Source organism: Vibrio sp. M260112, assembly GCF_036533775.1.
GTDB lineage: Bacteria > Pseudomonadota > Gammaproteobacteria > Enterobacterales > Vibrionaceae > Vibrio.
Genome location: NZ_JATABH010000023.1, coordinates 1 through 51,641, shown reverse-complemented (window position 1 = coordinate 51,641; position 51,641 = coordinate 1). Strand labels below are relative to the sequence as shown.

General features: G+C 44.4%; 44 protein-coding genes, 1 rRNA gene, 1 pseudogene and 1 other annotated feature. Of the genes and pseudogenes, 20 read left to right on the top strand and 26 right to left on the bottom strand.

What is annotated here, in order from left to right; translation table 11 throughout:
- The 4 genes from QTN95_RS11715 to rluD all read right to left on the bottom strand — a co-directional run.
- A 16S ribosomal RNA gene (locus QTN95_RS11715) occupies window positions 1-88 on the bottom strand; the annotation flags it as partial.
- 550 nt (window positions 89-638) lie between these two features.
- On the bottom strand, window positions 639-3,212 hold the full coding sequence (gene clpB / locus QTN95_RS11710; protein WP_331417596.1) for an ATP-dependent chaperone ClpB: 2,574 nt from the start codon (window positions 3,210-3,212) through the stop codon (window positions 639-641).
- 111 nt (window positions 3,213-3,323) lie between these two features.
- On the bottom strand, window positions 3,324-4,052 hold the full coding sequence (gene pgeF, locus QTN95_RS11705; RefSeq protein ID WP_331417595.1) for a peptidoglycan editing factor PgeF: 729 nt from the start codon (window positions 4,050-4,052) through the stop codon (window positions 3,324-3,326).
- Window positions 4,053-4,054: 2 nt separating this feature from the next.
- Entirely contained in the window at window positions 4,055-5,035 is a 981-nt protein-coding gene (gene rluD / locus QTN95_RS11700) for a 23S rRNA pseudouridine(1911/1915/1917) synthase RluD (RefSeq protein WP_331417594.1), read from the bottom strand.
- Between the two features lie 134 nt (window positions 5,036-5,169).
- Here rluD and QTN95_RS11695 point away from each other — a divergent pair, with 134 nt between their 5' ends.
- From QTN95_RS11695 to yjjX, 7 genes and pseudogenes are all read left to right on the top strand, one after another.
- The gene (locus tag QTN95_RS11695; RefSeq protein WP_269377360.1) at window positions 5,170-5,895 is read left to right on the top strand and encodes an outer membrane protein assembly factor BamD; all 726 of its coding nucleotides are present in this window, start codon (window positions 5,170-5,172) and stop codon (window positions 5,893-5,895) included.
- Window positions 5,896-6,045: 150 nt separating this feature from the next.
- Window positions 6,046-6,354: pseudogene (locus tag QTN95_RS11690) on the top strand (lytic transglycosylase F); the annotation flags it as partial.
- A 343-nt stretch (window positions 6,355-6,697) separates the two neighbouring features.
- Window positions 6,698-7,024 carry a ribosome hibernation-promoting factor, HPF/YfiA family gene (gene hpf, locus QTN95_RS11685; RefSeq protein ID WP_138971358.1) on the top strand — a complete coding sequence of 109 codons (327 nt, stop codon included), beginning with the start codon at window positions 6,698-6,700 and terminating at the stop codon, window positions 7,022-7,024.
- Between the two features lie 115 nt (window positions 7,025-7,139).
- Window positions 7,140-7,259 (top strand) — a sequence feature (Phe leader region).
- 13 nt (window positions 7,260-7,272) lie between these two features.
- Window positions 7,273-8,451: a prephenate dehydratase gene (gene pheA, locus QTN95_RS11680; protein WP_138971359.1), complete on the top strand. Its 1,179-nt coding sequence runs from the start codon at window positions 7,273-7,275 to the stop codon at window positions 8,449-8,451.
- Window positions 8,452-8,598: 147 nt separating this feature from the next.
- A complete protein-coding gene (locus tag QTN95_RS11675) occupies window positions 8,599-9,633 on the top strand; it encodes a polyamine ABC transporter substrate-binding protein (RefSeq protein WP_331417593.1) in 1,035 nt (344 codons plus the stop codon).
- Window positions 9,617-11,962, top strand: a complete 2,346-nt coding sequence (locus tag QTN95_RS11670) for a putative bifunctional diguanylate cyclase/phosphodiesterase (RefSeq protein ID WP_331417592.1) — start codon at window positions 9,617-9,619, stop codon at window positions 11,960-11,962. The genes QTN95_RS11675 and QTN95_RS11670 overlap by 17 nt, the downstream gene beginning before the upstream one ends.
- Complete coding sequence (yjjX, locus tag QTN95_RS11665) at window positions 11,928-12,461, top strand: inosine/xanthosine triphosphatase (protein WP_331417591.1); 534 nt, start codon at window positions 11,928-11,930, stop codon at window positions 12,459-12,461. The genes QTN95_RS11670 and yjjX overlap by 35 nt, the downstream gene beginning before the upstream one ends.
- A gap of 24 nt (window positions 12,462-12,485) precedes the next feature.
- On the opposite strand, the gene trpR is transcribed toward yjjX, so the two are convergent.
- Complete coding sequence (gene trpR, locus QTN95_RS11660) at window positions 12,486-12,782, bottom strand: trp operon repressor (RefSeq protein WP_331417590.1); 297 nt, start codon at window positions 12,780-12,782, stop codon at window positions 12,486-12,488.
- Window positions 12,783-12,797: 15 nt separating this feature from the next.
- Window positions 12,798-14,753: a murein transglycosylase gene (gene sltY, locus QTN95_RS11655; protein ID WP_331417589.1), complete on the bottom strand. Its 1,956-nt coding sequence runs from the start codon at window positions 14,751-14,753 to the stop codon at window positions 12,798-12,800.
- A gap of 259 nt (window positions 14,754-15,012) precedes the next feature.
- Between sltY and ettA the strand changes: the two genes are divergently transcribed.
- The 3 genes from ettA to QTN95_RS11640 all read left to right on the top strand — a co-directional run bounded on the left by ettA (window position 15,013) and on the right by QTN95_RS11640 (window position 18,238).
- Complete coding sequence (gene ettA, locus QTN95_RS11650; protein WP_138971365.1) at window positions 15,013-16,680, top strand: energy-dependent translational throttle protein EttA; 1,668 nt, start codon at window positions 15,013-15,015, stop codon at window positions 16,678-16,680.
- Between the two features lie 169 nt (window positions 16,681-16,849).
- Window positions 16,850-17,221 (top strand): PilZ domain-containing protein, encoded by a 372-nt coding sequence (locus QTN95_RS11645; RefSeq protein ID WP_138971366.1) that lies wholly within the window; start codon window positions 16,850-16,852, stop codon window positions 17,219-17,221.
- A 12-nt stretch (window positions 17,222-17,233) separates the two neighbouring features.
- Entirely contained in the window at window positions 17,234-18,238 is a 1,005-nt protein-coding gene (locus tag QTN95_RS11640; RefSeq protein WP_331417588.1) for a peptidoglycan DD-metalloendopeptidase family protein, read from the top strand.
- 49 nt (window positions 18,239-18,287) lie between these two features.
- Here the strand turns inward: QTN95_RS11640 and tyrA are convergent, their stop codons facing one another.
- Complete coding sequence (gene tyrA, locus QTN95_RS11635) at window positions 18,288-19,415, bottom strand: bifunctional chorismate mutase/prephenate dehydrogenase (protein WP_269377372.1); 1,128 nt, start codon at window positions 19,413-19,415, stop codon at window positions 18,288-18,290.
- A gap of 24 nt (window positions 19,416-19,439) precedes the next feature.
- Window positions 19,440-20,513: a 3-deoxy-7-phosphoheptulonate synthase gene (locus QTN95_RS11630; RefSeq protein ID WP_138971369.1), complete on the bottom strand. Its 1,074-nt coding sequence runs from the start codon at window positions 20,511-20,513 to the stop codon at window positions 19,440-19,442.
- A 240-nt stretch (window positions 20,514-20,753) separates the two neighbouring features.
- Here QTN95_RS11630 and QTN95_RS11625 point away from each other — a divergent pair, with 240 nt between their 5' ends.
- Together QTN95_RS11625 and btsR are read left to right on the top strand one after the other, a co-directional pair.
- A complete protein-coding gene (locus QTN95_RS11625) occupies window positions 20,754-22,430 on the top strand; it encodes a sensor histidine kinase (RefSeq protein ID WP_138971370.1) in 1,677 nt (558 codons plus the stop codon).
- An 8-nt stretch (window positions 22,431-22,438) separates the two neighbouring features.
- Window positions 22,439-23,158, top strand: a complete 720-nt coding sequence (gene btsR, locus QTN95_RS11620) for a two-component system response regulator BtsR (protein ID WP_138971371.1) — start codon at window positions 22,439-22,441, stop codon at window positions 23,156-23,158.
- 41 nt (window positions 23,159-23,199) lie between these two features.
- Here btsR and nagZ read toward each other — a convergent pair whose 3' ends face one another.
- The gene (nagZ, locus tag QTN95_RS11615; protein WP_331417587.1) at window positions 23,200-24,186 is read right to left on the bottom strand and encodes a beta-N-acetylhexosaminidase; all 987 of its coding nucleotides are present in this window, start codon (window positions 24,184-24,186) and stop codon (window positions 23,200-23,202) included.
- A 99-nt stretch (window positions 24,187-24,285) separates the two neighbouring features.
- On the opposite strand from nagZ, the gene QTN95_RS11610 reads away from it, so the two are divergent.
- The gene (locus QTN95_RS11610; protein WP_331417586.1) at window positions 24,286-25,401 is read left to right on the top strand and encodes an anhydro-N-acetylmuramic acid kinase; all 1,116 of its coding nucleotides are present in this window, start codon (window positions 24,286-24,288) and stop codon (window positions 25,399-25,401) included.
- Window positions 25,402-25,409: 8 nt separating this feature from the next.
- Window positions 25,410-26,336 (top strand): N-acetylmuramic acid 6-phosphate etherase, encoded by a 927-nt coding sequence (gene murQ / locus QTN95_RS11605; protein ID WP_331417585.1) that lies wholly within the window; start codon window positions 25,410-25,412, stop codon window positions 26,334-26,336.
- Window positions 26,337-26,397: 61 nt separating this feature from the next.
- Here murQ and QTN95_RS11600 read toward each other — a convergent pair whose 3' ends face one another.
- Complete coding sequence (locus QTN95_RS11600) at window positions 26,398-26,739, bottom strand: DUF2799 domain-containing protein (RefSeq protein WP_138971375.1); 342 nt, start codon at window positions 26,737-26,739, stop codon at window positions 26,398-26,400.
- 205 nt (window positions 26,740-26,944) lie between these two features.
- On the opposite strand from QTN95_RS11600, the gene QTN95_RS11595 reads away from it, so the two are divergent.
- Window positions 26,945-28,429 carry a carbon starvation CstA family protein gene (locus QTN95_RS11595; protein WP_331417584.1) on the top strand — a complete coding sequence of 495 codons (1,485 nt, stop codon included), beginning with the start codon at window positions 26,945-26,947 and terminating at the stop codon, window positions 28,427-28,429.
- Window positions 28,430-28,535: 106 nt separating this feature from the next.
- On the opposite strand, the gene ispH is transcribed toward QTN95_RS11595, so the two are convergent.
- The 6 genes from ispH to murJ all read right to left on the bottom strand — a co-directional run bounded on the left by ispH (window position 28,536) and on the right by murJ (window position 36,165).
- Complete coding sequence (gene ispH, locus QTN95_RS11590) at window positions 28,536-29,501, bottom strand: 4-hydroxy-3-methylbut-2-enyl diphosphate reductase (protein WP_171052205.1); 966 nt, start codon at window positions 29,499-29,501, stop codon at window positions 28,536-28,538.
- A 24-nt stretch (window positions 29,502-29,525) separates the two neighbouring features.
- Window positions 29,526-29,957, bottom strand: a complete 432-nt coding sequence (fkpB, locus tag QTN95_RS11585) for an FKBP-type peptidyl-prolyl cis-trans isomerase (RefSeq protein WP_331417583.1) — start codon at window positions 29,955-29,957, stop codon at window positions 29,526-29,528.
- A 141-nt stretch (window positions 29,958-30,098) separates the two neighbouring features.
- Window positions 30,099-30,608 (bottom strand): signal peptidase II, encoded by a 510-nt coding sequence (gene lspA / locus QTN95_RS11580; RefSeq protein WP_331417582.1) that lies wholly within the window; start codon window positions 30,606-30,608, stop codon window positions 30,099-30,101.
- A 74-nt stretch (window positions 30,609-30,682) separates the two neighbouring features.
- Complete coding sequence (gene ileS / locus QTN95_RS11575) at window positions 30,683-33,511, bottom strand: isoleucine--tRNA ligase (RefSeq protein ID WP_331417581.1); 2,829 nt, start codon at window positions 33,509-33,511, stop codon at window positions 30,683-30,685.
- A gap of 55 nt (window positions 33,512-33,566) precedes the next feature.
- Window positions 33,567-34,511, bottom strand: a complete 945-nt coding sequence (gene ribF / locus QTN95_RS11570; RefSeq protein ID WP_331417580.1) for a bifunctional riboflavin kinase/FAD synthetase — start codon at window positions 34,509-34,511, stop codon at window positions 33,567-33,569.
- Window positions 34,512-34,596: 85 nt separating this feature from the next.
- Entirely contained in the window at window positions 34,597-36,165 is a 1,569-nt protein-coding gene (murJ, locus tag QTN95_RS11565; protein WP_331417579.1) for a murein biosynthesis integral membrane protein MurJ, read from the bottom strand.
- A gap of 247 nt (window positions 36,166-36,412) precedes the next feature.
- Here murJ and rpsT point away from each other — a divergent pair, with 247 nt between their 5' ends.
- Window positions 36,413-36,673 carry a 30S ribosomal protein S20 gene (gene rpsT / locus QTN95_RS11560; RefSeq protein ID WP_038206410.1) on the top strand — a complete coding sequence of 87 codons (261 nt, stop codon included), beginning with the start codon at window positions 36,413-36,415 and terminating at the stop codon, window positions 36,671-36,673.
- Window positions 36,674-36,771: 98 nt separating this feature from the next.
- On the opposite strand, the gene QTN95_RS11555 is transcribed toward rpsT, so the two are convergent.
- Together QTN95_RS11555 and nhaR are read right to left on the bottom strand one after the other, a co-directional pair.
- Window positions 36,772-37,068: an ArsR/SmtB family transcription factor gene (locus QTN95_RS11555; protein WP_331417597.1), complete on the bottom strand. Its 297-nt coding sequence runs from the start codon at window positions 37,066-37,068 to the stop codon at window positions 36,772-36,774.
- Window positions 37,069-37,242: 174 nt separating this feature from the next.
- Entirely contained in the window at window positions 37,243-38,133 is an 891-nt protein-coding gene (gene nhaR / locus QTN95_RS11550) for a transcriptional activator NhaR (RefSeq protein ID WP_331417578.1), read from the bottom strand.
- 410 nt (window positions 38,134-38,543) lie between these two features.
- On the opposite strand from nhaR, the gene QTN95_RS11545 reads away from it, so the two are divergent.
- Window positions 38,544-39,689, top strand: a complete 1,146-nt coding sequence (locus tag QTN95_RS11545) for a Na/Pi symporter (protein ID WP_331417577.1) — start codon at window positions 38,544-38,546, stop codon at window positions 39,687-39,689.
- Window positions 39,690-39,810: 121 nt separating this feature from the next.
- Entirely contained in the window at window positions 39,811-40,959 is a 1,149-nt protein-coding gene (locus QTN95_RS11540; protein WP_331417576.1) for a flavohemoglobin expression-modulating QEGLA motif protein, read from the top strand.
- 64 nt (window positions 40,960-41,023) lie between these two features.
- On the opposite strand, the gene QTN95_RS11535 is transcribed toward QTN95_RS11540, so the two are convergent.
- From QTN95_RS11535 to rppH, 5 genes are read right to left on the bottom strand one after another with little or no spacing between them, the layout of a single operon-like run.
- Complete coding sequence (locus QTN95_RS11535; RefSeq protein WP_138972116.1) at window positions 41,024-41,875, bottom strand: thymidylate synthase; 852 nt, start codon at window positions 41,873-41,875, stop codon at window positions 41,024-41,026.
- 9 nt (window positions 41,876-41,884) lie between these two features.
- Window positions 41,885-42,706: a prolipoprotein diacylglyceryl transferase gene (gene lgt, locus QTN95_RS11530; RefSeq protein WP_269377394.1), complete on the bottom strand. Its 822-nt coding sequence runs from the start codon at window positions 42,704-42,706 to the stop codon at window positions 41,885-41,887.
- A 58-nt stretch (window positions 42,707-42,764) separates the two neighbouring features.
- Window positions 42,765-43,529, bottom strand: a complete 765-nt coding sequence (locus QTN95_RS11525; protein ID WP_419723652.1) for a sulfite exporter TauE/SafE family protein — start codon at window positions 43,527-43,529, stop codon at window positions 42,765-42,767.
- Window positions 43,530-43,564: 35 nt separating this feature from the next.
- Window positions 43,565-45,811 (bottom strand): phosphoenolpyruvate--protein phosphotransferase, encoded by a 2,247-nt coding sequence (gene ptsP / locus QTN95_RS11520; protein WP_138972119.1) that lies wholly within the window; start codon window positions 45,809-45,811, stop codon window positions 43,565-43,567.
- A 2-nt stretch (window positions 45,812-45,813) separates the two neighbouring features.
- The gene (gene rppH / locus QTN95_RS11515; protein ID WP_138972120.1) at window positions 45,814-46,332 is read right to left on the bottom strand and encodes an RNA pyrophosphohydrolase; all 519 of its coding nucleotides are present in this window, start codon (window positions 46,330-46,332) and stop codon (window positions 45,814-45,816) included.
- A 632-nt stretch (window positions 46,333-46,964) separates the two neighbouring features.
- Here rppH and mutH point away from each other — a divergent pair.
- Window positions 46,965-47,630: a DNA mismatch repair endonuclease MutH gene (gene mutH, locus QTN95_RS11510; RefSeq protein ID WP_138972121.1), complete on the top strand. Its 666-nt coding sequence runs from the start codon at window positions 46,965-46,967 to the stop codon at window positions 47,628-47,630.
- Here the strand turns inward: mutH and QTN95_RS11505 are convergent.
- Window positions 47,627-47,938, bottom strand: a complete 312-nt coding sequence (locus QTN95_RS11505) for a DUF6482 family protein (RefSeq protein WP_331417575.1) — start codon at window positions 47,936-47,938, stop codon at window positions 47,627-47,629. The two genes, mutH and QTN95_RS11505, sit on opposite strands and share 4 nt — an antisense overlap.
- Before the next feature lie 128 nt (window positions 47,939-48,066).
- On the opposite strand from QTN95_RS11505, the gene QTN95_RS11500 reads away from it, so the two are divergent.
- On the top strand, window positions 48,067-49,101 hold the full coding sequence (locus QTN95_RS11500; protein ID WP_331417574.1) for an NADP(H)-dependent aldo-keto reductase: 1,035 nt from the start codon (window positions 48,067-48,069) through the stop codon (window positions 49,099-49,101).
- 37 nt (window positions 49,102-49,138) lie between these two features.
- Here QTN95_RS11500 and QTN95_RS11495 read toward each other — a convergent pair whose 3' ends face one another.
- Together QTN95_RS11495 and vpsR are read right to left on the bottom strand one after the other, a co-directional pair.
- Window positions 49,139-49,390: a DUF1127 domain-containing protein gene (locus QTN95_RS11495; RefSeq protein ID WP_138972123.1), complete on the bottom strand. Its 252-nt coding sequence runs from the start codon at window positions 49,388-49,390 to the stop codon at window positions 49,139-49,141.
- Between the two features lie 502 nt (window positions 49,391-49,892).
- On the bottom strand, window positions 49,893-51,227 hold the full coding sequence (vpsR, locus tag QTN95_RS11490) for a cyclic-di-GMP-binding transcriptional regulator VpsR (protein ID WP_331417573.1): 1,335 nt from the start codon (window positions 51,225-51,227) through the stop codon (window positions 49,893-49,895).
- Window positions 51,228-51,641: the final 414 nt, after the last annotated feature.

Below are 51,641 nucleotides of genomic sequence, written 5' to 3'. Positions count from 1 at the left end.
AGGTTCAGTTAACTCGTTTCCGCTCGACTTGCATGTGTTAGGCCTGCCGCCAGCGTTCAATCTGAGCCATGATCAAACTCTTCAATTTAAGATTTTGTCGGCTCAATGAATACTGAACATTACATAAGTAATGTTTGAATTGACTGTGCTCTTATTGGTCTTTACTTTTGAAAAAGTAAAACAAAACAGCTCAAGGCTGTTGCCCAATTCGAATGGTCACTTCGTTTCATTGAAACCTAATTTGAAACCCCTCTTTATTTAGAGAAATTTCTAATTGGATTATCATCAACGAGTGCCCACACAGATTGATAGGTCTATATTTTTAAAGAGCTTTTGTTTTGAGGTCTTCTCAAAACGGACGGCCATTTTATCGAGATAACTTTCAGTGTCAAACACTTTTTTCGTTATTTCTTCGAAAGTTATTAGTTAACTTTCACCGTCGTTATTGCCAGCGCTTATTAGCTCGGTATCCCGTGGCAACGGAGGCGCATTATAGGGAGTTTCCAAATGAGTACAAGAGCTAAATTCAAAAAAATACCGTTTTTCGCATCGTTCGCTCACATAACAAACAATAAGCCTAAAAACAGAGCAAAAGGGCCTTAAAAAGGGCCCTTTTGCAAGTGCTGTAATAGCTGTAATTATTGGTGAGCAATAATCTGATCGTTGTTCACCAACAATTTAACTGGCAGATCCGGGACAACTTTACCTGCCAAAATGGCTTTCGCCAGCGGGTTCTCAACACTTTGCTGAATGGCTCGTTTGAGTGGTCTTGCGCCATATACTGGGTCAAACCCAACTTGAGCAATAAGTTCCAGCGCTTTGTCTGAGACTTCTAGCGAGTAACCTTTCTCTTCCATTCGTTTAGATAAACGCGCTAATTGAATAGAAGCAATCGCTTTAATGTGGTCTTGACCCAACGGGTGGAACACCACACTTTCATCAACTCGGTTTAGGAACTCTGGGCGGAAGTGTTTGCTCACTACATCCATTACTTGCTGTTTCATACCCTGATAATCGACCGTTCCAAAGTTTTCTTGGATTCGAGTCGAACCTAGGTTAGAGGTCATGATCACCACAGTATTGCGAAAATCGACCGTTCTACCCTGCCCATCAGTTAAACGCCCATCATCAAGCACTTGCAGCAAGATGTTAAAGACATCAGGATGCGCCTTTTCGACTTCATCCAACAAGATTACTGAATACGGTTTGCGACGAACCGCTTCTGTCAAATAACCACCTTCTTCGTAACCGACGTAACCTGGAGGCGCACCTACCAATCTCGCCACTGAGTGTTTTTCCATAAATTCAGACATGTCGATACGAACCATCGCATCTTCACTATCGAACATGAATTTAGCCAGTGTCTTACATAGCTCGGTTTTACCTACCCCTGTTGGGCCTAAGAATAGGAATGAGCCAATTGGCTGGTTTGGATCCGACAAGCCTGCACGGCTACGGCGAATGGCATTGGAGACTACCTCTACCGCTTCCGTCTGACCAATGACGCTCTTATGCAGCACATCTTCCATACGTAGCAGTTTTTCTTTTTCTGCTTCCAGCATTTTCGATACCGGTATCCCCGTCTGCTTAGACAGAACATCGGCAATTTCATTGTCTGTGACCTTATTACGCAGTAGGGTCATTTCCTGCATTTCAGCTTGAGTCGCAAGATCTAGCTGTTTTTCTAGTTCAGGGATACGCCCATATTGCAACTCAGACATTCGGTTAAGATCACCAGCTCGACGGGCAAACTCCATATCCATGCGTGCTTGTTCTAGTGCTGACTTAATATGCTGTGTTCCCGACAGAGCCGCTTTTTCTGCGTTCCAGACTTCTTCCAGTTCCGCAAAATCTCTTTCTTTATCCGCTAACTCTTCGTTTAAGATAGTTAGTCGTTTTTCACTGGCATCATCATGTTCATTAATCAGAGCCTGTTGCTCGATTTTGAGCTGAATGATTTTACGCTCTAATTTATCTAAAGATTCCGGTTTAGAGTCGATTTGCATACGGATGCTGGAAGCCGCTTCGTCAATCAAGTCGATGGCTTTATCGGGTAGCTGACGATCTGATACGTAGCGATGCGATAAACTCGCCGCAGCAACAATCGCTGGGTCGGTAATTTCAACGTGGTGATGAAGTTCATAACGCTCTTTAAGTCCTCGCAAGATCGCCACGGTATCTTCAACACTTGGTTCATCAACGATGACTTTTTGGAATCGACGCTCCAACGCTGGGTCTTTCTCTATGTATTGTCGGTACTCGTCAAGTGTCGTCGCACCAACGCAATGCAACTCTCCTCTCGCTAATGCAGGCTTAAGCATGTTGCCTGCATCCATAGAGCCTTCTCCCTTGCCGGCACCAACCATCGTATGAATTTCGTCGATAAAGAGAATAATGTTGCCCTCTTCTTTAGACAGTTCATTGAGAACCGATTTCAGACGCTCTTCAAACTCACCACGATACTTAGCACCTGCCACCAGCGCTCCCATATCGAGCGAGAGCACGCGACGACCGCGCAAGCCTTCGGGTACTTCGTTATTAACGATACGTTGCGCTAAACCTTCAACAATCGCTGTTTTACCAACCCCCGGCTCACCAATTATGACAGGGTTGTTTTTGGTACGACGCTGCAAAACTTGAATGGTGCGGCGAATTTCGTCATCGCGGCCAATCACTGGATCGAGTTTCCCTTGTTCAGCACGCTCTGTCAGATCAATGGTGAATTTTTCCAGTGCTTGGCGAAGCTCTTCCGCATTCGGATCATTCACTTTCTGTCCACCTCGAACCTGATCGATGGCTTCAGATACTTTAGTTTCAGTTAAGCCTAGCTCTTTCAGTAGTGAGCCCAACTGGCCTCGGTCTTCCAATGCCGCTAATAGAAAAATCTCTGATGAGATGTAGGCATCTTGACGCTTCTGAGCCACTTTGTCGCATAGGTTAAACATGGTTCCCATAGCGCTAGAGAGCTGCACATCGCCACCAATACCACTCACTTTTGGTAAACGGTCAAGGATCTCACTCAATTTCGAGCGCAAATGAGTAATGTCTACATTTAGCATGGTGAGCAAGGGACGAATAGGACTGCCATTCTGATCCATTAATGCCACCATCAGGTGCACTGGTTCAATGTATTGATGATCGCGGCCCAATGCCAACGATTGAGCGTCAGATATGGCGATTTGGAATTTGCTTGTGAATCTGTCAAGACGCATATCTACCTTCCTATCTCAACTGAGAAAAAATAACTAATCAGTATGAAAGATGGATACGCCAATAGAGTTTTTCAAGGGGAGGAATAGAGTTTACGGTAGGAAATAAAGCGATTATTTTTCTATCCAGATAAAGGTCGCTTGTCTGCCTGTGATGCCATCTCGGCGGTAGGAATAGAATCGTTCAGAGTCAGAGTAAGTACATAAATTACTATAAAAGATTTGCTCAACACCGACTCGACGCAGTCGTTGGGTAACAAGTAGGTTCATATCCGCTAGCCATTTCCCCTGTTGAGTTCGGGGTTCAAAGGCATCAATGGCTCGTGGTTCAATACAAGTAAATGCCTCTACGACATCTTGACCAACCTCAAATGCACGCGGTCCAATGGCAGGACCAATCCACGCCATAACCTCACCCTCAAACTTTTCGACAGCATTTTCGATAATGCCGTGCGCTAGTCCTCGCCATCCGGCATGAACCGCGGCGACTTGAGTGCCTGACACGTTGGTCAGTAGTACTGGTAAGCAGTCAGCTGTCATTGCCGAGCAGACGACGCCTTGGTGCTCAGTAAACGCTCCGTCAGCATCCAGTACTTCATTGGTTGGAGCATCTAAGTTAACCACCACTGTTGAGTGGGTCTGATTCAGCCATACTGGCGCAGAAGGCATAGACGCTTTCTGCGCCAACCAATGACGATTTTTCTCAACGATCGCATAATCATCACCAACATGAGTCCCAAGGTTAAGTCCTTGATAAGCGCCAACAGAAAAAACTTCTCCTCGAGTAGAGGAAAACGCTTTTATATGTTTCGCAACTGGCCAGTTGGGGATGATCATCTCCATGGTTAGATCTCGTCGCCTAAACCATGTTCACGAACGTCTTGTCGCAGAGCTTCTGCCATGGCAACCATGTCATCTGGTACAGGCGCATGGAATTCGACTTCCTCGCCTGTAATTGGATGTTCAAACTTTAGCATCACAGCGTGAAGCGCTTGACGGTCGAATGAACGAATCATTGTCGCCAACTCTTCTGTCGCGCCCGCCGGAATACGTGCACGTCCACCATAGGCAGTATCACCTAACAGAGGGTGCTGTAGGTATGACATGTGCACACGAATCTGGTGCGTACGACCAGTTTCAAGACGTAGACGGATACGGGTATGTTCGCGGAAGTGTTCTGCCACTCGGTAATGCGTTACGGCGGGTTTGCCCATTGGGCTTACTGCCATTAGAGTACGCTTCGTTGAATGACGACCAATAGGTTGTTCTACTCGCCCACCTGCGGTCATTCTACCAATAGCAATCGCTTCATACTCACGAGTAAAGTGACGCTTTTTCTGCAAAGCACGAACTAATCGTGTCTGTGCCGGAACTGTTTTTGCTACAACCATCAAGCCCGTTGTGTCTTTATCTAGACGGTGAACGATACCTGCACGAGGTACTTCGGCAATATTTGGGTAATGATGGAGTAAAGCATTCAGCACAGTGCCATCTGGCGTGCCTGCTCCTGGGTGAACAACAAAACCACGTGGTTTATTGATCACTAGAATGTCATCGTCTTCATAAACGATGTCTAATGGAATATCTTGCGCTTCCCAACGCTGCTCATCTTCAAGTTCCGCTTGCAGAATAATCTCTTCACCGCCCATCACTTTGGTACGAGGTTTGGTGACGACTTCACCATTCACCTGAACTTTCCCGTCCAATAGCCACTCTTTGAGGCGTGAACGAGAGAAATCAGCGAATAATTCCGCAATAGCCTGGTCTAGGCGCTGCCCTAGTTGGCTATCTTTTACTGTGTTTGTTAACTCAATCTGCTGGGCCATATCGAACTTTTTTAAAAACTGTGAGACTAATTGTCACTACTGTGGAAAAATGTACTATTGGACATTGTATCTGTTACGGAATAGAAAGTAACGGAAGCAACAGAAATATTTATCTCAAGGAATCGAATCCTGACATGAAAAAGCATACTTTATCTGGCTTGTTGGCATTATCAGTACTGGTAGGCTGCTCTAGCAGCGAAGAGGTTGTTCCAGATGTGCCACCATCTGAGCTTTACTCAGAAGCACAGGTTTCGCTTCAAAGTGGTAACTGGCTTACTGCCATTGATAAGCTTGAAGCACTCGACTCTCGTTACCCATTTGGTGCTTACTCAGAACAGGTTCAGCTAGACCTAATTTATGCGTACTACAAAAATGATGACCTAGCATTAGGTCTCGCGACGATTGAACGCTTTACACGCTTAAACCCAACTCACGAAAAATTGGATTGGGTTCTTTACATGCGTGGCTTGACACACATGGCACAAGACCGCAACTTTATGCATGACTTGCTTAACACTGATCGTAGCGATCGTGATCCTGAGCCTGTGAAAAAAGCCTTTGCTGACTTTAAGAAACTGCTTGAGCGCTACCCAGATAGCCCTTACGCAGAAGACTCACAAAAACGCATGTATGCGCTAAAAAATCGTCTTGCTCAATATGATTTAGCAACGGCCGACTTTTATCTACGCCGTGAGGCTTGGATTGCCGCGATTAACCGCACCCAAGAATTGCAAAAAACCTATCCAGATACTGAAGCCGCTCGCAAATCACTTGAGATTCAATTGGAAGCCTACAAGCAACTAGGACTTGAAGATGCGATCAAAAGAACTGAGCAACTGATTGAGCTTAACCCTCAGTAAGCGTCTATTAAATAAAGCAAAAAAACCTCCGACATGGAGGTTTTTTTATTGGCGAACTTTGCGCATGTTGAACTAAAGAACTACATTTTATTCAGTGTATTGTTGAGGTGTTGCATGCTACGAACCGTTGCTATTATTTCTTTACTGTGCTTTTTCAAGGACCGATATTTCAATGACGACAATATCCTTCCTGATGATCAGGTCTACTTTACATTAGCCGCGTACAATGCAGGGCCAGCCAATATTAGGAAAATGCGACGACTCGCTGAACAGAATGGTTATGACCCGAACAAATGGTTTCGCAACGTAGAAATTATGGCTCGAAGAAATATCGGCAGAGAGCCCGTTCACTACGTATCCAATATCAATCGCTACTTTGTCATCTACAAACAGCTCAAATCTCTAAAGCAGCTAAGGGAGTATCAAGCGGCACAAGCCCAATTAGTGACCATTGAATAGAGATCAAGAGTTATTTGAAGTTAGTTAGAGAAATAAAGCTGAAGAAAATCTGGGATTTAATTCACAAATGCTAGGTGGCTAAATGATAGGCAAAGACTTTTATTAGGTCGAACAACGTCCCTAAAAAGCATTGAATTTTTAGCACGTTACCCTTACCAATCTAATCGGTTTTTCATCTAGCACAAGCTTTTTCACACTAAAATTCACGTACTCTTTGAGTTGGATCACGTTTAGTTTTAAGCACGAAAAACACCTACCAATAAGTGATTTAGATCACGTTATTTTATCTTTGAATAAGTAATCTGGAGTTAACCCATGAGGGATTAAACAGAGGAAAACATCTATGAAAGTAAATATCACTGGTAAAAATATCGACATCACCTCTGCAATCCGCACTCATATTGAGAGCAAGTTTAAGAAGTTAGAAAAGTGGCAAGTAGACATCATCGGTTGTCAGGCGACCTTCAGCGAGGAGCCAAATAAACAGAAGAAATTTGAAGCTGTTATCACCGTGCCTAAAGGACAACTAGTTGCTTCCGCTACTCACGAAGATTTATATGCTGCCGTTAATGAGGTAGAACAAAAGTTAGAACGCCAGCTAAACAAACTGCGCCACAAACCTGAAGCGCGCCGTACCGATAAGCCAGAGCTTGAAGAAGAAACGGAATAAAATCGAATTTTGTACCAGCAATTAAAAATAGCGCCTAGGGGCGCTATTTTTTTGTTGACGCTCCATACTCCGTTGCTTATTGTGTTTAAAGATTCACAACAAAGTAAATTGTTATGCACCAACTCACTCTGTTCTTTTTTGACTTCTTTTTTCTCCATTTAACTTGAGGGCTCTCGCGTTTTCGAAAGATAAGTCAAAAACGAACAGAAAGCCTCCCACGGGAGGCTTTTTTTATGAGGAATACTAGGATGACTGACCAAAAATACTCACTTGAAGAAATACGACTGCGTTTAAACGAACTGGATGATCAGCTGCTAAGACTGTTATCTGAACGTCGTAAAATGAGTATAGAGGTCGCGAAAAGTAAAGTGCAGACCTCAAAACCTGTACGAGATGCCGATCGAGAACAACAGCTATTAGTTAAGTTGATCAATAACGGACAGGATAAGTACCAACTTGATGCTCAGTACATCACCAAATTATTCCACACCATCATCGAAGACTCTGTTTTACTACAGCAATCATACCTGCAAAATTTGGCAAACCCAGAGCTGAGCCGCAAGCCTCTGGCTCGTGTTGCATTCCTCGGTTCAAAGGGCTCATACTCACATCTCGCCAGTCGAGAGTACTTCAGTCGCAAGAACACAGAACTCATCGAACTGAACTGTGAACACTTCAAGCAAGTCACTAATACTGTTGAGTCAGGTCATGCAGACTTTGGTGTACTTCCTATCGAAAACACCAGTTCAGGTTCAATTAACGAAGTATATGACCTACTGCAACACACTACTCTCTACATTGTCGGCGAGCTAACGCTGCCTATCGAGCATTGCTTAGTAGCGAACTCCGATCTACGTCTTGAAGAGATCAAAACACTCTACTCACACCCGCAACCACATGCACAGTGTAGTGAGTTCTTGAGTAAACTCGAAGGCGTTAAGCTTGAATCTTGTGCCAGCACCGCCGACGCAATGAGAAAAGTAAAGGAACTAAACCGCAATGATGTCGCAGCGATTGGCAATGCGTCCAGCGGTAAACTGTACGGTCTACAGCCTATTCAAAGTAATATCGCCAACCAGACAGAAAACCATACTCGCTTTATTGTCGTTGCTCGTAAGCCTGTCGAGGTATCTGCGCAAATCCCTGCGAAAACCACTTTAATCATGTCAACGTCCCAAGAAGCGGGCTCACTGGTTGAAACACTGTTGATACTGCAACGTTACGGCATCAATATGACTAAACTGGAATCACGTCCTATCATGGGTAATCCGTGGGAAGAGATGTTCTACGTCGATCTCGAAGCTCATTTAGACTCTCAACAAATGCAGCATGCGTTGAATGAATTGACTAAGATCACTAAACATCTGAAAGTATTGGGGTGTTACCCAAGCGAAAATGTGAAGCCCACTCAGGTTAAATTGCAATAATTAGTCTACGTAGCTCAAAGAAATCTTATCTAACAGCTGACACTTTTCACTGATATTCTTAGTATCTAATATTTAGTTGCATATTAGTGTTGTGTCAGCTCTATTCAGCTGATCGTAAGTACTCTTTTAAGGTATCGCCCAGTCAGCATGAGAACTTCGTTGTTATCCCTAGTGTTTCTGATCAGTTCTTCAGTTTGCGCTTCTTCATTAAGCATTTACATGTGGGAAGACTCTCTCTCACCAACCGTACGGAACAATTGGGAAGCCCTGTCAGGTGTGCCACTTCATCTCTCTCATTTCGATAATGATGACGAGCGTAGTCTATTGATGATGAAAAGTTTCCAGCTACCATTTGATGTCGTCGTACTCGACAATGTGTCGGCACAAATTTACGGAAGAAATGGCGCTTTTGAAGAGTTAACCCAGCTAAAAAACAGAACGAATAATGCAGAGAGTTGGAACCAAGCGTGCGGTGACTACGCCGTTCCTTACTTCTGGGGATCGGTAGGCATCGCTTACCGCAAAGATCGCATCTCTTTACCACCAAAAACTTGGCAAGAGTTTGTGACTCCTCCACCAGAGCTAGTGGGTAAAATCGGGATGATCAATGACAGTACTGAAACGTTCTTACCCGTTCTTTATAGCCTAAACATGTCACCGACAACCGCTAACCCTGCTGAGTTGCAGGAAGCCTACCCTAAACTGCTCGTTTTCAATCGAGCCGTTCACACCTACGAATATGTTCTCAGCCATATCAGAAGCCAATCTGACGATGCCCCTTTAGAAATGGCCTTAGCGTACAGTGGCGATCAGCACTCGTTGAACCGCTATCTTGGTCAAAATCTATGGGAATACGTCATCCCTGAAGGGGAGATGTTTATTTGGATAGACTGTCTGGCTGTAAGCAGCCACTCTGAGAACAAAGCACAAGCAGTGGAATTTTTAGAGTATTTAATGACGCCAGATGTAGCCGCAACAAATGCAATCGATATAAAAGCTGCGACTCCGAATATTAAAGCAACGGAGCTCTTACCCGACTGGTACCTAAACGATACAACATTATTTCCACCAGCCAACCGGTTAGAGCATGCTCTTATAGATAGCGAACTCTCGGCAGAAAACATCAGTCTAAGAGCAAAGATAATTAATAGGTTACTAAGTCAACATGAAGTTAAACACTAGAGTCCTGCTACTCGTTGCGCCCGTCATCCTATTAAGTGCGGCTATCTCTAGCTATAGCATCTATATGAATCAAAAGGACGCATTCATAAAGCGTGAAAGCAGCTACTTGCAGTTTTCTATGGAGAAGCTTGCCAGCCATTTTCGTCAATCTATCTCATTGATCAATAGTTACTCGCTCACCTTAACTAAGAGCGACATTATTCGCCGTTACTTCGGTCAGTCGGATAATCCTTATCGCGAGATGAGAATGATTGAAAACCTGCAAGACACCATAAAGAGCCTGCAACCCAATCAAGAAGATGACATTGCTGTTGCCATTATAGATGGTCAACAGAATGTTCGTTTTTATGCGGACAATCAGAGTGATCCTTTTGCCAAGCTCGATGAGAACGTCTTAAAGTATGTGCAGCATTTCTATCAAAACACTGGTGACAATTCTCACACTGGTTTCGCCAAAGGTTATCAAGGTCAAAGTATCCTGATTCGCTATGATGTGCTTGATGCTCATACTCTTAGCTCACCCTTGAGTTACAACAAGGATCAAGTTTTCTTTGTTGTTGTGTCTCTTTCATTGAGCAAGTTTGATCAGCTCAAAAGTAGTCTGGAATTCGACAACGACAGCAGTATTTTCTTTTCTTCGCAGCCAGTGACCAAGTCCGGATTAACGCAATCTATTGAGCTTAAAACAGGGCTGTACGCAACGTTAGATCCCGCACAATATCTAATAACAGAAAAGCTCGCTAAAGTTGAACAGCGTTTGCAGCTCTCCTTTGGCGCCTCTTCCGCGGCCACGGTGCTAATCCTACTGTTCTTACTTTACCGTCACGTCATCAGTCCGATCACCCACCTTGATCGTCAACTGAGAGAGGTCGAACTTCGTCAACGGGTTAATATCGAGAAACTCACTAGTAAAAATGAAATTGGTCGCCTTTCTGTTCGTTTCTACGATATGTATAAAGAACTCAATTCAAGCTACCAAAAAACCAAAGCGATGGCTGAAAATGACCATTTGACTCAGCTTGCCAATCGCTACCAATTCCAAGTGTATGTTGAGCGCACACTCGCAAACAAACATCGCTATACTCACGCTTGGATTCTGTACATCGATTTGGACAATTTTAAATACGTCAACGATAAATATGGCCACCATATAGGGGACTCATTGCTGGTCAATTTTGCCGAGCACATTCGCACACTTAGCCAAAGTAAACAGCAACACCATGGCATTGAATGCATGGCATCTCGTCTATCTGGTGATGAATTTGCCATTTTCATCGCCGCCGGCCACGACGGTCAATATGCTGATCACATCGCACAAGCGGTATTAGAACCGATTCAGAATCATGCGGATCCTAAACTAGGTCGCTTCCCTATTACCGCCAGTATCGGTATCGCTTCATACCCAGATGACGGTATGGTGCTTGCAAAACTACTTTCAAACGCCGATACGGCGATGTATCAAGCCAAGCGAGCAGGTAAAAACCAAATCGCTCACTATTCGAAGGAGCTTGATGATATTGTCCAACGTCGAACTCAGGTAGAACGAGCGCTACGCAACGGTGACTTAGACAATGAATTCACGTTGCTCTACCAACCTTACTATGATCGCCTAGGTGAAAAGATAAAAGGTGTCGAGGCTTTATTACGCTGGGATTCTCCGAAACTCGGCAAGGTGACACCAACTGAATTTATCCCAATTTCTGAACAGATTGGGCTATTTGGCATGATAGACCGTTGGGTTATAAAACAAGCTTTCAAAGATTTTACCAAATTGCAGGCTTGCTTTGACGAGCCGATCCAGCTATCAGTCAACCTTTCTTCTGCGGAGCTTGATTCACTACAGTTAGCGAACGACATTGAAGAGCTGATGTCCTTGTATCCGATTCAGGCTGATTTGATTGATTTTGAAATCACAGAAACATTTGCATCCGATTCACAAAGCTATAGCTTGCTCTACGCTTTGACGCAGATGGGCTTTAAGTTGACGATTGATGACTTTGGTTCCGGCTACAGTTCTATTACTCAGCTAGTCGAATACCCTGTACAGAAAATTAAGTTTGACCGCGAGTTTTTGGAAACCTTAATCAAAACCGATAATCAACAAGTTGTGAAACCACTGGTTGATCTTTGTCATTCTCAATCTATGATGGTGACCGCGGAAGGGATTGAATCACCAGAGATGCACCGCTGGTTAGCAGACAATAAATGCGACTATATGCAAGGCTACTATCTCTCTGCTCCTCTGCCTTTATCCCAGTTACAGTTTGCTCAAACTCAATCCAAAGGAAGTCGAGATGTCGAAAAAGAAGGTGATTGTAGCATCGCTTAATCCTGCCAAAATCAATGCGGTTAAAAGTGCCTTCGAAGCCACTTTTCCAACTGAGAAGTTTGATTTTGTCGGTACAAGTGTTCCAAGCGAAGTTGCAGACCAACCGATGAGCAATGAAGAAACGTATACCGGTGCCATAAACCGAGTCCGTAACGCCAAACAAGTTGTCCCTGATGCCGATTATTATGTTGGTTTAGAGGCGGGTATCGAAAGTAATGTCACGTTTGCCTGGATGGTCATTGAATCGGCGACTCAGCGTGGCGAGTCGCGCTCTGCCAGTTTGATGTTGCCACCACTGGTCATAGAGAAGCTCAAAGACGCGAATGAATTGGGCGATGTGATGGACGAGGTATTCGCGACTGAAAATATTAAGCAAAAAGGGGGGGCGATCAGCTTACTTACTCATAATCTGCTGACCCGCAGCTCCGTATATCATCAAGCGCTGATTCTCGCCTTGATTCCTTTTGCCAATCCTGACCACTTTCCAGCGAATCTGTAAAAAAATAAGGATGCAAATGCATCCTTATTTTTTATTCAGCAACTGAGCAATCGCCTGTTTTTCATCAGAACTTTTTGATTTTAGTTCATTGGAGCCACGTGTGATGGTTGCAATGCCAACACCTAGCATCTGGCTTATCTGTCGCTGTGACAACTCCCCTTTCAGTAACTCACGGAAGATGTTGACTCTCGCCACTAAAGCCTCTCTCTCATCAGGAGTCAGTAGCATGGTTAGTAACATTTCATGCTGTTGAGATTGAGTGCTTTGGTCAATCAGGTCTAAGATCTGCTGCCACTCTTTGTATTCTGGTTCCAATGACATTTGATAAGGTGCTCGCTAATATTTCGCGTTCAGCTCATGCTGATTCAAGAACGCCCCATCCACTCCTAAGACTTCGCGATAATAAGTTTCAAACATTAAAATGTTCTGCACATATCCACGTGTCTCATTGAATGGTATCGCCTCGATAAATGCATAAGCGTCTAGTTTTCCCTGGGTCTGACTTCGCCAGGTTTTCACTCGATGAGGTCCTGCATTATACGCGGCTAACGCAAAAATTCGATTGTTATCGTACTGTTTTAGCAGTCCATCGAGATAATGGCTGCCAATTTCGATGTTCTTACCCACTTGGTACAAATCATCTTTGCCCTGATAGGTCAGCTTATACTTTCTCGCCGTGTACTTAGCGGTTGAGGGCATAATCTGCATAATTCCACGAGCACCAACGGGGGATTTTGCTTCGATATCCATCGCACTCTCTTGGCGAGCCAGAGACATCAATGTTATTGGGTCGATGCTGTGTTTATCTGCATAGAAATCAAACCACCAGCGATGAGCGACTGGGAAACGAATCTGCAAATTATCCCACATTTGTGCTTTGATGCTCGCTGCAACGGTTAAATGGTGCCAGCCCTTGAAAGAAGCAAATGCAGCCAACATCTCTTGCTGTTTTTTATCTGCTCGTTCAAGTAGCCAACGCCACTCACTTTTCGCTGCGGTAATCTTATCGCGATCAATCAGTTCTTCTATTCTTATCAGCTCGGTAGAAAACCCTTTAAGCAGACTCTTATCGAGTGAAATTTCTGAGGTTGGATACTCGACCGAACGCTTAAGCTCTTTCGCAGCAGCCACGCTGTAAAAGTTACGCTGACCAATTAATCTCTCTAAGCGCTGATGGCCTTGAGCTTTCTGACCTGACTCTATCTCACTGCGCCCTAACCAATACTGCCAACGGAGAGTTTCCTGAGAAGGCTGAGGTAACTTGTGAATCCATTTATCAACACTTGGCCAATCTGCCATTTGGATAGCGAGCCGTACACGACGCTCTATCAATGCGACGTTTGATGACTTTACTATCTGCTTATCACGCCATTTAGCTAATGATGAAGAGTCCGTATTAATGAGTCGAAACGAGATGTAGTCCGCCAATGATTGCTGAGTATCCTCCGTCAGCTTTTGTCCTTGAGCCACCAAGCTGAACTGCTGCTGAGCTTGTTCGACATCTTTACGGGCAAGTTTCTTCAGAGCCAGTTCAGCCAGTTTCTGATTAACAGGCGTTACCTGCTGTTTTTTTGCAAACGCTCCGACTCGTTCGGGGTTCCCAAATAGATCCTGCATCTGTTCCGCTTGGCCTGTCGCCTGCGACGACTTGACCTGTTTCTTCAGGTAGCTCATCAAGGTACCATTGCGTGCTTCAAAAGCGAGAAGCATGCGCTCAACGACCATTTGATCACTTTTCAGCCCGGCTTTGTCCCATGCCTCAAACAAAGGATCACAAGCATCCGCAATACTGTGCCCAGATAACCAGAGTTTTTCTGCCCCCTCGAATGCTATCTTTTCATTTCCTTGTTGAGCATGTGCATTGTAATAATGGCATTGATACGTTTCGCCACGAGGCTCACTCGTTTGGAACGCTAATATGGTCTTCCAATCACCTTTTTTTGCCAATTCGTCCAGATACGGGGCTCGAATCCGAGCTGAAAAAGGGAAACTTTGATGCTGTTGGATAAATGACTCAACCTCCGTTGGCGAGCGCTGTGCAATGTCAACGAGAAAGGTACGGTAATCGATGTAAGGCGTCAGCGGGTAGTCAGCGATTTGTGGACGAATTTTAAGATACTGAGCGACTTGCTTGGCATCTAAAAACTCTTGAGCTTGGTCATACAAATCTCTTTGCTGTTTTAAATCAGCAGCCACCACAGATGTGGCAAAGGTTGCGCTGCATATCATCGAAGAAACAAGAGCTAGCGATGAAGAAATGCGATGCAGCGACTTTCGGAAAGTCTGCGTCATAAAGGCTCGTCCTAGAGAATAGAAAGCTATGATGTTCCTTATTAAGACTCATTGTAATCAGACCTGTAAAGCGCGGAGATGTAAATAATAATAAATTCACATAACTGTGACATTTGGCTTGCTTTAAGTGAAGCAGTGCGCGTTAAATCACCAATAAATGACCCCGACAGCGAAGCACACCGTTTATCTAGTAACAAACTGCTCGCTCTTAGTATAAAATAACCATTTCCGTGAATTGACTATTTAGGAACGATCGGCAATGGCTGAATACGTATATACCATGTCGCGCGTGAGCAAAATTGTGCCACCAAAGCGACAAATTCTTAAAGACATCTCTCTAAGCTTCTTCCCAGGCGCAAAAATTGGTGTTTTGGGTCTAAACGGTGCGGGTAAATCAACCCTACTGCGCATCATGGCTGGCATTGATACCGATATCGATGGTGAAGCACGCCCACAACCAGGCCTAAATGTTGGCTACCTTCCTCAAGAACCTGTACTGGATGAGTCGAAGACTGTTCGTGAAATCGTTGAAGAAGCGGTTTCTGATGTAGCCGGTGCAATGAAGCGTCTTGACGAAGTATACGCTGCGTACGCGGAGCCAGATGCCGACTTTGATGCGCTAGCAAAAGAGCAAGGTGAACTTGAAGCACTGATTCAAGCAAAAGACGGTCACAATCTAGATAACGCGCTAGAACGTGCTGCGGATGCACTGCGTCTGCCTGAGTGGGATCAGAAGATCCAACACTTATCCGGTGGTGAGCGCCGTCGCGTAGCGATCTGTCGCCTACTGTTATCAAACCCAGATATGCTTCTTCTTGACGAACCAACTAACCACTTGGATGCAGAATCTGTCGCGTGGCTAGAACGCTTCCTAGTTGATTATTCAGGCACTGTTGTGGCAATCACCCACGACCGTTACTTCCTAGATAACGCTGCTGGTTGGATTCTAGAGCTAGACCGTGGTGAAGGTATTCCATGGCAAGGTAACTACACTTCTTGGCTAGAGCAGAAAGATGCTCGTCTACAACAAGAAGCTTCACAAGAAAAAGCTCGTCAAAAGACGATTGAGAAAGAACTTGAGTGGGTACGTCAAAACCCGAAAGGTCGTCAGTCAAAATCTAAAGCACGTATGGCTCGCTTTGAGGAACTACAAAGCGGTGATCGTCAGAAGCGCAACGAGACTAACGAACTATTCATCCCGCCAGGCGAGCGCCTAGGTGACAAAGTTATTGAAGTGAATAACCTGACTAAGTCATTTGATGGCCGAGTACTGATTGATGACCTTTCATTCAGCATCCCTAAAGGTGCGATCGTTGGTATTATCGGTGCTAACGGTGCCGGTAAATCGACGCTGTTCAAGATGCTAAGTGGCACTGAACAACCAGATTCAGGCACGATTGAAATGGGTGAAACGGTTAAACTTGCTTCTGTTGACCAGTTCCGTGACTCAATGGATGACTCGAAAACCGTTTACCAAGAGATTTCTGAAGGCGCGGATATCATCAAAATCAACCACTTCGAAATTCCTGCACGTGCCTACTGCTCTCGCTTTAACTTCAAAGGTTCAGACCAACAGAAGATCATCGGTGAGTTATCAGGCGGTGAGCGCAACCGTGTTCACTTGGCTAAGCTTCTCAAAGCTGGCGGTAACGTGCTGCTACTCGATGAGCCAACCAACGACCTTGACGTTGAAACGCTACGTGCACTGGAAGAAGCTCTACTTGAGTTCCCTGGCTGTGCAATGGTTATCTCGCACGACCGTTGGTTCCTAGACCGTATCGCGACCCATATCATTGACTACCGCGACGAAGGTCAGGTTAACTTCTACGAAGGTAACTATACTGAGTATATGGATTGGTTGAAGAAAACCCTTGGTCCAGAAGCTGCGGAACCGCATCGAATCAAATACAAGCGTATTGCTAAATAATGTGATACAGCTTGAAATTTGTGCAAAGGCCGCTAATATAGCGGCCTTTATTATATAGCTCACAATACGGATAATTGTCCGTGTTGCGATCGCGAAGAATGCGAACAAGCGCGTATAGTGGCCACTTTAATTTTGATACTCTTACGAGTTGCAATTAAGAGAGAAAGTTATGATCGAACGCCGTCGTTTTTCGCGTATTGTTTACCAAGCTCAAGCAGTACTGACACAAGAGTCCGTTGAGGTGATCGCCCTTGTCAGCGATCTTTCGCTACACGGTTTATTGCTTACCAGTGACCAATCAGATTTACTCGATGTAGGTAAACAAGTTGATGTTGAATTTTCGCTTCCAGGAAGTGATGTTACGATCCAACTTGTAGGGAATATTGTTGGCCTTAATAACAATGTGATTCGTCTGAGTATTGATCACATTGATATTGAAAGTATCGGGCATTTGAAGCGGTTGGTCGAACTAAACGTAGGTGATGATGAGCTCTTACATCGAGACATCGAACACTTATCTGATTTAGGTGAGTACACCTAGCCTAACTAGCTTATGTCAAAAAAAATTACTATTTCTATCCCTGACTCATCAGGGGTACAACACTTCTATATCTCAAGAAAAAACTTCGTTGTTTCCTCTATGCTACTGATCGGTACGCTAGGTTCTGGTTGGGTTTATTTCTGGCAACAACAGCAGAAAACGCAACAAAACTACAATGCTCTGCTCGATCAACTCAGCTCAGTAGAACAGGCTAAAAACGAACTCGAGATGCTCTACGAAGAGCAAGTGGACACCACCCATTCACTGTCTCAGGAATTGGAAGATAAGCGTAACCAGATTCAAGTTCTCGGTAAACGTGTCTTTGACGTAGAGTCTGTATTGGGACTCGCTGATGAAACACTCAGCGATGAACAGAATCTTGAAGACCGACTTGATGCCGCAGCGGTTGACTCAGCAGTACGTGCGACCATGTTCCGTATGATCCCGAACGATTCGCCGCTCAACTACCAGCGCATATCTTCTCCATATGGCAGACGTACGAACCCAATTACCGGCAAACGTCATACTCATACGGGCATCGACCTGACATGTAAACGCGGTGAAGAGATTTATGCTCCTGCGGATGGTGTTGTAGAAACCGTGCGCCCGAGTTCAAAAGGATTTGGTAACTTTCTCACCGTTCGACACTCGTTTGGTTTTATGAGCTCCTATGCTCACCTCGCCAAGTTTAAAGTTCGCAGTGGTCAGTTTGTAAGTAAAGGGGATCTGATCGCCACTTGTGGTAACTCGGGTAATTCAACAGGGCCTCACTTGCATTACGAAGTACGCTTTTTAGGACGAGCACTCAACCCGCAATACACCATGGATTGGACGCCAGAGAACTTTAACTATCTTTTCGAAAACGAGAACGGAGTCAAATGGGCTCCACTGGTAAAAATCATCGATGAAACAGTGCGCTTACAGGTCAATCTGACCAATACACCGTATAGTGATAACTCGGTGAGCACGGTGAAAAACGAACAGGCTTCACAAGCAGAACCTGTGGTGATTCAATAATAGCGATCAAAAAGAGCGACGTTCAGTCGCTCTTTTTGCATCCCTAACTCTATCCTCTGTGGATGGAGTCATTGGCTTGCTTCAGCAAATTTTGGCTCTCTTCAAGGAACTGCTGCGAGTAGTCACCGAACCAGTCACTGACTTTGTCAAAACTCTCAACAAATGCCTGTTTGTCCTTGCCATCAAGAATCTCCAAGGCTTCACCAAAACAACGGTGAAAACGCTTGATCATGTCGATATTCTCTTGAGAAGAGAGAATGATGTCACCGTACAAATTAGGATCTTGACCGAATAGTCGCCCAACCATAGCGAGCTCTAAGCGATAAATAGGTGAACTCAGCTTGAGTAGCTTATCGATATTGGGGTTTTCACGGCTAAGGTGAAGACCGTATGCAAATGAAGTGAAGTGGCGTAGTGCCTGAATCAAGGTCATACCATGATCATGCTCACTCGCATCAATCTGACATAAGCTCGCGCCCCAAATAGAAAACTGTTGCAGCAACCATTGGTAGCTCTCTTCGCCTCGGCCATCACAGTAAACAATCACCTGCTTAGCCAAACTTGGAACATCAGGACCAAACATTGGATGCAGACCAACCACCGGCCCTTGGTGCACGTTAAGCATCGCTTGCAGTGGCTTAGACTTAATCGAGGTTAAATCACACAATATACAATCTTTAGGTAACTGACCCAGTTTCTCAATCACACCTTCGGTAAGATGAATTGGAACCGTCACCACAACCATCCCAGCATTCTCAAGCATTTCATCAGCTCGATCCCAGTCTTTGCTCCCAAGCACTTTAACGTCGTAACCAGAAAGCTTAAACATACGACCAAACAAGCCACCAAGCTGACCGTGACCGCCGACAATCACCACAGAGCGAAGCTCAGGATTAAGGCATTTGAAACCAGAATCTTTCTCACTGGCATAAGATTCACGCATTGTGCGGCGAAGAATATCTTCAATGAGTTGAGGGGGCACGCCTTTCTTCTCTGCTTCTTGACGACGTGAAGCCAGCATTGCCGCTTCACGATCTGGGGCATAGATAGGTAAGCCGTGTTTACTTTTCACTTCACCGACTTTCTCGACTAACGCAAGTCGCTGGGCTAACAAATCCAAAATCTGTTTATCTACTGCGTCAATCTGATCACGCAACTCATTCAATTCAACGGCCATTGATGTTCCTTGTGCTCTTCTACATTAGCCTTTCAAACGATTCTCTAGGAAAGGGACTAGCTCTTCATGTGCATGGCGTAATAGTGCCTCAGTTGTATCCCAATTGATACAAGCGTCGGTGATAGAAACACCATATTGCATCTCACTTAACGGAATATCAGATGACTGATTGCCCTCGTTAATATGACTTTCGATCATTAGGCCAATAATCGATTTGTTCCCTTCACGGATTTGGTGGATCACATCTTCTGCAACCAAAGGTTGACGACGGAAATCTTTACGTGAGTTGGCGTGACTGCAATCTACCATCAGCGAAGCTTCCAAACCATGCTTGGCCATATCCTGCTCACACTCAGTCACAGAAACTGAATCGTAATTGGTCTGCTTACCACCGCGTAGGATCACATGACCATTTGGGTTGCCTTGAGTCGTCAGTAAAGCAACCTGACCTTCACGGTTAATACCCATAAAGCGGTGGCTTGAAGAAGCAGCTTGCATCGCGTTAATTGCCGTTGCTAAGCTACCATCTGTACCATTTTTAAAACCAATTGGCATGGAAAGACCACTCGCCATTTCACGGTGAGTTTGCGATTCAGTGGTGCGGGCACCAATCGCAGCCCAGCTGAAGGTATCTGCTAGGTATTGTGGGCTGATTGGATCCAGAGCTTCAGTGGCTAATGGAATATTCATTTCAGCCAGGTCGACAAGTAGCTCACGACCAACATGAAGACCGTGCTCAATATCAAAAGAGCCATCTAGATGTGGGTCATTGATCAAACCTTTCCAGCCAACCGTTGTACGTGGTTTTTCGAAGTAAACACGCATAACAATATACAGTTGATCACTCAGTTGTTCTGAAAGTGCTTTAAGACGCTTAGCGTATTCCTTCGCAGCATCGATATCGTGGATTGAACATGGCCCGCATACAACAAGCAGACGGTGATCTTTCTTGTGGATGATATTCGCGATGGTTTGACGTGATTCTTGGATAGCGCGACGAGCTTTGTCACTAAGAGGCAATTTTGCCTTGAGCTCTTCTGGCGTAATCAGAACCTGTTCATCACTAATATTGATATTGCTCAATTCACTTTTTTGCATAACCTAAACCTGTATATTTATTTTTACACCAAGATTCATCCGTATCACTTGGTCTTGAATAAACATAAAATAACAGCCCAAATTTAGATTGCAACATGTAAACTAAAAAAAACACCAATGTAAATTTAAATTTACACGTGAGGTTTTAGCTGGTTTTAGCGAAGAATGATGAGATAAGCATGTTTTCTCTGCGGTTTGTTATCTAGAATAAGGGATAAATCCACACCTAATTTTATTGCTATGGATCTGATTCTTTCCCTACTACAGCAGATGTGTGTCTATTTAGTGCTGGCTTACATGCTTAGTAAGACCCCTATATTTCTGCCATTGCTGAACATATCCAACCGACTTAGCCACAAGTTGAGCGTCTACGTGCTGTTCTCTCTATTCTGTATTATGGGGACTTACTTTGGTTTACAGATCAATGATGCCATTGCCAACACCCGAGCGATAGGCGCGGTAATGGGTGGACTCTTTGGTGGGCCTATTGTTGGTTTTTTTGTCGGACTAACCGGAGGCTTACACCGCTACTCACTCGGTGGCTTCACCGACGTGGCTTGTGCAATATCAACCACTGCCGAAGGATTGATTGGTGGCTTACTGCATATCTACCTACTTCGTAAAGGAAAGTCTGAACAACTCTTTAATCCGAGTGTGGTTTTTGCCGTTACCTTAGTGGCAGAAATCGTCCAGATGCTGATCATCCTGATCGTCGCCAAACCTTTTGATCAAGCGTATAACTTGGTATCTGCTATTGCAGCTCCGATGATCATTGCTAACTCTGTCGGCGCAGCCTTATTTATGAGTATTCTGCATGACAGGAAAACCATCTTCGAAGAGTATTCAGCCACGTTTTCACGGCGTGCACTCAACATAGCTGAACGTTCAGTGGGTATCCTGGCATTAGGATTTAACAGCCAAAATGCAGAGAAAATCGCTCGAATCATCTACGAAGAAACCAACGTTGGTGCTGTATCTATTACCGACGATGAAAAGATTCTAGCCTTTGTAGGCATCGGGGATGATCACCATAAACCTAATACCCCGATCTCTTCACAAAGCACATTAGATGCGATTCAACAAAATGACATTATCTACCTCGACGGTAAGGAAAAGCCTTATCAGTGTTCTTTGTCGTCTGAATGCAAGCTTGGTTCGGCACTGATTATTCCCTTACGTGCGGGAGAACGAGTGATTGGAACAATCAAGTTGTACGAACCCAAGCGAAAACTGTTTTCTACCATCAATATGTCGATGGCTGAAGGGATTGCCCAATTACTCTCAAGCCAAATTCTATTTGGTGACTACCAGCAGAAACAAACCTTGTTATCTCAAGCGGAAATCAAACTACTCCATGCTCAAGTCAACCCGCATTTCTTGTTCAATGCTCTAAATACTATCAGTGCAGTTATTCGCCGAGACCCCGCGAAAGCAAGAGAGCTTATTCAGCATCTTTCTCATTTCTTCCGTAGCAATCTCAAGCAAGATATCGAAACCGTCACCCTCAAAGAAGAGCTTGCCCATGTGAACGCCTACCTGACCATCGAAAAGGCGCGTTTTACCGACAGGCTTGAAGTAACGATAGACATCGAAGAAAGTTTACTCAGTCGCAAAGTGCCAACATTTACCCTTCAGCCACTAGTAGAAAACGCCATCAAGCATGGGATATCAAATCTGCTATTCGGAGGCGTTGTTCGCGTCTACAGTCAGGTCGAGCAAGAGGGTTATCGTATCGTTGTTGAAGATAACGCGGGCAGTTACTCTCCCCCCGCTGATGACCATCTAGGATTAGGTATGCAAATCGTAGACAAACGTCTCACGAATAAATTTGGTCGTGCTTCGGCTCTCACTATTGAAGTAGAACCGGACAGACTTACGCGAATGAGCTTTATCATTCCCAACGAACACTCTCATTAAGGAACACCATGCTTTCAGCATTAGTCATAGATGACGAACTCTTTGCTCGCGAAGAACTGACAGAGTTGTTAGAAGAAACTGGGCATATTCAAGTTATCGAACAAGCCAGCAACGCAATCGAAGGGTTAAAAAAAATCAATCAGCTTAAACCTGACGTGGTGTTTCTCGATATCCAAATGCCACAAATAACGGGAATTGAGCTGCTGGCGATGCTCGACCCCGAAACGATGCCAAAAGTCGTGTTTGTTACGGCTTATGATGAGTTTGCCGTTCAGGCATTTGAGGATAATGCCTTTGACTATCTGTTGAAGCCAGTTGATACCCAAAGGCTTACTAAGACAGTTAACCGACTACTGAAAACACAACGAGTCAATAAGGAGCAAATTGCCGCTATCGCTCCTCCTTGTTTGGATCAGGTGCCGTGTATTGGGCTCAACAGAATCGTTATTATTCCGACTAAAGATGTCGAGTTTGCTTATAGTGACATTAGCGGTGTTCATGTTCAGACCCATGAACAGAAAGCGACGTCTCAGTTGACACTTAAAGTGTTAGAAGAGAAAACACCTCTTGTTCGCTGTCATCGACAGTTTCTCGTCAACATCAGTGCCATTAAAGAAATTAAACTACTGGAAAATGGCTTGGCCGAAATTATCACAGTCAGCAATCACCCTCTTCCAGTGAGTCGTCGTTACCTTAAAACCCTCAAAGAGAAACTCGGTTTTCACTGACTGAGCAATCAATAAAAGAGCCGCAGTCGCGGCTCTTTCAGTTAGGATTCTAAAATACATTTCATCGCATCTGACGCTTGTCGCCACTGCTCACTGCGTTGCAGATCTTCCAAGGTAAAACTTTGTGTCTTCAACAGTTTAACCGCTTCAGGCGTTTCCATGATAGGCAGATTGTCTAACACCTCAATCTGACCTTGTCGATTATTGCATAACAGCAGCATGTCACAGCCTGCGACCAATGCTTGATGAGACCGCTCTGCTGGCCCCCCCATAATCGCCGCACCTTCCATATTTAAGTCATCAGAAAAAACGATGCCTTTAAAACCTAGTTGGTAACGCAGTACTTGTTTGAGCCAGTATTCAGAACCACTCGCTGGCTGGTCATCGTAATGGGGAAAAACAACATGAGCTGGCATCATTGCATCAAGAATGCCGGCTTCGATTTGCGCTTTAAATATCGCCATATCCTGTTCGAGAATGTTATCGCGATAATCAAATGGGGTTTCTAAATGTGAGTCAGCAATCACACCACCATGACCAGGGAAGTGCTTGCCAGTTGTCGCCATTCCTACCGATTTCATTCCTTTCATGTAAGCGAGACTATGGCAAACGATGGTATCCATATCCTCACCAAACGAACGGTCTCCGATCGCTTTACACTCATGCCCCTGATCCAACACAGGCGCAAAACTAAGATCGATATCATGGGCCACCAGCTCAGCAGCCATCAGCCAACCACCTTGCTGAGCTAACTGCTCACTGTTTTCAAACTGGGCATATCTCTGCGCAGCGGGAATTCGGGAGAACCCCTCTCTAAAGCGCTGTACTCGTCCACCTTCTTGATCAACACCAATCAGAATAGGTCTCTTAGCCGCGTGACGAATAGCTTTATTTAACGCCAATAATTGCGCACTATCATGGTAGTTTCGAGAAAAAAGAATCACACCACCTACGGTTGGGTGTTCAAGAATTTCTTTATCTTCTGCAGTCAGTTCACAACCAGCCACATCGATCCATAACGGTCCCATAATTTCTCCACATCCAGCTCAATTTCGCTATGCTCCCGAGGTTATTAGGATTATTCTCTGTTTACAACGGTTAAACTTCACTGTTAGCGAAAATTGAGCATGACCACAAAAGAGTTATACATTGGCATTATGTCTGGCACTAGCCTTGATGGAATCGATACTGCACTGGTCGAGATTGACGATTGTCATATTCGCCTGTTGGAAAACCATGACCATGCCATTCCAGAGCAGCTTAAACAACGAATCCTAAATGTGTCACTGGGTCAATCAACTACGCTTCCAGAAATTGGTCACATAGATCATCAACTCGGCAAACTTTATGCGGAAGCAGTACAAGCGCTGTTGGCCAAAAGCGGACGAACAGCAAAAGAAATCACTGCCATCGGCAATCATGGTCAAACCGTCTTCCACCAACCTAATGGGGACGCGCCTTTTACCATCCAGCTTGGTGATGCCAATATCATTGCAGCCCTAACGCAGATAGATACGGTCGCCGATTTTCGACGCAAAGATATTGCACTGGGTGGACAAGGTGCCCCTCTGGTTCCTGCTTTCCACCAATCAATTTTCAAATCGAATGGCTCAAGCGTTGTGGTACTCAATATCGGCGGCATTGCCAACATTTCGGTGTTAAGACCGGGGCACCCCATCATTGGTTACGACACAGGCCCTGGCAATATGTTGATGGACGCGTGGTGTTATAAACATCAAGGTATCGCGTTCGATAAAGATGCTCAGCTTGCTAATCAAGGCAAGATTGATACTGACCTACTGTCAGAACTCCTTGATGAACCTTACCTAACACTTCCAGCACCTAAAAGCACCGGACGCGAACTGTTCAACTTGCCTTGGTTAGAAAACATCCTCAACCGTTACTCAACGAAGGTTGCTGATGTGCAAAGAAGCTTGTGTGAATACACCGCGCAAACTATTGCTAATGAAGTCAAAAAATTCAAACTAGGCGATACGCCAGAGTTATTAACCTGTGGTGGCGGCGCTCATAACCCACTACTCATGCAACGCTTAGCCGAGCTATTGCCAGATTGGCAGGTGATGCTAACCGATGACAAAGGCGTCGACAGTAATAATATCGAAGCGATGGCCTTTGCTTGGCTGGCCTATCGCCGCATTCACAATCTGCCAAGCAATCTGCCTGAAGTCACCGGAGCCTCCAAACTGGCTAGCCTTGGTGTGATGTACTTTGCTGATAAATAAGGACAACTATGACTAATGATGCGCTTATCGCTGCACTTTCACATTTAGTTTCTGAAGGGCGTAATCCTGAGACCATGGATATCGACCTCTTGCCTTCAAGTGAAATCGTCAAGCGAATCAATCAACAGGACCAACAGGTTCCTCTGGCGGTCGAGAAAGTGTTACCTGAAATCGCTCAAGCCGTCGATAAAATCACAGAGGCATTTAAGAGCGGAGGGCGTTTGATCTACATGGGGGCAGGAACCAGTGGTCGTTTGGGTGTTTTAGACGCCTCAGAGTGCCCTCCTACTTTTGGCGTATCCGATCAGATGGTGATTGGACTTATCGCTGGTGGACCAGAGGCGATTTTAAAAGCGAAAGAAGGTGCGGAAGACTCATTTACCTTAGGCATCAAAGACCTTAAAGCGATCAATTTTGCTCACAATGACGTGGTGGTTGGTATTGCTGCCAGCGGCAGAACACCTTACGTGATTGGAGCGCTCGAATACGCAAACCAAATTGGCGCAACCACCGTTGCCCTGTCCTGTAATCCTGACTCTCCCATCGCCGATATTGCACAAATAGCGATTAGCCCAATTGTGGGGCCAGAAGCTCTTACAGGATCGACTCGATTAAAATCCGGAACAGCGCAAAAACTTGTGCTGAATATGCTAACGACAGCATCAATGATTCGTTTAGGTAAGAGTTATCAGAACCTAATGGTTGATGTGAAAGCAACCAACAAAAAGCTGGTTGCACGCGCTGCACGCATCGTTATGCAGGCAACTGATTGTGATAACAGTGAAGCGATTGCAACGCTCGAACAAACTCACTATGACGTTAAGGTAGCCATTCTGATGATTCTCACTGGAATGGACGTTGCTGAAGCAAAAAGTAAACTCGATAAACAAGACGGTTTTTTGCGCAAAGCGGTTCAGCTTCACCACAACGATTAACTGAATAACTAGGGGAGCAGAGGCTAACTTGCTCCCCTCTGTTATATGCGATTAACAATGGCTAGTTCTGGTATTCATTCCAGCCACGCTGCCATTCCATTCGAAACTTTTGCGCACTCTCTGTACCTTCACACACACCTTCGTAATATTGACCAGACAATCCTATCTGATAGGCGAAATCTGGGTTGCAGTATTGGCCGATACCTTCCGAGTAACCCGTTTCATAATCTGCCTGCTTAACTGCGCCTAAACTTGTCAGCTCTTTATAAGAACGCTGAGTGTGACCACTGACTCCATCTTGAAAACCAATTTGATACCAGTCTCCTTGTTTTGCGAGTTGCTCAGGGCTACTCACACACGCAGTCAGAACCGTCATTATGGCTACGACAATTATCTTCCTCATTGTTTTTCCTTGACTTTATCTCCAGTGATTAATCAAACCACTAAACTTCAACAATTGCCACTCACTGACAGAAAAAACCACTTAATAGCTCAGAAAACCACTCATTTTTCTATACGACCACTTACTTCAGAAGCGAATGATGATTGCCCGAGAAAGACTTAGTATGCATGGTGAGCTTAATTAATTTCACTAAGGAACAAGTGCTATGTTGTGGTTTCTAACCTGTGTCGCGGCCCTGATATGTGGCTACTTTCTCTACGGCGCATTCGTAGAGAAGATTTTTGGTATTAACGAAAAACGTCAAACCCCTGCGCATACTATGCAAGATGGTGTTGACTACGTTCCAATGTCGACGAAAAAAGTCTACTTGGTTCAACTACTGAATATTGCTGGTGTGGGTCCTATCTTTGGCCCAATCATGGGAGCCCTTTACGGCCCTGCAGCAATGCTATGGATTGTGGTCGGCTGTATTTTTGCTGGTGCGGTACATGACTACTTCTCAGGTATGCTATCAGTACGTAATGGTGGTGCTTCAGTGCCGACCATCACAGGCCGCTACCTAGGCAATGGCGCAAAACACTTTATGAACATCTTTGCCATTGTTCTTCTGTTGCTAGTCGGCGTGGTATTTGTTTCAGCACCTGCGGGAATGATCACTAACCTAATTAACGATCAAACTAGCCTGAACGTTAGCATGACGACCATGGTTATCGCGATTTTCGCTTACTACATCATCGCTACAATTGTTCCTGTTGATAAAATCATTGGTCGCTTCTACCCACTATTTGGCGCCCTACTTATCTTCATGTCGGTCGGTCTAATGACAGCGATTGCTTTCTCTAGCGAACACACTGTAATGGGTGATTTCCAAGTCAGCGATATGCTAACTAACCTTAACCCAAATGATATGCCTTTATGGCCAGCGCTATTTATCACTATCGCATGTGGTGCCATTTCAGGTTTCCATGCAACCCAGTCTCCGCTGATGGCTCGCTGTATGGAAAATGAAAAGAATGGTCGCTTCGTCTTCTACGGTGCAATGATCGGTGAAGGTGTCATCGCGCTAATCTGGTGTGCGATCGCTCTATCTTTCTTTGGCTCACTAGAATCACTCTCTGAAGCTGTGAAAAACGGTGGTCCTGGTAATGTCGTTTACAGCGCATCATTTGGCCTACTCGGTGTCTTTGGTGGTGTAATCGCTTTCCTCGGTGTCGTCATCCTACCTATCACTTCTGGTGATACTGCATTTCGCTCTAGCCGTTTGATCCTAGCTGAATACTTCAACATGGAGCAAAAAACACTGCGCAACCGACTATTGATGGCAGTTCCACTATTCGTTATCGGTGGCATCTTGACTCAAGTAGATTTCGGCATTATCTGGCGTTACTTCGGCTTTGCTAACCAAACGACCGCGGTCATGATGCTATGGACTGCATCCGCGTACCTACTACGCCATAACAAGCTGCACTGGATTACCACTATCCCTGCAATGTTCATGACGACAGTGTGTGTTACCTTCATTCTCAATAACAGTTCACTAGGTTTTGGTCTGCCAATTCAAATTTCAACGATTTCTGGAGTACTGTTTGCTCTAGCCGTTACCGCTTACGTGATTAAGAGATCCAAAGGTAAAGGTGAAACTGACCTTGCTGACGAAGAGAAACCACAAGCAGTCACAGAAACTGCGTAGCTCAAAACAAAAACGTAATGAAAACTAAGGCTCCTTCGGGAGCCTTTTCTATTGTAAAGCGCGTAAAAAAGCCAGCTTTAACGCTGGCTTTTTGTTGTTGTGATCATTAATCGATTTGCTTAATCTGTAGCTCTTTCGGTACTTCAAAGAACATATTCTCTTCACGCCCTTGAATCTCTTCTACCGAGCGAGCACCGACCAACTCTTTTATTCGGTCTAGGATTTGGTTGACCAACTCCTCTGGAGCAGAAGCACCCGCGGTCACCCCTACTTTCGTTTTGCCTTCAAACCATTCCGACTTGATGTCTTCCGTGCAGTCAGTGAGGTAGCCCGGCGTTCCCAGCTTTTCTGCCAGTTCTTTAAGGCGAGTAGAATTTGAAGAGTTTTTAGACCCGACGACAATCATAACATCCACATCCTCTGCCATTTCGCGAACCGCGTCCTGGCGATTTTGCGTTGCATAACAGATGTCATCCTTGCGCGGCCCCTGAATGTCAGGGAAGACACGACGCAGCTCGTCAATGACATCTGCAGTCTCATCCACTGATAGCGTTGTTTGGCTCACATAGTGCAGGTGGCTTGGATCACGCACCTTATCTTTAAGAGCGATTACATCCGCTGGCGTTTCCACCAAGTACATACCGCCTTTATCACTGGCGTATTGCCCCATTGTACCTTCAACTTCAGGATGTCCAGCATGACCAATCAACACAACTTCCATATGCTTACGACTCGCACGAGCTACTTCCATGTGCACTTTAGTCACTAAGGGACAAGTTGCGTCAAAAACGGTGAGAGCACGCTCTTTGGCCTCTTTGCGTACTGCTTGAGACACACCATGAGCAGAAAAAATAACGATATTGTCATCTGGAACTTCATGCAACTCTTCAACAAAGATCGCACCACGCTGCTTGAGGCCTTCCACGACAAAACGGTTGTGAACCACCTCATGGCGTACGTAGATTGGTGGTTGGTACATTTCTAATGCACGTTCAACAATGCTGATCGCACGATCAACACCGGCACAAAAACCGCGAGGGTTGGCTAATAGAATTTTCATTTCATTGCTCATGGCGTTGTTTTCTTCTTTGGGCGGTTATTCTACTGACAAAATCTCAACTTCAAAAGTCACATCCTGTCCTGCTAGCGGATGGTTGAAATCTACGGTCACAGAGTCGCCAGCTATTTCGGTAATAATGCCAGGAATTTCCATTCCGTCTGGGCCAGAAAAAGCCATGATGGTGCCCACTTCCACTTCCGCGTCACCAACAAACTTAGCACGGTCCATATGATGAATATTGTCTGGATTTTGCAAACCAAACGCATCTTGAGCTTTAAGTTCAATAGCCTTTTGGTCACCTGAGTTAAGACCCAGCAAACACTGTTCAAAGTTTTCACTAAGGCTACCATCACCAATCACTAGTTTGGCTGGTTTGCCCATGTTGTGGGTACTGTCGGCAACAGACCCATCTTTCATTTTGATCGTAAAGTGCAAAGTTACTGCTGAATCTTGGGCGATTGTAGTCACGTTACTGCTTCCTTGGTGTCGTTATTGTTTTAATAGATGTGTCGCCGTCAAATTGGCGCTCGGATTCAAACTAGACGGGTATACTAAAAAGCGCCATCGTAATCAACCGACAGCGCTTAGGGTTATTCAATTCATCACGAATTAAGCTTTGGCGTCGTCTTTTTTACGAAAGCCATCTAAGATAATCATCGCAGCACCAATACAGATAGTAGTATCAGCCAGATTGAATGCTGGCCAATGATAATTACCCCAGTAAAAGTCGAGGTAATCGACCACATAACCATGGACGACACGATCGAAGACGTTACCTACCGCACCACCAATAATCATAGCGTAGGCGATATTGTTCCACTTTTCGGCCGCTGGAAGTTTACTCATCCAGTAAGTCAGCATTGCGGTGACTGCAAATGCAATCCCAGTAAATAGCCAACGTTGCCAGCCAGCCTGATCGCTCAGGAAGCTAAACGCAGCGCCGTAATTATGAACATAAAGGAAATTGAAGAAAGGCAGTACCTCTATTCGATTTGCCCATCCATAACCCATATTATCCATCACAAACAGTTTAATACCGATGTCCGCAAGGAAGATAACCAACGCTAGCCATAGCCAACGTACACCTGATTGTTTAAGAGTTAATGTTTGCTCGTTCATACAGTTCCTAAAAGTAGCCCCAGTAAATACTGGGGCTATTTAATTTCTGAAAAGTTCAGTTACGCTAATGCGAATTATGCAAATTTACGTACTTCGCCTTCACCATCTACGTTCGATACACAACGACCACAGATCTTCTCATGGCCTTCGATCGTACCAACGTCTGGAGTATGGTGCCAACAGCGGTCACACTTCTCGTTTTCAGTCGCTTTAACTTCAACAAACAGACCTTCAACATCGGTCGCTTGTGCTGCTTGAGATTTTTCACCTAGAGACTTAACCACGGCGGTTGATGTCAGTAGAGCAAAACGCAGTTCGTCTTCTAGCTTACCTAGCTTAGCCAGAAGTGCATCGTCGGCATATAGCGTGACTTCAGCTTGTAGAGAGCCACCGATTGTCTTGTCTTTACGAGCGTCTTCTAGCAGCTTGTTTACGCTACCACGAATCACCTGAATCTCAGCCCAGAACTCGTTGTTCAGCTCTTCACCTTCAGTCAATCCGAACAGGCCGTCGAACCATTCACCAGTGAAAACAAACTTATCGCGCTCACCTGGCATTTCATTCCAGATTTCATCCGCTGTAAACGACATGATAGGAGCCATCCAACGTACCAACGCTTCTACGATGTAGTAAAGCGCCGTCTGACAGCTACGTTGAGCATGTCCGCCACGTTTTGCTGTGTACTGACGGTCTTTGATCACGTCTAGGTAGAATGAACCCATCTCAATCGAACAGAAGTGCATCAAGCGCTGAGTCACTGCGTGAGTGTTGTACTCGCCGTATGCTTTAACAATTTCTTCCTGAGCCGCTAGTGCGCGACCAACAGCCCAACGATCAAGTGCAACCATTTCTTCTGCAGGAACAATATCCGTTGCAGGGTTGAAACCACTTAGGTTCGCAAGGAAGAAACGTGCTGTGTTACGGATACGACGGTACGCATCAGCAGAGCGCTTAAGAATTTCATCAGATACCGCGACTTCGCCAGTGTAGTCTGTTGATGCAACCCATAGACGCAGAATATCTGCACCTAGCTTGTTCGTGACATCTTTCGGTGCAACTACGTTACCAATCGATTTCGACATCTTACGACCGTGACCATCTACAACGAAACCGTGCGTTAACACTTGCTTGTATGGCGCTTCACCTTTCATCGCGATAGATGAAATCAATGACGACTGGAACCAACCACGGTGTTGGTCAGAACCTTCCAGGTAAAGATCTGCGCTGTTGCCGTTGTACTCTTCACGAGCGTCAACCACTGAATAGTGAGTAACACCTGAATCGAACCATACGTCTAGAGTATCAAGTACTTTCTCGTATTTATCAGCGTCATCACCAAGTAGTTCTGAAATTTCTAGATCCCACCAAGCTTGGATACCTTTTTCTTCAACAAGTTGAGCAACTTTCTCAACCAGTTCAATTGTGTTTGGATGAAGCTCTGCAGTTTCTTTGTGAACGAATAGAGCGATCGGCACACCCCAAGTACGTTGGCGTGAGATACACCACTCAGGACGACCTTCAATCATACCTTCGATACGACTTTGACCCCACTCAGGCATCCACTCCACACCTTTGATTGACTCTAGTGCCTTAGCACGTAGACCTGCTTGGTCCATCGATACAAACCACTGAGGTGTTGCACGGAAGATGATTGGAGTCTTATGACGCCAACAGTGTGGGTAGCTGTGCTCATAAGCGTGGTGATGAAGAAGCGCGCCTTTTTCTTTGAGCGTTTCAACGACCGCATCGTTCGCTTTGAATACGTGTTGACCAGCAAACAACTCAGTATCTGGTAGGTAAACGCCGTTTGAACCTACAGGGTTAGCCACTTCTAGGTTGTATTGGTTACCTACTGCGAAGTCTTCTTGACCGTGACCTGGCGCGGTATGGACAACACCTGTACCCGAATCAGTAGTCACGTGATCACCTAAGATCGCTGGCACGGTAAAGTCATAGAATGGGTGATTGAACTGAAGCAATTCAAGATCGCTACCCTTAGCAAAACCTAGGTTGTGGAAGTGCTCAATACCAGCACGGTCCATGACATCTTTCGCTAATTCAGACGCAACGATGATGCGCTCTTTAGACTCACCTTCAATTTGGACAAGTACATACTCTAGATCACCGCGTAAACATACTGCGCGGTTTGCTGGCAGTGTCCACGGTGTCGTCGTCCAGATAACAATTGAGATATCGCCTTCGCCTTCATGACCTTCAATAAGATTAAACTTCGATAGTAGAGCCGCAGCATCTGTCGCTTTGAAGCGAACATCAATCGAAGGAGAAACTTTGTCTTTGTACTCTACTTCAGCCTCAGCAAGTGCCGAACCACAGTCCGTACACCAATGAACTGGCTTGAAGCCTTTCAGTAGATGACCATTGTCAGCGATTTTACCTAACGCGCGGATGATATTTGCTTCGGTAGCAAAATCCATCGTGCGGTAAGGCTTATCCCACTCTCCCATGATACCTAGACGCTTGAAGCTCTCTTTTTGACCTTCAACCTGACCTTGAGCGTATTTACGACACTCTTCACGGAACTCTGCCGCAGAGATCTTTTGGCCTGGTTTGCCTTTCTTCTTCTCTACCATTAGTTCAATTGGTAGGCCGTGACAGTCCCAACCTGGAATGTACGGTGCATCAAAACCAGAAAGTGTTTTGGATTTAATAATAATGTCTTTAAGAATCTTGTTTAGTGCGTGGCCAATGTGAATGTCACCATTCGCGTATGGAGGACCATCGTGTAGAACGAAAGATTTTTTGCCTTTCTTCGCTTTACGGATTTCACCGTAAAGGTCTTCTTTGTACCAACGCTCAAGCATCTCTGGCTCACGATTGGCCAGATTGCCGCGCATCGGAAACCCTGTTTCAGGAAGGTTCAGGGTATCTTTATACTCACTCATCGATTCTTAATTCCGTTGTGTTGGGTGACAGTTAGACATTATGCCAAGCAGCGAACTAAACCGCTTGGTCTTTACGCTGACGCAGCCACACCCTTGCTGCTTCAGCATCCAATTCAATTTGTTGTTTCAAAGCTTCGAATGACTCAAATTTATGCTCATCTCGAATCTTATCTAAAAGTACGATTTCCAACTGTTTACCATATAAATTGGCTTTAAAGTCGAATAAATGTACTTCTAGTTGCTGACGTACACCGTTAACCGTCGGTCGGTTACCAATGTTCGCCACACCTCCAATAGGCCCATCATCAAGACATAATGCCTCAACGGTATAAACACCTGACACTGGAGATACGCAACGTTTTAGTGGGATATTTGCCGTAGGGAAACCAATGGTTCTACCCAATTTACGACCATGAGAGACTCGACCACTAATACTATAATGACGTCCTAACATTTGCGCAGCTTCATCAAGCTTATCTTGCGCTAATGCCCGACGTATTGCAGTGCTGCTAACCCGCAACTCAGCTAAGCGAAAGCTTTGTGTGCTGACCACTTCAAAGCCGTACTTTTTTCCTGCTTCTTGCAGCATCGCAAAGTTCCCCTTACGACCATGACCAAAGCAGAAATCATCGCCTACGACGAGAAACTTAACACCCAAACGCGCTACCAACAAGTCACTAATAAATGCCTCAGGGGTTTGATTGGCGAACTTAAGGTTAAAGTTTACACAAAGCAACCTTTCAATATTCAATTTACTCAGTTGAACAAACTTATCTCTGAGGCGTGTCAGCCTCGCTGGTGCTTTATCTTTAGCAAACAGTTCCAATGGCTGAGGGTCGAATGTCATTACCGTCGAGGGCAGACCTAATTCCTTAGCCTGTTCAGACACTTGTCGTAATACTTCCTGATGTCCAAGATGAACACCATCGAAGTTTCCGATCGTCAATACACACCCTTGATGGTGGGGTTTGATATTGTGAATACCTCGAATCAATTCCATTGGGGACTGCTAAAAACCTATCTATTGGCTATAAATACTGTCTAAAAGAGTAAACATTGCGTGAAACTGACGGATTATATACTAATCAGGTTCGCTCTGTCGCTGCTTTTAAGTCTTTTAAACGTATACCCATAACCAGAAGTGCCACCAAATAAACGCCTGCACCTAAACCAATCAGCATAGACAACCACATCACGCGATGAGCTAAACTCCAGCTCAGCCAAATACTCATCTCTTCCAACTGCCACATGATCGCTGTGACCATTAAGCCACCCGCAATAATTAGCTTGCCAACAAAGATGAGTGTTTTGCGTGTTAACTGGTAAACACCTGCGATATGCAAACCTCTATATAGTAGAGTCATGTTGACCAAAGCCGATAGTGCCGTCGCAATAGCCAGACCGACATAGCCATAAAAATAAGCGAAGATAGCATTGAAGACCATGTTCGTTACCATTGCGATAATGCCGTACTTCACAGGCGTTTTTGTATCTTGGCGAGAATAATAACCAGGGGCGAGAACTTTAATCAGCATAAAGTTGAGTAAACCAGACGCATAAGCCATCAATGACATCGAAGCAAACTCGACATCTTGTGGCGTAAATTCCCCACGCATGAACAGCACCATCAACATAGGTTTTGCTAGCACCATCAAGCCCAACATCGCGGGAATACCCAGTAGTGTCACCATGCGTACGCCCCAGTCCATTGTCTGGGCAAAGCCTTCGTTGTGAGCATCGACGTGTTTGCGTGACAGCGCGGGTAGGATGACTGTCGCAATGGCTATACCAAATAAGCCAAGAGGAAATTCAAGCAGGCGGTCTGAGTAATAAAGCCAACTGATCGATCCCGTTTGAAGGAAGCTGGCGATAAAAGTGTCAAACAGCAAGTTTATCTGACTCACTGATACGCCAAATAACGCTGGAATCATTAACGTGCGAATTTTGACCACACCAGGATCTCGCCATCCCCACTGAGGTTTAACCATCACTCCTGCTTTTATCAAAAATGGGATTTGAAAAAGGAACTGGACTAAACCACCGAGGAACACACCAATCGCCAAACCAATTTCTGGTTGAGCTAGCTGAGGAGCAATAAACCAGGCCGATAAAATGATCATCACATTGAGGAACACTGGGGTAAATGAAGAAACGGCAAATTTCCCCATGGTGTTAAGTATTGCCCCAGAAAGAGCGACAAACGTGATGAACCATAAATATGGAAAGGTAATTTTGAGCATCAGGCTGGCCAGAACAAACTTTTCTGCCGACGGGCCGCCATGCATCCAATCTAAAAACCAGCCAAAACCAAATAGAGCCGTCACGATTCCCGAACCTAAGACACCAAACAATGTCACTATCGAGACAAGAACCCCTAAGGTACCTGCGGCCCTCGCAATAAGTTGGCGAGTTTTATCCATATCTCCCGCAGCATGATACTCAGTCAGAACAGGAACAAATGCCTGAGAGAATGCACCTTCAGCAAATAAACGCCTGAGGAAGTTGGGAATTTTATTGGCAAAGAAGAAAACATCAGCGCTTGCACCCGCCCCCATCTGGTTGGCAACAACAACATCTCGCACTAGGCCAAGTACGCGAGAAATCAGGGTCATGGCACTCACTATCATGCCAGACTTGAGTAGGCGTTTACTCACAATTACCTCGGGAATCAAAAATTTCGCTCTACTTTACACTAGGAATGTCATAACCAGAGCAGATTAGTATTAGCATTGAAAAAAAAATACTGTTAGAATCCCCGCCATCTTAACCGTGAAGACCTTTCAATCCAAAATTTGTTTGGCTCGATTGGTTTTTGCACAAATTATTTGACATTTAAGAGCAAATAGGGGATATTCCTCGCCCTTAAATTGTCACTGAACTAAGTTTTTGGGAGTTAGACCCTTGGCAAATAGTAAATCTGCTAAGAAGCGCGCTATCCAGGCTGAGAAACGTCGTCAGCACAACGCTAGCCGTCGCTCAATGATGCGTACTTACATGAAGAAAACTGTTGCTGCTATCGAAGCAGGCGACAAAGCTGCTGCAACTGAAGCTTTTGCTACAGTTACACCAATCCTAGACCGCATGGCTACTAAAGGCCTTATTCACAAGAATAAAGCTGCACGTCATAAGTCTCGTTTCTCTGCTGCAATCAAAGCTCTTTAATAGAACTCTGATTATACAGTGAAAGAAAAAACCGGCCTTGGCCGGTTTTTTTATATCTGCTATTTGTAAATGAGTAATTAATTGCTCATCACCTGTTCTTAATTATCACAGTAAAGCTCGTGTAGTAACTGAATCATAGACTTCACTTCTTCACTGCTTAATGTGTAATAAACCATTTGAGCTTTTTTTCGAGTATGAACCAGTCCATCTCTTCTTAACCAAGCCAAATGTTGCGACAACGCTGACTGGCTCAATTCCAGTTTGCAGCACAACTCTCCAACGGATAGCTCTTGGTTATGGAGCAGGCACAAAATCTGAAGACGTCGTTCATTCGCCATCGCCTTGAGTAGCACCACTGCCTTTGCAGAGTTTTTTTCCATCTCTTGTAAATCCATCACCAATGACCTCTTGATACAAGCATAACTTTGACAAAAATTTTCAGCCTTACAGAAATAACTAACCTTCTGTACTAACCAGATTCACACGATTAATAATTATGTTTAAGCGAATCTTTCAAATATTAATTCAACTGAGAAAAATAATCTATTCAGTTTAATTAACCATCTGGTTTAATTAAATAAACTCGTGAAATCTACATCACAAACATTCTTTACAGCAGGGTGTTGAATCATCCTTTCAGCGAATATCACATAATACTCTTCTTTCAGTTCATCAATATGGCCTATCAACTGCAATAGGAGATCACTTTCTACTTCTTTAACGTAAATAGACGGCGCTAAGAAGATGACATCATGATGATAACGGGCAAATGCTTTCATTAATGCCACATCATCAAACTCACCAAGGATATTAGCTTGAAGACCCTGTCGATCAAACCACTGTAATACTTTGCGGCCCATTGCGGTACGACTACCAGGAATAAGCAATTTACGCTGCTCTAATACAGCAGGAAAACTGACACTATCCACATTACCTGAACAGAAGAAACTCATATTGCATTCACCAAGTTTCTTACTATAGAGGCCAGGGCTTTGGCTCGAGTCAACCGGACAATCAGATAAAATCATATCCAGCTTATGCTGGGAAAGCTGTTCAAGTAGCATTTCATGAGTCGACTCAAAACACCGTAAATGGATGCTATTGTCATCAGGCACAGTGGTTAACAAAATTTTGCTCACCAAACGTTTAGAAAGCGCATCAGCCACACCAACATCAAAGAGTATGTTGGCTCGTTGGCTGTAATTAACGATGTCGAGCATTTCATAACTTAGGCCAAACATTCTATCGGCATACTTAAATACCAATTGGCCAAGCTCTGTAGGTTCAATACTGCGACCATTGCGTTTCGTTAACTTACCGTCCATTCGATCTTCAAGCGCTTTAATTTGGCCAGTAACCGTCTGCGGGGTCAAAAACAGAGCATCGGCCGCTTTTGTTACAGAACCTTGCTTGCAGACCATCCAGAAGTAATAGAGGTGGTTGTAATTTAAATGCGACATCGCGATGACTCTTTAAGTTCGAATGGATAAGGTTATAACAAATGCTGAGCATGACAACAATAACTCGGAAAAACTTACACATTTACAAATTACCGTCTGTTTTACCGAACTTTTAAATTCAATTATTACAAACCAATGTAATAAATGAATCACCAAAAGGATTTTTTCTCCTTTTTTTTTGATTTTTGTCACATTGAACAATCACTAATAAATAAAGCAAAAACAACTTTAAAATCAAAATCTTAAATCTATTGTAAAATTCAAAATACAGCTGTATTCGTTTGTTATGATGAAAAACAAAGCGGTTACACGGAACTGTAATATTACTGAAATATTTCATCTCTACCATCAGCCTCAGTTTCAACAACAGACCAAAACAAAGACATTAACGGTCCACGGAGAAAATGATTATGAACCAAGCTACTACTACAGCGGCGCCAATTTCGAGCACTACTCGCTGGTTGCGCTGGGCTAACTTGGCATTCATGTTGTATCTGCTACTTCTAGCGGTATCGATGGTTGGCAGTGGTTTTAAATGGGCGACTGGCGATCAAGCTAAAGTTCTATTTGAATTTGCCTCTCACCCTGTAGCAGGTTTGATGATCGGCTTAGTCGCAACAGCACTGATCCAGTCTTCAAGTACAGTAACTTCAATTATCGTGGGCCTCGTTGCCGGCGGTCTTCCGGTAGAAACAGCTATCCCTATGGTGATGGGTGCGAATATCGGCACAACAGTGACAAATACGCTTGTTTCATTAGGACACGTTCGTTGCAAAGAAGAGTTTAAGCGCGCTTTTGCCAGTGCAACTATTCACGACTTCTTTAACCTTCTTGCGGTTGCGATCTTCCTACCTCTTGAAATGATGTTTGGTATTTTAGATAAGATTTCTCATTGGTTAGTTTCTCCGTTCCTAGCAACGGGTGATATGAGCATCAAAGGTCTTAACTTCATCAAACCAATCACTAAACCCGTTGTTAGCGCAGTGAAAGAACCGCTAAGCACATTTGGTGACACGATTGGTGGTGTCCTGCTTATCGCACTGGGTATCGCAACTATCTTCGTCGCAATTACTGTAATGGGTAAGTTGATGAAGAGTCTAATGGTTGGCCGTGCGCGTGAGATCCTAAAAAATGCGATTGGTCGTGGTCCAATTCACGGCATCACGTCTGGTTCAATTGTTACTGTGCTGGTTCAGTCTTCATCGACAACAACAAGCCTGATGGTTCCACTGGTTGGTACTGGTGTACTAAAAGTTCGCGATGTATACCCATTTACACTAGGTGCTAACATCGGTACTTGTATTACCGCTCTACTAGCAGCAACAGCAGTATCTGGCGAGTTCGCAGTATTCGCTCTTCAAATTGCTCTGGTTCACTTAGTATTCAACATCATGGCAACAGTATTAATCTACGGAATTCCATTCCTACGTGAAATTCCTCTTAAAGGTGCTGACTTCATTTCTGATATGGCAGTTAAGAATAAAACGGTCGTTATAGGTTACTTACTATCCGTATTTATCTTGCTACCTGGTGTGATTCTGGCAATGACTGCGTAATCAGCCAATACGATTTCTGAAAGGAGAGCCCATGCTCTCCTTTTTTGTTATTTATGGATCGGTTTTCATTGGTAAAAAATCATCAGCTGATACACACTGAAGAAAAACAGCGACGTACACTATGATGGACCATAAAGAAAACGAACAACTACTCGCCGTGGCAGGGCAAATAGATCAACAACTGTCATCACTCGTTGAAGATATCGATATCTTAAGCAGCGTAACGCCACAAAATTATGCCGAAGAGAGGCAGCGTTTTTTCGATAATCGATTTTCTATCGAGCCTAACTTTGTCTATAAAGAGCAGACGTTTGATGTTCATCAAGCCAAGCGAGATCTTTACTCTCTTCCTATCGAAAATATCGATAATGAAAAACTCCGTTCACTCTATGCTGAAGTGATTCAATCCTATGCCGATAAGCTTGATCAGCTCAGTTCTATTGGTTGTGCGGACTTCTTGTATAACTCGCTACGCTATTTTGGTGAGCCAAGCAGTAAGGACGTGCGAAATGCGCATTTCTTGCTACATCTGCCCATTGACGAAGATACTTCTCCACGCCACAACAGTGAAGAGATTGCCGCGTTTATGCAGCAGTTTTGCTTCCAGCATGGCTATTCAGGGGAGATAGAAATCAACGATAGCATGATCGCCAATGCATTAGTGTCAGGCACCAAAGTAAAAATTAATGCGTCGGCAAGCATCTCTGCGAATGAACTTCACGCCCTCGCCCACCATGAATTAGGTGTCCATCTGTTAACCACTTTGAATGGTCAAGCACAACCACTGAAGTTGCTGAGTCTAGGTTGTCCTGTCAATACGACTACTCAAGAAGGGCTGGCTATCTTATGTGAGTTTCTTTCTGGTCACTTTAGTCTGCAACGCCTCAGAACATTGGCACTTCGTGTTGTCGCAGTAGAATCGATGATCGTTGACCGCGATTTTAGAAATACCTTTATGCTACTTAAAGAGCAGTATAAAGCGGACGATATGACGGCATTTACGATTACAAGCCGTGTATACCGTGGCGGAGGCTATACCAAAGATTACCTCTATCTCAGAGGGTTTAGAGAGATTCTCAACGCCTATGAGCAACTCGGTGAGGATTTTAATTTGCTGCTGACAGGTAAAACGGAGATACGCTATTTCTCGACCATAAAATCTTTGGTCGAGGACGGTATCCTTATTCCTCCTAAGTTTATTAGTCCGGCTATCGCTAATCCTGCGCTTACGGATCCTATCTACAAGTTTGTCGCCAACGCGCTGAAATAACCATCTGAAAAACAAAAAAAAGGGCTCTTGGAGCCCTTTTCTCATTATTCAAAATTAAACCGTGTTACACCGAAAACGGATATTGAATCGGATCATGGTACTCATAACCTTCAACCCAAAAATCATCCAGTGTCACCCAAGTTTCTAAATCTTCTAGACTCTTAATCTCAGGGTTAATATGGAAGCTCGGCGCTTTTAGTGGCTCACGCTTTAACTGCACATCACGCATCAACTCCAATTGGTCTTCATAGATATGTGCGTTAACAATCTTATGATACGCCTGACCCGGCTTCTTACCGGTAATTTGCGCCATAATGGCCAAAAAGACGTAGACCTGAACCATATTGAAATTAAGCCCAAGAGGGACATCACAGGAGCGTTGAGTACTGTTTAAATAAAGCGTATCACCCAGTAACGAGAAGTGATGACTGTACATACAAGGTCGCAAGCAACCCATATGGAACTCACCAGGGTTGTAGAAGTTTAGAATTTCACCGCGATCATCAACACCACGAGTCAGATCATCTACAATTTTACGCAGTTGGTCGATATGACCACCATCAGGTTTGGCCCATGCTCGCCCCTGAACGCCGTAAACGCGCCCCATATCATCGTCACCTTTACGGTAAGGGTTATTTAGCCAAGCTTCATTCAGATTCGCATTTGCATCCCACGTTTTCGTACCTAGTTTGCGAAAGTCCTCAGCGTTATCGTAACCACGAATATAGCCAAGCAACTCAGCAACAGCGGCCTTCCAGAAGCTTTTTCGCGTTGTCACCAATGGAAACTGGTTATTTGCCACGTTGTACGTTAGATCCGCATTGATAACGGTCAGGCAACGTTTGCCAGTACGTTCGTTTTCAATCCACTCACCTTGGTCAACGATTCGCTGACAGAGATCTAAATACTGTTTCACACCAATTCCTTACTTCGCTTGTTGTGGTAATTCATCTTTGTAATGGCCACGTTTATACGCCCAAACCATCATAAGAATCCCGATAATCACCATAGGTAGTGAGAGGATTTGTCCCATTGAGATAAATCCACCAAATAGACCTAAGTGGGCATCCGGTTCGCGCACGTATTCTACAAGGAAACGGAAGGTTCCGTAACCCGCGAGAAACAATCCAGACACCGATCCGAGCGGGCGAGGTTTTTTGATAAACCAGTTTAAGATAAAGAACAGTACCACACCTTCCAACGCCATCTCATAAAGCTGAGACGGATGGCGAGGCAAAGGACCACCATTAGGGAAGACAAACGCCCATGGCACATCTGTTACACGTCCCCACAGTTCGCTATTCATAAAGTTACCCAAGCGTCCCATACCTAAACCAAATGGCACTAACGGCGCGATAAAGTCAGCGACACCAAAAAAGGTACGGCCGTTTTTCTTTGCGTACCAGAACATGGCGCTAATCACACCAAGGAGACCACCGTGGAACGACATCCCCCCCGTCCAGACCTTAAATAAATAAAGTGGGTCTTGAAGGAAAAGGTCAAAGTTATAGAAAATCACATAGCCAACACGGCCACCAATCACAACCCCTAAGAAACCGGCAAATAGCAAGTCAGATACCTGCTCTCGCGTCCAGCCACTATCGGCTTTATCAGCTCGTCTATTGGCAAGCCAGAGCGCGAAAGCAAAGCCGACTAAATACATCAATCCATACCAACGGATAGATAGCGGTCCAATGGAGACAAGCACTGGATCAATATTTGGAAAAGTTAGATATCCCTGAGACATAGGATTAATACTCTTTATAAAGTTCAGATTATTTCGAAACGTATAAGATGAGAGCGCGTTATAGCAACATAGTTCCGGCAACAAACATTAAAAATAGTGCAAAGATTTTTTTCAATGTAGGTGTAGGTAATGAGGTAGCAAGCTTAGCACCAATGCGCGTGGTGAGCATAGAGGTGGATGCAATTGCGATTAAAGCAGGTAGATAAACGTAACCAATGCTATACGCTGGCAAATCCTCAATCTTGTAACCATGGAGAATAAAGCCGACCATTCCTGAAATGGCGATAAGGCAACCACACACTGACGACGACCCCACTGCTTTGCGCATTTCGATACCATGGCGGTTTAAGAACGGAACCGAGAGAGAACCGCCACCAATACCAGCGAGACTCGAAATAACACCAATACCCGTGCCATAAAACATAGTGGCAGTGCTGCCTGGCATGCTCTTAGATGCTTTACCATGAATAGAAAATAACATCTGAATAGCCAGTAACAATACGATAACCCCGAAGACTCTCGGTAAGTGTTGAGACGGAATCCATTCGGCGACATTCGCGCCTAAAAAACCGCCAACAACCACACCTGGCATCAACCACTTGACCACGAACATATCGACATTCCCAAGTCTAAAATGATTGAGTGCAGATGAACCAGAGGTCGCAATAATACTCGCTAATGACGTAGCCAGAGCAATGTGCATACTAATATTTGCATCGATACCGGCCGCAGGGAGCATGAACAATAAGGCTGGAACAACAATGAGCCCACCACCTATCCCCAACAAACCAGCCATGACGCCGACCACGGCACCGAGAGCCATAAAAGACAAAAGTAATTCTATCGACACATTGAACCCTATTTGTTACCTGCTCGAATAAAGCCTGCGAAGCCCTTATCCTCAAAAAATGACTGCATCATAGTATAAATGTTATGACCATAAGGTTGCATCAGAGCTTTGTCAGCCAGTTGTTGCAATTCTCCAGTTTCGGTATGACGCAACAAGTACTTCACCTTAGCAACGTTTGAGGTATTCATACTTAGACTTCGGTAACCTAAACCGACCATCAATAAAGCGCCAATTGGGTCACCGGCGAGCTCTCCACAGATACAGACTGGAATATTTAATTCCTGACAGGTCGAATGAATATGCTTAAGGGCCATGATCACCGAAGGGTGCATTGACTCATAAACATCCGCTACACGTGAGTTGTTGCGATCAACCGCTAGTAGATACTGAGTTAAGTCATTAGTCCCGATAGAAACAAAGTCGACTTTATTGGCAATCAACGGCAGCAGATAGATCATCGATGGAACTTCGATCATCACTCCGATTTGTGGCATACGAATGCGTTGATCTAACAGCACCACTTCTTGGTGAGCACGTTCTATTAGAGCAATCGCATCATCAAGCTCTTGAGCCCCAGAAACCATAGGTAACAAGATACTTAAATTCTGATGAGTGGCACTCGCACGCATCATAGCGCGGATCTGCATCAAGAAAATATCTGGATGATCCAATGTAAAACGAATCCCACGCCAGCCTAAAAATGGGTTGTCTTCCTCAATGGGTAGATATGGCAATGCCTTATCACCACCCACATCCAAGGTACGCATCACCACACGTTTATCTGGATAGGTGTCTAACACAGCTTGATACTGCTGAGTCTGCTCTTCTTCTGACGGAAACCTGTGTTGAAGTAAGAAAGAAATCTCGGTTCGATAAAGCCCTACGCCGTCGACACCTTGGTTAATCGCAATATTGGCATCAGCACTCAAACCCGCGTTCAACATCACCTCAATTCGCTCACCATCTTTGGTAAAAGCGGGGTCTTCGATGCGTTGATTAACCTTGTTAGCCAATTCACGCTCTTCATTAGCTAAAGCACGGTACTCGCGTAGTAACTGTTTGTTTGGTGAAATCAGTATTTTTCCGCTGTAACCATCGACGATACCCAACTTGCCTTTTATCGCTTTAGGGTTAAGGTTAGCCCCCATAACCGCGGGAATGCCTAATGCACGGGAAAGAATCGCAGCGTGAGAATTGGCCGCTCCTTCCAGTGAGATAACCGCGAGTAACTTATCTTTGGGAATCGAAGCGAGCAAGCTTGCCGTCAACTCCCTCACGACTAAAATAACGGGTTTATCAATGACCGTTCTATCTTGATCCGTGTTGTACAAGAAGAACAATAACCGTTGCCCCAATTCGCGGATGTCCTGAGCTCGTTCTCTGAGATAAACATCCGACATACGAGCAAAACGGTTAGAGTAGGATTCGACCACTTGACGCAATGCCCAGTCTGCTCGGTCTCCCTTGTGAATCTGCGCCTTTAAATCTTTACGCAGCATAGGATCATTAAGCAGGTGGGTAAACAGATCAAAAATCGCTAGCGCATCTTTATTGATCTCGTTATCAAGTCGCTTACGCATTCGGCGAAAATCATTCAACGCCTCTTCGATCGCCAACAGTAACCACTCTTGTTCGCGTTCAATATCCAACGTCGATGCAGGATAGACATTCGTCAGATCAGGCTGGGTGTCATCCCACCAAAAATCACCTATCGCTACCCCTGATGAAGCGGGTACGCCACGTATTGCTTGCTGTTTTTTCTCAAGACGCCAATGTCCCTGAGTTTGGGCATGCGCAATGATAACCGCAAGCTGAGCAGCCAGCGTGACTAGGAATGACTCCTCCATCTCATTAAATAAGCGAGGCGTTTTTTGCTGAACCACCAATACACCGAGAACTTGCTTACGATAGATAATTGGCGTGCCAAGGAAGCTTTGATAAATCTCTTCACCAAGCTCAGAAAAGTACTTGAAATCGGGGTGTTTTGAGGCTTCAGCAATGTTAAGAGGTTCGGCACTACGCTTAACCAAACCAACGAGACCTTCACTAAAGCGAATGTGGATTTTGTCGCCTTTGAAACGCAGGCCTTGAGTCGCCATTAACTCTAAGCGCTGCATCTCTTCATTGGCGAGATAGACAGTGCAACACTCAGTGCTCATCGCACTGCATGTTTGTTTAACCAAGATATCTAAAGCCTGATGAACTTCATCGACTTTAGAAACTTGTTCAACTATTTCCCTTAGTTGAGAAAGCATGTCTATCCTCTTTTGTGTTTACGTTTGCCTTTCACTCTGCGTTCTTTAAATGGCATTGCCATTGATGCAAACTCTTTCATTGCCCGACGATAAACATCGCGCTTAAAAGAAACCACTTGTCTGACTGGATACCAATAACTTACCCAACGCCAACCATCAAATTCAGGGGAACTACCACGTTGCATGTTGATCCTTGATTCATCACAATCTAAACGCAGTAGAAACCATTTCTGTTTTTGGCCGATACAAACAGGCTTAGAATCCCAACGAACTAGCCGCTTAGGTAACTTGTACCTCAGCCAATGACGACTCGTCGCTACGATTTTTACGTCTTTTTTGCTAAGACCAACCTCTTCATATAACTCCCTGTACATTGCTTGTTCAGGGGTTTCACCTTCATCAATCCCTCCCTGAGGGAATTGCCAAGAGTGTTGTCCGTATCGTTTTGCCCAGAAGACCTGACCATGGCTGTTACAGATTACAATACCCACATTTAAGCGGTAACCATCGCCATCTATCACTGGCCAACCTCTATTAAATTCTTAATTACAGTGATTTTTCCACATATCCCCAATATGAGCAAACTTACTAGTGTGACTAACACAGAAAATATTACTTTGGACACCCAAAATGGATAACTTTTAATCAAACCAAAGGTTACTCACACAGTTGTGAGACATAGCCCACATTTATTCACCTTTTCTGTGTATAAGTATGTGAAGAATCAATGAGAAAGTGATCAATAAGCATACAGATTGAGAAGGAAACACATAAAAAACATGAAAATAATAGAAATAAGTAAAATAAAAACAACAACTTAAATATTAAAACCAAATATCATAAAGGCCTATCGTTAGAGCAATTCATCTTCATGATCAGATCGGTCAAAGATCCACCAGCAGTGCATTTATCCACACCACGATCATCAATAGTCACCATCAGAGCCAAAACTCAAGCTATTTTGTCTGCCTAAACCCCTGTTAATTCATACATACTTGCAAAAAAATCACTTTTTTTCGCCATCACCTGTGGATAACTAGTTGAACGTTGATCTTTTCACCAATTTTTCGAACTGTTCGATCTTTGCTTGTTGGTCGTAATTTGAAAGTAATTCGCTACAATAAGCACATTAAACCAATCGACACCAACCGATATGAAATCAGAGCCTAAGTCCGAGCAAGAGTTACTCTCCAGAGCCTGCGATATTGCGGGGATGTCCTTTCAAGAGTTAGCGGCAGAAGCCGACATTGATGTGCCACCCGATCTTCGCCGAGATAAAGGATGGGTTGGACAACTATTGGAGTGGCACCTAGGAGCAACCGCGGGCAGCAAGCCACAACAAGATTTTGAACAGCTGGGAATTGAACTAAAGACAATCCCGATCAGCTATATCGGAAAACCACTCGAAACGACTTTTGTTTGTGTTGCTCCGCTGATCGGTGTTCACGGCCTGACTTGGGAAACCAGCCACGTGCGTAATAAACTGTCACGCGTGCTTTGGGTGCCAGTTGAAGGAGAACGAGAGATCCCCCTTTCAGAAAGGCGAGTGGGCTCTCCTCTTATCTGGTCCCCAACGGAGGAAGAAGAACAGCAACTGCGCACTGACTGGGAAGAATTAATGGAAATGATCGTGCTCGGTCGTGTTGAACAGATCACCGCACGCCACGGAGAAGTACTACAACTTCGTCCGAAAGCAGCAAACAGTCGTGTTCTAACAGAGGCCTATGGTGCCAGTGGAAAGCCAATAAAAACCCTGCCGCGAGGTTTTTATTTAAGAACCCAATTTACGGCAAAGATTTTGGAGAACAACTTCATTTAGTGGGTTGTGAACAATATCTCTTGATCATGATACGAAGGGCCATCACCTAAACCACATTCATCATAAGCATTGTGTAAACGAAGATATGCCCTCTCCACTCCCAAACGATTGAGTTCATCTTTGACTTGTTCTAGTGAGTCAAAGTGAACGGGGTCATCGTCGATTCTTATTGGTTCGAGTTTGTGCTTGTATTCAACTGCGAGCAAGTATTGAGATAGGTCTGAACAGCTTATAACAAACACCTTAGGTGGTTGGTAACTTTCTTTGTGCTCACCATGAATCCACTTATGTAATTGAGTTTTTTGCATTCTTCACCTCCAGTATTCAATAGTAGTCAACTTGCGCAATTTTGCGAATTTGTTAGCTGTCCCCTTTTCTATTGATACTCGATTCCCCTATAGTGGGATCATATCTCTCTTTACAACAAGGAAGGTCGATGCAATATAACAAGCTACCTCACTCCACATTGGAGATTAGTAAGATCTGTCTTGGCACGATGACATTTGGTGAACAAAACACCGAGCAAGAAGCATTCAGCCAACTGGATTATGCATTGGAGCGTGGTGTGAACTTCATTGATACCGCTGAAATGTATCCTGTTCCACCACAAGGACAATCACAGGGTCTAACGGAGCAATTCATTGGTAATTGGCTAGCGAAATCCGGAAAAAGAGAAAAAGTCGTCCTCGCAACAAAAGTCGCAGGCCCGCGTAATGTTCCCTACATCCGCGAAAATATGAGCTTAGATCGTCGCAATATCCACTTAGCCATCGACGATAGCTTAAAACGTCTGCAAACCGACTATGTTGATCTTTACCAACTGCATTGGCCACAACGAAAAACTAACTGTTTTGGTCAGCTGAATTACCCTTATCCTGACACACAGGAAGAGGTAACGCTAATAGAGACACTTGAAGCGCTAGCTGAGCTAATTAAGGCTGGGAAAATTCGCTATATCGGCGTATCGAATGAAACGCCTTGGGGTGTGATGACATTGCTGAGGCTAGCGGAAAAACATGAGCTTCCGCGAATCGTATCAATTCAAAACCCTTACAACTTGCTCAATCGTAGTTTCGAAGTTGGCTTATCAGAAATCAGCCACTATGAAGGTGTTCAGCTGCTCGCCTACTCACCATTGGCCTTCGGTTGCTTAAGTGGAAAATACCTAAATGGACATAAACCAGAAGGGGCTCGCTGTTCTTTGTTCGAACGCTTTGTCCGCTATTTTACTCCACAAGGTATTGAAGCCACTCAAGCATACGTAAATCTGGCGAGAAATCATGGCTTAGATCCTGCTCAAATGGCGTTAGCTTTTGTCAATCAAAGACCTTTTGTCGCAGCCAATATCATTGGTGCGACAAACTTGGATCAGCTTAAATCAAATATTGATAGTTTAGATGTCGTTTTAACCGATGAGTTGCTTCAAGGTATTCAAGAAATTGGGACGACTTACTCCAATCCTTGTCCATAGTATTGAGTCGGGCAGGCGAAGCCACCTGCCCTTTTGATTACGTCGGTATTCGCGCGCTTAGCACACGACGAAGATGACGAATGCGGCGTTCGGCCTTAACGCTGTCTGGCTCAGAAAAGCCGATTGGGCGTCCATCTAGCTCAAGACCAATATCACGTAACAAATGCTCATTATTCCATGGAATATCGAACGCACTGCGACGTAATTTGCGTTTCCATTGCTTCTCTTCACGACGTAGATCAGCTTTTACCAATAGCGTTGCTAGTTTTAGATATACAGAATGACTCATGAGTTTTCTCCAGTTGAGTTTGGTAGCTGGGAAAAGATCAACGAATCGATAAAGATCAATAAGGTGTTTTAATTCGCTGCTTTCCCGCAGCCAATTAAAAAATGTGGATACGGACTAATTACATTAGGTCAGTTAGTTTTCGATCGGCGCCAAACGCACTGCATTTGAAGTCAGCCATCTTAGAGATGGTTAGATCGATAGAGACACAAATAAATGATTTAACAGTGATATGTTTCATTGTGTGCCTCCTAGCTAATGTAATAATCCAAAGTTTGATGGGTATGAGCTCTAGCTCATGGTTAAATTCTAACCATGAAGGTTATAAATTCAACCCTTTTTTGTCGATAAGATTAAAACAATTTTTTAACCCAAAAATAACCAAAATGGATGGTTAGATATAATATATTCAACTTAGTTATATCTGTATGACAGAGCATTATCCGTGCCAAATAAAAAAGCCACACTCGGGAAGAACGTGGCTTTTTATTTACAAAACAAACAATTAGACAGTAATGTCAGAGATCAGGTTATGTTTGTTCAACAAACGATACATTGTTGCACGTGATACACCGAGCTCTTTGGCTGCCATAGACACTTGCCCTGCATGCGATTCAAGAACCAAAAGTAGTGCATCTCGCTCGCTGCGCTCACGAATGCTCTTGAGGCTACGGCGGCTATCACTGCGCTTTGGTAAATCGAGGTGAACTTCATCTAACATCACGGTATCCGACATTAGCACCACTCGTTTAATCTGGTTCATGAGTTCACGAACGTTACCAGGCCAATGGTAGCGAGTTAATGCACGGGTCGCTTCTTCAGTAAAGCTGCGGGCCTGAGCATTGTACTCTTTCGAGTACTCCTGCAAGAAATGGCGAGCCAAAATTGCAACGTCTCCTGCACGCTCTTTCAGGCTAGGGACATTAATGCGCAATACATTGATATAGTGATAAAGCTCTTCGTTGAAGTCACCATCAATCAATGCTTTTTCGATATCGGCTGAGTTAGCAGCTAAAACACGCACATCAACCTCTTTACGGCCTGATGCTGTATCAACCATACCTTCTTGAAGGAATCTGAGCAGATTGAACTGCTGAGATTTCGGTAAAGTCAAAATATCATTAAGGAGGATCGTTCCTCCGTGCGCTTTTTCAAGAATCGAGGGCTCACTTAAATCATCACGATTGATACCAAATAGATCGCTCTCAATACGGCGCTCTGACATCGCTCGACAGTTCACAGAGATGAATTCTTTGTTTGCTCGGGCAGACGTTCGATGAACTGCTCGAGCCACCGTCTCTTTTCCGGTACCACTCTCACCATATATAAGAATGCTGACGTCAGTTGGACCAATACGTTTAATCTGATCACGGAGACGTTTTACTGGGATAGAATCACCAATCATTCCCATGTCACTTTGATTGCCATAATGAGGCCATACTTTCTTCTCTAGCTTGAGCATTCCAAGCTGGTGTCCGATTGTACTAAGAAGCTGCGCATCTGGAATTGGTGCAGTAAAAAAGTCGATACAGAAGTTAACAATGAACTGACAGATAGTATCTGAACTCAATTGAGACTCTCTGATAAACGCTAACCAGCGAACTTGCTTATGTTTGCTAACTAGGTTTGCTATACCGTTAAGACTAAACTCATCATGACTTAGATCGACGATGCCAATACAAGGGCCTGTTTCAGTAAACAGCGCATCGGCCTTTCGTAAATCTCCACACTGAGTACATCTCCAACCTACCTGCTCTAACACTGAAAGCCACGGTTCGTAGGTTCCTCCAACTACGACCAAAGAACCCGGAACGGAATCCATTCGGAACTGACTACCCATGAAGCATATTCCTTATTATTGATAATATGAATACAATGTGTACCTAGGCACATATAAATCTATTTGGTTACATTATAGAGACTCTGGCAGATAATCTGTCTCAATAATAAGACTAGAGGTTGAATCGCCCTTTTTCCATACGTTGTGAGAGTAGATTCAAACTATTTTACCGCCATAAATAAAATTTCATTATCTTACCGAATGACATCCTTTCTTTATCACTGAATCACTTAGCGACAGAAAATCACCAAACTAACGATAGAAATAAAAAAACCACCCGAAGGTTAACTCCGATCAGTTAAGTAAATGATCAGTTGAACGATCCTGTGGTTGGTTGAAAATACCCTCAAACATTTCATATTTGAGGGTATTTTTTATGTTGGCTCACTGGCTTATTGATGTTGATGACTTCGC

Bases quoted from the DNA above. Each gene is read 5' to 3' on its own strand.
- clpB (WP_331417596.1), bottom strand. From the start codon at position 3,212: ATGCGTCTTGACAGATTCACAAGCAAATTCCAAATCGCCATATCTGAC.
- pgeF (WP_331417595.1), bottom strand. From the start codon at position 4,052: ATGGAGATGATCATCCCCAACTGGCCAGTTGCGAAACATATAAAAGCG.
- rluD (WP_331417594.1), bottom strand. From the start codon at position 5,035: ATGGCCCAGCAGATTGAGTTAACAAACACAGTAAAAGATAGCCAACTA.
- QTN95_RS11695 (WP_269377360.1), top strand. From the start codon at position 5,170: ATGAAAAAGCATACTTTATCTGGCTTGTTGGCATTATCAGTACTGGTA.
- hpf (WP_138971358.1), top strand. From the start codon at position 6,698: ATGAAAGTAAATATCACTGGTAAAAATATCGACATCACCTCTGCAATC.
- pheA (WP_138971359.1), top strand. From the start codon at position 7,273: ATGACTGACCAAAAATACTCACTTGAAGAAATACGACTGCGTTTAAAC.
- QTN95_RS11675 (WP_331417593.1), top strand. From the start codon at position 8,599: ATGAGAACTTCGTTGTTATCCCTAGTGTTTCTGATCAGTTCTTCAGTT.
- QTN95_RS11670 (WP_331417592.1), top strand. From the start codon at position 9,617: ATGAAGTTAAACACTAGAGTCCTGCTACTCGTTGCGCCCGTCATCCTA.
- yjjX (WP_331417591.1), top strand. From the start codon at position 11,928: ATGTCGAAAAAGAAGGTGATTGTAGCATCGCTTAATCCTGCCAAAATC.
- trpR (WP_331417590.1), bottom strand. From the start codon at position 12,782: ATGTCATTGGAACCAGAATACAAAGAGTGGCAGCAGATCTTAGACCTG.
- sltY (WP_331417589.1), bottom strand. From the start codon at position 14,753: ATGACGCAGACTTTCCGAAAGTCGCTGCATCGCATTTCTTCATCGCTA.
- ettA (WP_138971365.1), top strand. From the start codon at position 15,013: ATGGCTGAATACGTATATACCATGTCGCGCGTGAGCAAAATTGTGCCA.
- QTN95_RS11645 (WP_138971366.1), top strand. From the start codon at position 16,850: ATGATCGAACGCCGTCGTTTTTCGCGTATTGTTTACCAAGCTCAAGCA.
- QTN95_RS11640 (WP_331417588.1), top strand. From the start codon at position 17,234: ATGTCAAAAAAAATTACTATTTCTATCCCTGACTCATCAGGGGTACAA.
- tyrA (WP_269377372.1), bottom strand. From the start codon at position 19,415: ATGGCCGTTGAATTGAATGAGTTGCGTGATCAGATTGACGCAGTAGAT.
- QTN95_RS11630 (WP_138971369.1), bottom strand. From the start codon at position 20,513: ATGCAAAAAAGTGAATTGAGCAATATCAATATTAGTGATGAACAGGTT.
- QTN95_RS11625 (WP_138971370.1), top strand. From the start codon at position 20,754: ATGGATCTGATTCTTTCCCTACTACAGCAGATGTGTGTCTATTTAGTG.
- btsR (WP_138971371.1), top strand. From the start codon at position 22,439: ATGCTTTCAGCATTAGTCATAGATGACGAACTCTTTGCTCGCGAAGAA.
- nagZ (WP_331417587.1), bottom strand. From the start codon at position 24,186: ATGGGACCGTTATGGATCGATGTGGCTGGTTGTGAACTGACTGCAGAA.
- QTN95_RS11610 (WP_331417586.1), top strand. From the start codon at position 24,286: ATGACCACAAAAGAGTTATACATTGGCATTATGTCTGGCACTAGCCTT.
- murQ (WP_331417585.1), top strand. From the start codon at position 25,410: ATGACTAATGATGCGCTTATCGCTGCACTTTCACATTTAGTTTCTGAA.
- QTN95_RS11600 (WP_138971375.1), bottom strand. From the start codon at position 26,739: ATGAGGAAGATAATTGTCGTAGCCATAATGACGGTTCTGACTGCGTGT.
- QTN95_RS11595 (WP_331417584.1), top strand. From the start codon at position 26,945: ATGTTGTGGTTTCTAACCTGTGTCGCGGCCCTGATATGTGGCTACTTT.
- ispH (WP_171052205.1), bottom strand. From the start codon at position 29,501: ATGAGCAATGAAATGAAAATTCTATTAGCCAACCCTCGCGGTTTTTGT.
- lspA (WP_331417582.1), bottom strand. From the start codon at position 30,608: ATGAACGAGCAAACATTAACTCTTAAACAATCAGGTGTACGTTGGCTA.
- ileS (WP_331417581.1), bottom strand. From the start codon at position 33,511: ATGAGTGAGTATAAAGATACCCTGAACCTTCCTGAAACAGGGTTTCCG.
- ribF (WP_331417580.1), bottom strand. From the start codon at position 34,511: ATGGAATTGATTCGAGGTATTCACAATATCAAACCCCACCATCAAGGG.
- QTN95_RS11555 (WP_331417597.1), bottom strand. From the start codon at position 37,068: ATGGATTTACAAGAGATGGAAAAAAACTCTGCAAAGGCAGTGGTGCTA.
- nhaR (WP_331417578.1), bottom strand. From the start codon at position 38,133: ATGTCGCATTTAAATTACAACCACCTCTATTACTTCTGGATGGTCTGC.
- QTN95_RS11545 (WP_331417577.1), top strand. From the start codon at position 38,544: ATGAACCAAGCTACTACTACAGCGGCGCCAATTTCGAGCACTACTCGC.
- QTN95_RS11540 (WP_331417576.1), top strand. From the start codon at position 39,811: ATGATGGACCATAAAGAAAACGAACAACTACTCGCCGTGGCAGGGCAA.
- lgt (WP_269377394.1), bottom strand. From the start codon at position 42,706: ATGTCTCAGGGATATCTAACTTTTCCAAATATTGATCCAGTGCTTGTC.
- QTN95_RS11525 (WP_419723652.1), bottom strand. From the start codon at position 43,529: ATGGCTCTCGGTGCCGTGGTCGGCGTCATGGCTGGTTTGTTGGGGATA.
- ptsP (WP_138972119.1), bottom strand. From the start codon at position 45,811: ATGCTTTCTCAACTAAGGGAAATAGTTGAACAAGTTTCTAAAGTCGAT.
- mutH (WP_138972121.1), top strand. From the start codon at position 46,965: ATGAAATCAGAGCCTAAGTCCGAGCAAGAGTTACTCTCCAGAGCCTGC.
- QTN95_RS11505 (WP_331417575.1), bottom strand. From the start codon at position 47,938: ATGCAAAAAACTCAATTACATAAGTGGATTCATGGTGAGCACAAAGAA.
- QTN95_RS11500 (WP_331417574.1), top strand. From the start codon at position 48,067: ATGCAATATAACAAGCTACCTCACTCCACATTGGAGATTAGTAAGATC.
- QTN95_RS11495 (WP_138972123.1), bottom strand. From the start codon at position 49,390: ATGAGTCATTCTGTATATCTAAAACTAGCAACGCTATTGGTAAAAGCT.
- vpsR (WP_331417573.1), bottom strand. From the start codon at position 51,227: ATGGGTAGTCAGTTCCGAATGGATTCCGTTCCGGGTTCTTTGGTCGTA.